This is a genomic window from Polynucleobacter sp. JS-JIR-II-50 (genome assembly GCF_018687895.1).
Taxonomy (GTDB): domain Bacteria; phylum Pseudomonadota; class Gammaproteobacteria; order Burkholderiales; family Burkholderiaceae; genus Polynucleobacter.
Genome location: NZ_CP061307.1, coordinates 910451 through 968121, shown reverse-complemented (window position 1 = coordinate 968121; position 57671 = coordinate 910451). Strand labels below are relative to the sequence as shown.

Genomic DNA, 57671 nt, shown 5'->3' with positions numbered 1-57671 from the left:
CACGCCTAATTCAGCAACTGGTGGGAAAACCTATCAAGGCCCACCTATCAATACGATGGATGCGGCCAATACTTATGAGATGTTTAGCCTCAAAACTGAACAGCCTAAACAAGGGGCAAAGACTTATGAGCTCAATGCGCAACTAACGTATTTCTCACAATGGCGTTATTACGATTCCGCAATGCTAGAAAACACACCTGCTACGACATTTAAAGTGGTTGGTAGAGAAGCTGGCGCTTGTGGTGACAGAGGTTGCATCTTTAGAGAAGTCGTCTCTATCCAATTGCCCGAGGCATTCCTAAAGGATAAGATGAAGAAGGGTTTCATCATCACCCTATCCGCTAAGAATGGAATGAAGACTGAGCTTTTTGTGTCGCCACAATATATCCAAGGTTATATGCAGGCGGTGAATGGATTTAATTGATAGCTCGATCAGTGTGATTGAAATAAATAAAGGGGCATAGAGCCCCTTTATTTTTAAGTACTGGCGGAGAATCTGTCCGGTAAAGAGGTGTCCCTTTGACGGAATTACAAGCCTAAATTTTCTACTGTAAATCATTAAATGACTTATAAATGGGTCATTAAAACACTTAAAGACTCATTTATGAGTCATATTTATTGACCTATGGCGTATAAACAGGCATATTAACGCCTCATACTTAACAAAATGCATGAGGCAACTATGCGCGTAGATCAAGAACTGACCCTAGCATCAAAGCAACTTGGCCAATCCGCTGAAATAGCGCAATGCCTTGTTTCTTTGCGTCTTGCGCGTCGTGTTCGCCAAGGTGAGGCAGCAGTCCGTGCCGGCCTATCTCGCGCTACTGCACAGCGCATTGAAAAGGGTGATCCTGGTGTAGCCATTGGCGCGCTCCTGCGTTACTTAGATGCAATCGCTCCAGGCATGAACTTATTGCAACTATTAAGCGGAGATGATCCTGCGATCATTGCTTTAGAGCGTCGCTCACGTCCACAACGCGTGCGTGATTTAAGTGCAGCGGAAATGAAAGCGCTTGATTTCTGATGGCCAATACCACTAAGGATCTTTTTGCCTTTGCCAATCTTGATGGTGAATTTGTACCAGCAGGTCAACTGCAAGTAGATGAGGAAGGCTCAAGACTTATTGCCTCTTCATTTGCTTATGGCTTGCGTTACTTAGATAGGAGCAACGCACAAGAAGTGGATCCAGTCGCTCTTAGCCTTAGAAGTAAAAGTGAGATCAAAGGTAAGCGCCTCATTCCACCTAACGGCTTAGAGGCTTTTGGTGGAATTCGGGATGCTGCTCCTGATTCTTGGGGGAGAAGAGTCATTGAAGCTAGGCTTAAGGTTCCAGCCAATAGCCTGCCAGAATCAACCTATCTAATCGAAGCAGGCAGTGATCGTGTTGGGGCTTTAGACATTCGATCTTCTTTAGATCAAGAGGAGCGCCCTGCTCACGAAAGTATTCACAATCTGTCATACGTACTCGAGGGTGCACAGAAGATTGAGGCGGGCTTGCCAGTATCAGAAGCACTATCCAAAATTTTGATTGTGGGTAGCGGTCTTGGGGGCATGCGTCCTAAGGCAAGCGTGCGCGATGATGAAAACATTTTATGGATGGCTAAGTTCCCAGGTAATACAGATGGCGCTTTAGATGTACCAAGCATTGAATACGCCACACTCAAACTTGCGCAGTTAGCCGGTCTTAATGTAGCGCAAACGCAATTAGAACAAGTTGGCAAGAAAAAAGTGTTGATGGTCAAACGCTTTGATCGCTCTTGGACTGCTTTTGCTCGGCCAATAGAAATTCGTCATCATGTCGTTAGTGCCCTTACCTTAGTTGCCTGTCACGAATCAGAATCCAATACAAAAAGTTATATGGATATTGCGGATGCCATCCGCAGATATTGCGTGATTCAAACAGTCAAAGCTGATATTGAAGAACTATATGCACGCATGATCTTTAATATTTTTATTAGTAATGATGATGATCATCTACGCAATCATGCATTCTTATGGAGCCATGCACTTAAAGGCTGGAGCCTGAGTCCACTCTATGACGTGATGCCTCATGCAGTCATTGCAAGTGAGCGTTATCAACATCTAGGCGTTGGACCACAAGGTAAATTGGCCACACTCGATAATGCCTATGGTGCCAAAGAGCGCTTTGGCCTATCCGCGCAGCAAGCAAGCGACATTATCGATCGTGTATGGCGAGTAACTAGGCAATGGAAAACACACTTTGAAAGCCTTGGAATTGCTGCAGATCAAATCGAAGGAATCTCTCTAGCCTTTAGGCATATCGATGATATTTGCAGCACTGAATTAATCAAGACACTAGCCAAAAAATAAGCTCTCATTATGAAGCGTATGGTGGGTAACTAGATTTCAATTATTAAAGATGAATTAAATGCTGGGTTCTCAGCATGGTTAGAACGCACATAACCGCGAGGATTACAAACCACCCTAGTGCCATTCATTTGATAATCACAGGAGTCATGCGTATGCCCATGAATCCATAGAGACATCCTTCCAAAGAGATGGGCTAACTCGGAGGCAAAACAGGCGGATAGTAGATCGGGCTTATAGCGCTGTGCAACCGATAGCATTGAAGGTAGGTGATGGGTAACCACTACCGTCTTGCCATCAAATGGATACTCGAATTCTTTTTGCAGCCAAGCCAGTGACTTTTCATGCAATTGGATAGATTTTTTTGGAGAAAAATTTCTGTCTCCGTCACGGATTCTTCTGAAGTCATTTAAGTAAAGCTCGCCATACGATAAGCATTTAGATTTAAGATCTTCGCCAAATAATAAAAAGTCCGTCCATAACGTAGCCCCTAAAAAACGGACGGGAGTATTTGATTGGGGATCATGAAGCTCAATCCCATCGTCATCTAGGAAATGAATGCCGTTTTCTGCGCATGTATTTTGGATGTCCTCAATGACATGAGAACGCTGAGAACCATAGAACTCATGGTTGCCAGCCACATAAATAATTTCTTGATCCGGAAAAGATTTCCTGGCCCAAGTTACACCTTCCGCGCGAAGGCCGATATCACCCGCCAGAACAATAACATCTGCCGAATTTGATGCAGGGGTAAAGTCAGCAAACTCTAGATGCAAATCACTCAGTACATGAAGTTTCATAAATTGGATAAGACACGATTTTGGCTTTTATATTGAAATCTAGTGTATTCAATAATTAACCATGCCATCAGGATGTAATAAGCGATTGTTAGCTTAATTGGTATTAGCCACATATCTGCAATCACATATTGTTTGGGTGGTAAGCGTACTGGTAAGCGGGAGTGATAAAGAAAAAGCCCCGGTTAGGGGGCTAAGTCTATGTTGCGCATAGTAAAAAGAAGAAAAAATGCCAAAAGTGCTGGCGGAGACGAGATCTAGATTTTGACCCTCCTCTCCAGTCTACCAATGTCCATTAAACCCCTTCCCCATATGGCTTAGAAGGTAGACTCTACTCCCGAGTAATCCATTCAAACTTACTAAAATCCATGTTTCACTGGTAAGCGGGATGGTGAGCCCATTATGGGCATAAGCAATGGCGAAGGAGAAACAAAAGAGCTAAATCTAAGCAGATTTATAGCAACCTTAGCATTGGGGTCTTACTCGCTTCTCTCATATGCTGCCAGTTTGGCCTTCAAATTACGCTCTTCTTGAAAACGTTCAGTTTCATCTCGGACAATCGCAGCTATGGCAATGGGTTGTTTTTTATCATCAAAAAGCATGCTTACTGAAAAAGCAATGGAGATAGAACGCCCATCCTTATGCATCGCAGGAACTCTTAACAAAGTATTTCCATACTTTGTTACACCTGTCTGAATAGTGTGAAAATACCCTTTAGAGTGCCGCTCTCTAAAACGCTCAGGCGTAATGATGCTGAGTGCTTTTCCCAAGGCCTCGTCTGGGCTATACCCAAATATGCGCTCAGCAGATGCATTCCAAAACAAAATATTTTCATCTCGATCAGAAATGATCACGGCCTCGCCAATATGACTGACTAGCGCCTTAAAATCTATGATGTCTGACATATTTAATCTCTATTTTTAAGTAAGTTGTCGCTAAGAATACTCCAATAAAAAACCACCCGAAGGTGGTTCTCAGGGGCGCTTCTATTTTTAGTAAGTCTTGTAAGAAAGGTACTTACCTGATAGCACTACTTGAACACGATCGCCCTTTGGATCAGGCTCGCGCTGGATATCCATTGAGAAATCGATTGCACTCATAATGCCATCGCCAAACTCTTCATGGATTAACTCTTTAATAGTAGTGCCATAAACACTCACAATCTCATACCAACGATAGATCAATGGGTCTGTTGGAACGGCGGTTGGCAAAGATCCTTTATAAGGAACAATTTGCAACCAAGCCATCTCTTCATCAGTCAAATCAAATAACTTACCAGCGGCTTCAGCCTGCACCTTAGTAAAGGTCATTTGACCTAAACAGCCTGCAGTAACCCACTCCTTTGATTCGCCTATTGCTTTTGCGATATCACTCCACTTCATGCCATTGCGAACTTTGGCTTCGATAATTTTTTGTGTAACTACTGAACGATCCATTTTTTTCTCCTAGTTTTAAGTTTTAGTGTATCAAGCAACAACCGCATCAACACCTGGAAGCACTATTACAGGCTTGTATCCATCCAACTCACCCTTAGCTCCTTTTACCTGCAGATCCTTTGATCGATTGACTAGAAAATCTACTAAATGGTTTCGCATTGGGTAATACATAGCATCATGATGTAAATTGGCCCGCTTTCTTCCTTTGGGCAAAGTGTTGACAACGATTTCAGCGATACGTGCATTAGGGCCGTTGCTCATCAGCATAATTTTGTCAGAAAGCAAGATTGCCTCATCAACATCATGGGTGATCATAAATACAGTTTGATTTGTTTCTTTGCAAATTTTGAGAAGTTCATCCTGAATAACTCCGCGAGTTAAGGCATCCAAGGCGCCAAATGGCTCATCAAGTAGTAGCATTTTTGGCTCAATTGCAAAGGCTCTTGCAATACCAACCCTTTGCTTCATGCCACCAGATAATTCAGATGGTTTTTTATTTTCAGCATTTATCAAGCCGACCATCGCTAGATACTTTTTGGAATGCTCGGTAATCTGCTCTTTTGACCAATCGGGATACTTTGACTTCACTGCAAAAGCCACATTCTGCAGTACTGTCATCCACGGCATTAATGCATGCCCTTGGAATACAACTCCACGCTCTAAACCAGGGCCCTGAATACGCTTACCAAGCATGATGGCATCGCCGCCAGTTGCTTCTTCAAGACCAGCAAGCACATTCAAAATAGTAGTTTTGCCACATCCGGAATGGCCGATGATACAAACAAACTCTCCTTTTTCGATTTCAAAATCTATTCCTTCAAATACTGGAGGTGCGTCAGCTTTATACGACTTGCTGAGGTTTGAAACTTTGAGGAATGTATTTTCAATCTGCATACGAAACCGCCTTTTGTAACTTGCCAAATGCTGTATCTAGCAACATTCCAACAATACCAATTAAAAGAATTGCAAAAATAACACTAGAGAGCGATAGGTTATTCCACTCATTCCATAAGAAGTAACCAATTCCGGTACCACCAACAAGCATCTCAGCAGCAACGATCACTAACCAGGCAATACCCATGGATATGCGCATACCAGTCAAAATGGTTGGTGCAGCAGCAGGAAGAATGACTAAGAATGCCTTACGTAAAGGAGAGACTTCCAATGTCTTGGCAACGTTTAATAATTCTTTACGTACATTAGCAACTCCAAATGCTGTGTTGAGGAGCATTGGCCATACGGAACAAATAAAGATCACAAAGATTCCAGAAATAGCAGAGTCTTTGATGGTGTAGAGCGCGATAGGCATCCAAGCCAATGGCGAAATCGGCTTCAGAATTTGAATGAATGGATTAAATGCCTCGTAAGCCAATGGTGACATGCCGATCCAGAATCCAAACGGAATAGCTACTATCATCGCCAACAAGAATCCTAAGGCAACACGCGCCAAAGAATAGGCCAGTTGAATACCAATTCCCTTATCGTTCGGACCATTGTCATAAAAAGGGTGTGACAACTGCTTATAGATAGTCTCCCCCATCTGCGTTAAGGTTGGAAACCCAGTTTTTTGAACAGGCTCACTACCGCCCTGACCCATGAGGCTGTTGTACTCACTAGAGCCAGTTGATACCCCAGGCGGCGGTGTAACTTTTTGTGTTGTAGCCATATGCCAGATAAATAAGCACATGAGTAAAATCACAACCGATAGAATTGCGCCTTTAACCTTAATTGATACTGTTTTCATTCATTTACCTTACGTTCATGCTTTATTAGTTTGAAAAGATTTCAAATAGGCTGCTGGCTGACTAGGGTCAAACTCTTTACCCATAATCTTGTCTTTTTTGTATCCCACTTTAGCTAATGGTGGAACTGCAATGCCAGTCTCACCCATATACTTTTTAGCGTCGGTCAACAAGAATACTTTTTCAGAAATGTCCTTGTAATTCACATCGCCTTTGACATAGCCCCAGCGCTGCATTTGGGTCAACATCCAGGTTGCCATGGAGTGCCAAGGAATTGGGTTGAAGTCGATGCGATCTGGTACGTTTTGCACATTGCCTAGACCATCTGCAAACTTACCAGTGAGAACCTGCATTACAACTGTCTCGGGCTGGTTAAGGTAATTTGGCGTAGAAATTACTTTAGCAATTAAAGGTCTATTCGCAGGATCACGCGCCATCGTCGAAGCATTTAAGACTGCACGATAGAGGGCTGCAAAGGTGTTTGGATTCTTACGGATAAATTCTTCTGAGGTTCCAAAAGCACAGCAAGGGTGACCATCCCAAATCTGCTTAGTCAGGATGTGTATAAATCCGACCTCGTCATACACTGCGCGCTGGTTAAATGGATCAGGCCCTAAAAAACCATCAATATTGCCAGCACGTAAGTTAGCCACCATCTCTGGTGGAGGTGTAACGCGAATCTGAATGTCTTTATCTGGATCTAAGCCAGCTTGAGCTACGTAATAACGCAGCAAGAAGTTATGCATTGAGTATTCAAATGGAACAGCAAACTTCATGCCTTTCCAGTTTTTCGGATCACGATTATCTTTATGCTTGTTAGCTAACGTAATAGCCTGACCATTCACGTTCTGAATTGTGGCCACACGCATCTGAGAAGGATCAGAACCCAAGCCCATTGACATTGAGATCGGCATTGGTGATAAAAAGTGTGAGGCATCATGCTCTTTATTGAGCATCTTGTCACGAATTAAAGCCCAACCTGCGGTCTTATTAAGCGTAACGTTCAGGCCTTGTTTTTTATAAAAACCTAGTGGGTCAGCCATGATGAGTGGAGTCGCACAAGTAATTGCGATAAAGCCAATTTTTAGGTCTGGTTTTTCTAATGGCGCTTTTTCTTGCGCCATTGCCTGCAAGGACCCTACTGGCAAGAAGCCTGAGAGAGCGCTCATTGCTCCACCTACTCCAACAGCCTTTAAAAACGCGCGTCTACGATCTTCTTGAGGAAAAAGAGCCTTAACTAAGCTGGCCTCAACAAAATCTGCGCTTTGCTGCTCGGCATCCATCATTGCTGAAAGCGAGTTTGCATGATCTAACTCAGATGCATGATGTCCACAGCTGCAGCGGTTGCTAAACAGAGGTCTAACTGGATCAAAAGGACGATATGAATTCATTTATAGCTCCTAGTAAGTAATTAAGATGCCGCTTGCAATGCGTTGAAATGATTTTGTGACTCGATTAATGGGATAAGCGTATGCAGTTTTTTTCTATAAACCTCTCCGACCATCACCACAACAGGTTGCTTATCTAAAAAATGATGATGAACATCACCAAAGCGCAGTTCATCTAATGTGCAGGCGAAACTGCGTTGCGTTGGCAGGCTAACCGATTCCATCAAGCAAACAGGCGTATCTACCGTGTAGCCCTGAGCAATCAAAGTTGTCGCAACCTCAGATAGCTGATCACGCGCCATATAGTAAATAGCGGTTTTATGATCTTCATGTGCGCAACGGCCAGGAAGAGTAGTCAGCGTCAGGGTTCTACTTAACTCTCTCGTAGTTGGAGGCTGCTTTAATTCTGCCGAGGCCGCTAAGGCAGTAGTGATGCCTGGAACAATCTCATAGCGCACGTTTGCTTTCTCAAGAGCGTCAATTTCTTCCTGCGCACGACCAAAGATCATCGGATCCCCGCCTTTTAGGCGCACAACTACTGAGTACTTGCCTGCAGCATCCACCAATTGCTTGTTAATGAAGTGCTGAGAGCTTGAATGTGATCCGCATCTTTTCCCTACCTGCACCATCCTAGTGCCAGGACACCACTCCAACATAGAAATATCAATGAGTGCGTCATAAAAAACAATGTCTGCCTGAGCCAAAATTCTTGAGCCCCGAACAGTAATGAGGTCAGAGGCTCCAGGCCCAGCACCAATGAGGTAGACGCCAGACATCACTCCATTTATTTTGGGTGCTTTGACTGTTCTTGGTGCAATTTGTTCCATGCATCATTTGTAACAGTCGGCAATAGCCCTAAATTCTCTGTGTGAACCAAAAGTGCCCATGCTTTGATTTGGTGCACCAATACTGAGCCACCACTCTTATCTCGGGACTCATAACTTCTTTATTGTTAGTTATCGACTAAAGGAGCTCAGCATGAAAGAAAAAACAAGCGTTAGCGGTTTATTACCAGAAGCTACTACCCCCACTGTTGCTGATGCGAATCCTACGCGTCGCAAACTTATCCAAAGTATTGGCTCTGCAAGCATTCTGTCCTTAATCGACCCAATGGTTAGAGCGGGTGCATGGGCGGCAGGCTCAGATGCCCCTGAGAAAACGGATGTAAAGGTCAGTTTCATTGCCCTTACAGACTGCTCTTCTGTTGTCATGGCCAACCATCTTGGTCTAGATAAGAAATACGGCGTCAAGATCATCCCCACTAAAGAAGCATCATGGGCTGCAATCCGTGACAAGCTAGTCAATGGTGAAAATGATATGTCGCACATTCTGTATGGCTTGATGTACGGACTGCAAATGGGTATCGGTGGACAACAAAAAGATATGTCACTCCTGATGTCCTTAAACAATAACGGTCAAGCAATTACTTTATCTAAAGCGCTTTACCAAAAGGGCGTTACTGATGGGGCAAGCCTTAAAGCTGTTATGGATAAAGAAAAGCGTGACTACACTTTTGCGCAAACTTTCCCAACTGGTACACACGCTATGTGGCTCTACTACTGGTTAGCGAACTACGGCATTAATCCATTTAAAGACGCGAAAATTATCACTGTTCCGCCCCCACAAATGGTGGCGAATATGCGTAGCGGAAATATGGATGGCTATTGTGTAGGTGAGCCCTGGAATGCCCGTGCAATCATCGACGGCATTGGCTTTACAGCCATTACTACACAAGCTATTTGGCAAGATCATCCAGAGAAGGCGCTGGGTACAACTTCTGACTTTGCAAAGAAGTATCCCAATACTTGTCGCGCAGTGACAGCTGCAATCTTGGAGGCAGGAAAATATATTGATGCATCAACCTCTAACAAACATGCAACTGCAGAAGTCGTGTCTGCACCTTCGTTTGTCAATACCGATGTCAGCGTGATTCAAGACCGCATGATGGGTCGCTACAACAACGGTATCGGCAAGACTTGGGATGACCCGCATGCGATGAAGTTTTATAACGACGGTTTGGCAACTTTCCCATACCTGTCTGATGGCATGTGGTTTATGACCCAACACAAGCGCTGGGGATTGCTCAAAGAACATCCAGATTACTTGGCAGTGGCGAAGAAGGTTAACAACATCGCCATCTACAAAGATGCGGCTACGGCTTCAAAAACCCCATTACCAAAAAGTGATATGCGCTCCAGCAAATTATTTGATGGTGTTGTGTGGAATGGCTCCAACCCTGCTGCTTATGCAGATAGCTTCAAGATCAAAGCATGAAAAAACAAAAACTCGTCATGATTGGCAATGGGATGGCCGGCGTTCGGACCATCGAGGAATTATTAAAGCTCGACGCAGAGCTTTATGACATCACCATCTTTGGTGCTGAGCCCCATCCCAACTACAACCGTATTTTGCTGTCCCCAGTATTGGCTGGAGAACAGACTCTCGAGCAAATTGTTCTAAATGACCTTGATTGGTACAAGAGCAATGGCATCCATCTTCATCTTGGCAAAACCATAACTAAGATTGATCGCAAAGAGCGCACGGTTATTGCCGATGATGGCACTGTTGAAAGCTACGATCGATTATTGCTGGCTACCGGCTCTTTGCCATTCATCTTGCCCGTTCCAGGAAATGATTTACCTGGCGTGATTGCGTATCGTGATATTAAAGATACCAATGAGATGATTGATGTGGCGACGCGTTACAAAAATGCGGTTGTCATTGGCGGCGGTCTGCTTGGTCTAGAAGCTGCAAATGGTCTAGCCCTCAGGGGTATGAGTGTGACCGTGGTCCATCTTGCCGAATGGTTGATGGAAAGACAGCTAGATAAAACAGCGGCTGATTTACTACAAAAATCCTTGGAAGAAAAAGGTCTTAAGTTTTTACTGAAAACTTCTACTGAGGCAATTACCCCTAATACTGCTGGCGATCGTGTCGGCCATATCCGCTTTAAAGGTGGGTTAGAAATACCGGCTGACCTAGTTGTTATGGCGGCGGGTATTAAGCCCAATACAGCTTTAGCCGAATCTGCAGGTTTACATTGCCAAAGAGGCATCGTTGTTAATGACACTCTGCAAACGTTTGATCCAAGAGTCTATGCAGTTGGTGAGTGCGCAAGCCATCGTGGAACTGCCTATGGTTTGGTTGCGCCTTTATTTGAGCAGGCTAAGGTTTGTGCAAATCACCTTGCCGAACACGGTATCGGGCGCTATGAAGGCTCCGTAACGTCAACAAAACTGAAAGTAACGGGCGTTGATCTCTTCTCCGCTGGTAACTTTATGGGGGGCGAAGGCACTGAAGAAATTACTCTAGCCGATCCTATTGGTGGCGTGTATAAAAAATTAGTTCTTAAAGATGATCGTTTAATTGGTGCCTGCATGTTTGGCGATACAGCAGATAGCACTTGGTATTTCAAGCTCATGCGTGACGAACAAAGCATTGCAGAAATTCGTGACACATTGATGTTTGGTGAATCCAATATTGGCGATGTTGGCCATCAAGGCCACAATAAAGCTGCCGGAATGACTGATGCAGATGAAATCTGCGGATGCAATGGGGTTACCAAAGGCACCATTGTCAAGGCTATTCGGGAACAGGGTCTATTCACACTAGATGAAGTGAAGAAATGCACTAAAGCCAGCAGCTCCTGTGGCTCATGTACAGGCCTAGTTGAGCAAGTGCTGATGAATGTTCTTGGCACAGATTATTCAGCAACCCCCAGAAAGAAATCGATTTGCGGATGCTCCGATCTTTCTCATGATGAAATTCGTCAAGCCATACGCTCCGGCCACTTAATTTCTCAAGAGCAAGTTCGCGCCGAGCTTAATTGGAGAACACCTAACGGTTGTGCGACTTGTCGCCCTGCCTTAAATTATTATTTGATCTCCACATGGCCACATGAAGCAAAAGATGATCCACAATCCCGCTTCATTAATGAACGTGCTCATGCCAATATTCAGAAAGATGGCACCTACTCAGTTATTCCGCGGATGTTTGGTGGTCTAACTACTCCTTCTGAACTACGCAGAATTGCTGACGTTGCTGAGAAATACCAAGTGCCCACAGTCAAGGTAACTGGCGGCCAACGAATTGACTTACTTGGCATCAAGAAGGATGATCTTCCAGCGGTTTGGAAAGAGTTGGATATGCCATCAGGTCATGCCTATGGCAAATCAATTCGCACAGTGAAAACCTGTGTTGGTGATGAGCACTGTCGTTTTGGCACCCAGTCCTCCATGAAAATGGGCGTAGATCTAGAGAGAATGCTCTTCGGTATGTACGCACCTCACAAAGTGAAGCTTGCAGTGTCTGGCTGCCCACGAAACTGCGCAGAAGCTGGCATCAAAGATGTTGGCATTATTGGTGTTGAATCTGGCTGGGAACTTTATATTGGTGGTAACGGCGGCATTAAAACAGAAGTGGCGGAATTTCTCTGTAAAGTTAAAACTGATGAGGAAGTTCGTGAATATTCTGGTGCCTTCTTACAGCTGTACCGCGAAGAAGCTTGGTATTTGGATCGAACTGTCCATTACTTGGCAAGAGTTGGCATGGAATACATTAAGCAAAAGGTGGTCGACGATGCTGAAAGTCGTAAAGCTCTCTATGAAAGACTGCTGTTTGATCTAAAGGATGCTCCAGATCCTTGGAAGGACTTTGAACGCGCTGGTGTAGATGTTCGTCAATTTAAAACCATTCCTATTGTCGAGGCTGGAAATGTCTAATACCGCCCAACTTGATCAGTGGCAAAAAATCACAACGGTTGATGAGATTCCTGTTCTGGGATCTCGGGTTATTGAAGCGCCAGCTGGTCAAATAGCTATTTTCAGAAATTCAGAAGACGAAGTATTTGCCGTATTGGATAAGTGCCCGCATAAAGGTGGCCCCCTGTCTCAGGGCATTGTCCATGGAAAATCCGTAACCTGTCCACTGCATTCCTGGAATATAGATCTCTCCACCGGCTGTGCCGTTGCCCCAGATGAAGGCTGTGCTAAATCCTTTGCAGTCAAAGTAGAGTCTGGTGTGGTTTGGCTAAGCCGCGAGGAATTGCAAGCTACTCATGGCTGAAGTTAAGAGCACCTGTTGCTATTGCGGTGTTGGCTGTGGCGTCATTATTGAAACCGCAGAAAGTAACGGAAAGATCGAGGTAACCGGGGTTCGCGGCGACCCCGATCATCCTGCAAACTTTGGCAGACTCTGCAGTAAAGGCTCCACCCTTCATCTCACTGCAAACCCAAGCCTTCAGATACAGGCTCGACTGGGTTCACCAGCCATCCGCAAAACAAGGGGTGAAGAGCCGGTAGATATTTCTTGGCCCGAGGCAATTCAAACTGTTGCCCAAAAATTTGCCGACATCATTCAAGAGCATGGTTCAGAATCTGTTGGCATTTATGTGTCTGGTCAATTACTGACCGAAGACTATTACATCTTCAATAAGTTAATGAAGGGCTTGATTGGCTCTAACAATATTGATACCAACTCACGCCTATGTATGTCTAGTGCGGTAGCTGGCTACAAGCAAACCTTGGGGATGGATGCCCCACCCTGTTGCTATGAAGATATTGATTCTGCATCCACTATTTTTATTACGGGATCAAATACCGCTTTTGCTCATCCGATTTTGTATAGACGTCTTGAGGATGCCCGTAAAAATAATCCGGATCTCAAAGTTATTGTTGTTGACCCCAGAAAAACCGATACCGCCAAAGAAGCTGATCTCTACCTACAGATACAACCTGGTACTGATGTTGCTCTCTATCACGGGATGCTTTACATCATGCTCTGGGAGAAATGGATTGATGAGTCTTATATCAACTCATATACGGCGGATTTTGATGCGCTACGTGATTTGGTTAGAGATTTCACGCCTAAGGCAGTAAGTCAGATCTGCGGTATTAATGAAAAAGACTTGTTCCAAGCGGCGCAATGGTTTGCTACTTCACCTGCAACCCTATCGATGTACTGCCAGGGATTAAATCAATCAGCATCAGGTACAGCCAAGAATGCTGCCTTAGTTAACTTACATTTAGCCACCGGTCAAATAGGGAAAGCTGGTGCTGGTCCATTCTCTTTGACTGGACAACCCAATGCCATGGGTGGTCGGGAGGTTGGAGGTTTAGCCAATCTACTATCCGCACACCGTGATCTTGCCAACCCAGAACATCGTGCAGAAGTTGCAAACCTGTGGGGGGTGGATTCAGTTCCCGAAAAGCCAGGTCTTAGTGCCATTCCCATGTTTGAGGCATTGCGTACTGAAAAACTAAAAGCCATATGGATCGTCTGTACAAACCCAGCACAATCGATGCCCGATCTCAATGCAGTTCACGAGGGATTAAGCAAAGCAGAATTTGTTGTAGTGCAGGAAGCTTATGCGCACACAGCCACCACCCTATATGCAGATGTGTTGTTGCCCGCCACTACCTGGGCAGAAAAAGTGGGGACAGTTACAAATTCAGAGCGAAGAATTTCCAAAGTAAATCCCGCAATTGATCCTTATGCGTCTGCTAAACATGATTGGCAGATCGCTCTTGAAATTGGAATAGCTCTTGAAGCGCTATTACCAGGCAATAGAAAAGAAGGAACATCCACTCTATTTCCTTACGCCGGACCTGAGGATATTTGGAATGAGCATCGTGAGAGTACAGCCGGTCGCGATCTCGATATTACTGGTTTAAGCTACAAAATCCTTGAGGAACGCGGACCACAGCAATGGCCTATGCCCAAAGGAGATTTCTTTGGCAAAAAACGTCTTTATGAAAATGGCGTTTTTCCTACCAAAGATAAAAAAGCTCACTTTATTGCTGCACCCTATAAAGCAACCGCAGAATCTGTAGATGCTCGCTACCCATTTGCCTTAAATACTGGGCGCCTCAGAGATCAATGGCATGGGATGAGTAGAACGGGAACCATTGGAACACTTTATGGACATGCACCAGAGCCTTGTGTGGAGATGTCACCCAAAGATGCTGGCAGGATGAATTTAGAAAATGGTGATTTAGTTCATGTCACCAGTCGCAGGGGTAGTGAGATCTTCCCAATCAAAGTCTCAGACGATATCGCCTCCTCGCAAGCCTTTATTGCCATGCACTGGGGTTCTGAATTTATTTCAGGCGCTGCTGGTAAAACACCGGGCCGCGGAGTCAACGGCCTTACTTGCAACATGATCGACCCTGTATCCGGTCAGCCCGAACTGAAACATTCAGCCGTCAAGATTTTGCCAGCAAACCTTCCCTGGCATTTAGTGGCTTTCGGCTTATTTTCCAAAGAAGAAGTATTTTTTGTTCAAAATAGTTTGCGCAGCATCTTGCCTCATTTCGATTCCGCCCAATGCGTTCTATTTGGTAGAGAGCAGGATGGTGACCTCATTGGGATTTCATTCAAGGCCGCCCACCACGATGACCCGCTAGAAGAATCAGACTCTCTTGCCGCGCAAGCTTTAAAGCAAATAATACGTAAATTTAAGTTGGATGAGGAATCTGGAGAGCCCGTGATGCGCTATATCGATAAGCGCAGAGGCGTAGTACGACTTGTTCGCGCTCAAGAGAAGGTTCTATCTGCAATGCTGACTGGCTCCATTGAAAGCCTAGCAAGCACTACCTGGTTAAGAGAGTACCTAGAAAGCGGCTTAGATGCAAAAGCCCTTGGTCGGTCTTTGTTGATGCCTGTCAGCAAACCCCCTATAGAAATTAAACCCAAAGGTAAGGCAATTTGTAATTGCTTTAATGTATCTGCAGACACAATGAAGCAATGCTTAAGCAAGATGCCAGCAGGAACCTCCCCCGAAGACGCCATGACCTCTCTTCAATCTGAAACGCAATGTGGAACCAATTGTGGTTCCTGCAAACCCGAAGTCAAGCAAATTATTGTCAGCTTTCTCAAGAAAGTGGAAGTAGCGGCATAATCCTTCAATGAGCATCAAATCATTCTTAAAAGTCATTGGCCGAGGCAGCAAAGGCGCCGGCGACCTTGATCGCAATCAGGCAAAAGAAGTCTTCACACAAATTCTAGATGGCAATGTCAGCGATCTAGAGCTGGGTGCATTTTGTATTGCTATGCGCATCAAGGGTGAGTCTGTCTCTGAGCTCATGGGCTTTATGGACGCCCTACAACCGCATCTGAATTTACTGAATCTTGGCACACGCCCCACCATAGTCTTACCAAGTTATAACGGGGCTAGAAAGCAAGCAAACTTAACGCCACTTCTTGCTGGCATGCTGTCTAGTTATGGTTTTACAGTGCTTGTTCAGGGGGTCGAAAAAGATCTAACCAGGGTAACGAGCCATGAAATTTTTAAGTCTCTTGGCTGGCCAATTCTCAAGTCCAAAGATGAATTTGGCGCCCTCCTGGCATTGAATCAACCGATCTTTTGCCCTCTTAATGTGATTTCCCCAGCCCTTCAAAAATTATTAGATATCAGAGAAAGAATTGGTCTGCGGAATACTGGTCATGTGCTGGCAAAACTGATTAATCCAACGCTTCAGAGCTCTTGGCAAGTTTCTAACTACACCCACCCAGAATATCCAGAAAAACTACGAGAATTTTTTCAACTTCGTTCAGCAAATGCAATTTTGATGAGGGGAAGCGAGGGTGAGCCAACCGCTTCTCTGCAGCGATTGCCAGAAATGCATTTTTTGCTTCCAAATGCGAATGAAATGACAACCCCCGAAGAGCGCTTTGAAGATCTCAGACCGTTTTTAGAGATTGACGCCATTTCAACGGCATCCGTTACCGAGCAAATTCTATCTGGGCAAGTCAAATGTCCGAGCTCAATTCTCAGGCAAGCCATTCAAATATCTACGATGGCTGGATTACACTAAGTCATGCTCAAAATAGTTAAACGTTTGGCATGGGTTTCGCTAGGCGCAATGGTTGCACTTGGATTGGCTTTAATTGTTACAAAACCACCGGCATCACCATTACTGCTTGCATCACTGGGTGGCTCTACGATATTTCTGTTTGGCTTGACTGGCGCTCCTGCAGCACAGCCAAGAGCTTTATTTGGCGGGCACCTCATCAGCGCACTTATTGGTATTGTCTGCTACCAGCTCTTTGATGATGCTTTATGGGTTTACTTGCTTGCGGAGGTAATTACTTTGGCGGTCTTGTTGCTTACACAAACTGTACATCCGCCAGCTGGTGCAAATCCACTTATCATGATCCAGGCGCACGCTGGCTTTGGCCATCTCGTAGCAGTAGTTTTGGTAGGGGTGACAATTCTTGCGGTTGTAGCAGCCATCTGGAGTCGCCTCACTCCCGGGAAAGCCCTGCATTACCCAGTGAAGTGGAATGAACCTTCACCACAATCCAAGGATTGGAGTGTTTGGGGGTAGCACAGCTTAGCCTAACGAACGCTTTATTAAAGCCTTGTTTAAAAAACTCGCCAAGGTCAACACAAGAGAGTCGGCCAAAACAGGATGCAAGGCAAAGTTATAGCTATTAGTTCCAGCCATTACTATAAAAATACTTAAGAAAACCGCTGGCGGATGCATACACCCCAGTAAATACATTCCAACTATCGTGCCAATGACGGCGAATGGAATGCCCACAGAAATCGATGGCATCAGATAAACACAAATGAAGGCTACGCAGGAAGCTAATAGATTTGCCTCTATTAAAGTTAAGGGCGAAAAGAATTTACTATTGGGAAATAGGAAAATGCATAAAGCGCTGACTCCAAAAACTGCCGTCACCATGTTCTCATCTTGAGTCATATCACCCCATAGAAGATTCAATAGGGCTATCGCAAAAATAGTTAGGCCAACACCAATCGATACTCGCAACCTATCAAACCAAGAGTATTGGTCCTGAGGTGGTGCAATTTGATGAAAGAAATTAATCAGTTTTCTGAAAATATTTTTCATCTGATATCAATGGATTGGTCAATAGCTTTTACAAAGTCAGACTGAGTAATCATTCCTACCAACTGCTTATTATCATTAATTACGGGGATATGGTGATGACCATCACCACAAAATATCTCAGCCAAGTCAAGCATATTTCGATCTTCACTAATTACCCTTACCGGCTTACTCATTACCTGTCCAACTGCATTTGGTAAGCTATTTAAGCCAGGAACAGCGGCTCGCATAAACCCCCTGATGCGTTGCCCAAAGCTTTGATGAAAATCAACCGCCGCACTTTTAATAAAGTCCTCTAAAGTAATGATCCCAAGCACCCTACGTGCGCCATCTATCACCGGTAACGCTTTAACATGACGATTGCGTAAAAGATTCCATGCCTGATCCAAAGGTGAATCCATGCCAACATATAAGACTTCAGTGGTCATAATATTTTTACACAGCATACCTTGCAACTTCTTTTGATATGCCCCATGCTCAACTTGAGAAATCAGATTGGCTAAATCATCCTTACTGATATCTAGTACTTGGTTATAGCTCTCCAAGACAGCGTTAATTTCTTGGTCCTCGATCTTACGATTTCGTTTTTGCAGTGGAGATGAATCCAAGACGGCCTTAGGGCGTTGCGGATATGGCCTGCCCGTTAGGGAGTTATAAATAACTGCGCACAAAACCAATAAAACAGCATTACCCAAGACCGGGAAAAGCACAAAATGAAAGTCTACCATTCCGCCCAAAGGAATCAAAAGGGCCAAAGCTGCAGCAGGCGCGTGTAAGCAACGCAAAGTAAACATTGCCAAAATTGCGAGCCCAACGGACAGGGGGATTAATAATGGCAATTCGTGAACAAACTGCGTACAAGCAACACCTATCAAAGCAGAAACGCAACTACCCCCTATAACCGCCCATGGTTGCGCCATTGGGCTTGAGGGCAAGACAAATAATAAAAATGCAGTGGCACCCATCGAGGCGACAATCCATGGTGATGCGTTTCCGTAACTTGCAAGCAATAAACCAAGACCCATTATTGCGAGCAAGCCCAGCACAACTCCTAAAGCCGATCTAAACCTCTCTAACCAAGAAACTGAGGTAGTTTCCGGAAGAAAAATGGTAATTAACTTTTTAAAAAAATGTCTCAAAAGCGATCTCATTAAAGGCTTATTTTGAATGCACCAAAAGTGGTACTAATTTTGCTATTGTATGCAAATCCCTGTTTATTCTTATTATTCCGAAAGATTAACCGCAAAATACTATGGAACAAAAACTACCCCTACCCCCTTTTACTAAAGAAACAGCAATTCAAAAAATTCGAATGGCTGAAGATGCTTGGAATACAAGAGATCCCGAGAAGGTTTCCCTGGTTTATACGGAAGATACTATTTGGCGAAATCGGGCTGAATTCCCTAAAGGCAGAGAACAAGTCAAAGAGTTTCTTCGCCGCAAATGGGCCAAGGAGCTTGACTACCGCCTGATTAAGGAATTATGGGCATTTACAGATAACCGCATTGCGGTTCGTTTTGCCTACGAATGTCATGATGACTTTGGTAACTGGTCGCGAAGCTTTGGTAATGAGAATTGGGAGTTCAATGAAAATGGTTTCATGATGAGACGTTTCGCTAGCATCAATGATTTACCCATTAAAGAATCTGACCGAAAGTTTTTTTGGCCCCTAGGAAGAAGGCCTGATGACCATCCAGGACTAAGTGATTTTGGCTTCTGATAATTTAGATTCACTCGAAGGCTTTGCTCATGCGCTGATCCATAGTCGCCAGCATGTTTCTCCTAAAAGACTGATTGCACCAGGCCCTAACCTACCCCAGAAATTAGAAATTTTGAATGCGGCTGGAGCCGCTCCCGACCATGGAAAGGTAACGCCTTGGCACTTTTATGAAGTCAGTCCCGAAAGTCGTAATTTATTAGGTGACTTATTTGCAGACGCACTCATAGCAAGAGACCCAAGCGCAACGCTAACTCAAATTGATGAAGCAAAGCAGAAAGCTTTTCGAGGCCCCTTGCTTTTATTGGCAACCGCTAAGCTGAACAATGAACTTGACAATATTCCCGAGCAAGAAAAACTCATCTCCGCAGGGTGTGCAATTCAAAATATTTTGCTAATGGCTAATGCTTTAGGATTTGGCTCAGGACTATCAAGCGGTAAGGCTCTTTACAGCCAAAAGATGAGGGAATTATTTTTATTTAAAGATAAAGAGGAGCCTCTGTGCTTCATCACTATCGGCACTATCTCGGTTCATAAGCCCAATAAGCATAGGCCTGATGCAAATTCTTACAGTTCAGTTTTCTAGCTGAATCTATTGAACTTTTTTAGCTTCTCAACAATTAATTAACCATGCCATCAAGGTGTGCTGAGTAATCGTTAGCTTAAATTGCATTAGCCACACATCCGGAATCAAATATTGCTTGAGTGGTAAGCGTGCTGGTAAGCGGGAGTAATAAAGAAAAAGCCCCGGTTATGAGGCTAAGTCATTGATGCATATAGTGAAAAACAGAAAAAATGCCAAAAGTACTGGCGGAGACGAGATCTAAAAATTGTCCCTCCCGATAAGTCTACCAATGTCCAATAAACCTATTGTTTATATGGCTTAGAAGGCAGACCCTACTCCCGAGTAACCCATTCAAACTTACTAAAATCCATGTTTCACTGGTAAGCGGGATGGTAAGCAAATTATGGGCATAAGTAATGGCGGAGGAGAAACAAAAGGGCTAAAACTCACCAGATTTACAGCCAGAGGGATTCTCGCTATTCACCAACCTGGATGGTATGCCGACCCAGAAACAAGGGGTTTGTACTTGAGAGTATTCGCAGGCTCTGACGAACCTTCCCGAAGTTGGCTCTATAGGTTTACCAGTCCAGTTAGTGGCAAAAGACGAGCAATGGGGCTTGGGTCCGTGGAAATTTGTTCGTTAGCCAATGCCAGACAAAAGTCTTTGGACCTCAGGAGAACTATTTTTGAGGGGGTTGACCCTATCGAGCAACGCCATGCAAAGAAACTAGGCGTAAAAGAATCTCATCAGAATTCCATCACCTTTAAGGAGGCTGCAGATAAGTGCATCAAAACTAAGCAAGCCGAATGGTCGAACTCAAAGCATAAAGACCAATGGGTAAGCACCATTAACACCTACGCTCTACCAATCATTGGAAAAATGAGAGTTGATCAGATTACTACCGCTCATATCGTTAAGTTGCTTGAGCAAGAGATCAAAAAGAAGAATGGTGTAGTCGAGGGCTCATTTTGGAAAGTCAGGACCGAAACTGCGACAAGGGTTCGTCAGCGTATTGAAGTGATTCTGGATTGGTGTAAGGCCCATAAATACATTAGTGGTGACAATCCTGCTCGCTATCAAGGCGCTCTATGCCATCTACTGCCTAAAGCTAACAAGATCAAGAAGGTGGCTCACCACCCTGCTCTACCGTTTCAAAGAATTGGTGAATTCATAAGCGACTTACGAAGTCATACAGGCTACTCTGCCTTCGCTTTGGAGTTATTAATTCTTACGGCTACTCGTACCGGTGAAGTCATCGAGGCTAATTGGAGTGAATTTGATTTAGAGGCTAAGGTTTGGACTATTCCCGCTGAACGAATGAAAGCCGGCAAGGAGCATCGGGTACCGCTAAATACCAGGGCTATAGAAATCCTCGAGCATTTGAAGACAATCAGAGTGAACTCCTATTTATTCCCTAGCTCTCTGCATAAGGAGCGCGCTCTATCAAATATGGCTCTACTTGCAATGATGAGAAAGATGCCTAAGTACGCAGACTTCGTTCCGCATGGCTTTAGATCTACATTCCGAGACTGGGCGGCTGAGACTACGGAATACTCAAATGAGACTGTCGAGCTAGCTTTGGCGCATACGATACAGAATAAGGCTGAAGCTGCATATAGAAGACAGGATCAATTAGATAAGCGCGCATCTCTAATGGCAGATTGGATTAACTATATTGATAACAGTATTAAGCAACTCTCTCAAAGTGAGGAACATCTACAAACCCTTTAAAGTTTCCGCCCCATCTATTCTTTGAGCTCAGGCTTTCCCAATATTCACCTACCGTACGGATCAATTCTTTATCCCAGACTAGCTTTCCATTCCAGAAGAAGTTCAAATCAATAGCGCAGCGCCTCAAGTGATTGCTATTCATGGTCTTTGATCTCCCACTTTTAAAGTAGATCTCCTGTTGCTCTGCTGACCTCCAGAGTTCACCACCAGTAATGACCCATCCTTCTGCTGTTGCAAACTGAATAAGACGACTTACATCGATCAAGAATGCAGCTTGCTCAAGAACCAAACCACTCATTCACACTGCTCCTTGTTTCTGGGTCCGTTCATGCGCATCTCAAAGATCTTCTCTACTGATCTTCCGCCAAAGTAAGCCAGCATGACTAGCTGCCCCCACTCACCTAGAAGCTTTACATAAGCCTCATTAATGTCTATACCCATTGCCGAAAGAAGTGCGAATAAAAGATAGGCAGTCAGTATGTAAACCAGCGTTCCTGGCCTGATGTTCTTTGATAACTTTGAATCGCTACCCATATCGGATTGCCAGCGCTGTGTGACATTCTCTTGTGATGCACGATGCATCTCCGCTAGAAGCTTGGATTCCTCTATCTCCAGCTCCTTTTGCTTGAGCGTGTATTCCAAAAGGAGCTGTTCTTGCTCGATCTCTAACTGCTTGAGCTTAATGAGATCTTCCTGGCTAGGGTTGTCCGGAATACGCGCTCCAATCTTGCTCTCAATAAATTCCTTGCCTTTAGCCTGAACTGCACCCGCAAGCAGACCAAGGCCATTGACGGCCAAGGTTTGCACTAGAGAGGTAATGATTGGAAGCATGTAATAGGTTCTTTATTTGATGCTTGGAATATGGAAGTCCACCGCCCCACTACCGCCTAGGCCTTTCTTTGGTGTTGGCAGTGGGGCGCAGTTACGCGCGCCCACACACCATCGTTACTTCAACACCCACAGCCGCACCCAAACACCGGCCGCTAGCGGTGATCTTCCCTACTGCTAGCGTTTCTTGGCTCCTCTGCTTTCTGGCGTTGCCTCTGGCTCATGAGCCTTTTCTAAAGTTTGCTCTTGAACCGAGAGCCTTCCTTCAGCCATAAGCCCCTCCACTATTTCCATTAGGCGATCACCATCATCTTCACCAAAGACTTTTGCCACAACTTCATGACCGTACTTGGCACATAGACGGTCGTACTCCTGCTCTGGAGTAATGGTGGTCTTTGATGGGCGCTCGAACACCGTGACGTTCTCGCGCCCAAAGAGATTGCGAAGGATGTTGGTCTCATACGGCGGCACGTGCACATGGATGGTTGTGAAGGCGTCCCTGCGTACGACTGCTTCCACCTCTTTAATTTGGAAGTCACTATGAATGAGTTCTTTATTTGTCATATGAGCTTCCTTTATTGAATAGCCAATACCGCATGGGCATTTGCACGTGAGATGGATAAGGCACAGCGTAGGTTCACCATGGCGTACATGGCTAGCGTGTCATGCGGACGAATTGGGGCAACGATATCTAGATCGTCATCACGCAGCTTCATAAAGCGCGTGTTAAGGAAATAGCAGCGCTTACTCCACTCCACTGTTCTATTAGCCATGGCATCGAGCTCATCAAACTGCGGATCCCAGATGATCTCTACACCTTTGAAGGCTAGGCCAGTATTTACGCCCGCACCTACGCCAGCATCGATGTACTTAGTCTCACCTGATCCAGCGATATGTGTCACTGTTACCTGTTTGCGATATGTATCAATGAACTTACCCCCAGCGATGATGAAATCAGGACTACCGCCATGTTTAATACATTGACGCCATGCAGTCTCCATCTCTCCAACTAAGTTACCTGGTGCAGTTGAGGTGATATCTTTGACTGCATAGTTACGCCAGTAACTTGCTTTGGCTCGATCAATACCGCCTACCGTACCTGCATCTGGCGCTAGGCTTACTAGACTATCTAAGCCGACTACCGCATCTGCGCCGTGCGAGCCGTCGCGATGCAGTTCTAGATCTAACTTATTGAGAAAGCCTTCTCTAAGCACTTCCAGTTGCTCATCAAGCAAGTTAATGAGTTGTACGCGCTCGTTGTGTTCCAATTGGAAGCCACGCGCCCCGCCCTCACGTACTTTGATGCCATTACTAAAGAGTCGGTCATAGTCGATGTACAGGCCATCGACCGCTCTACGCCAAGGGAAAGAGGCTTGCTCAGTGGTATTCCGTTTATTGAACTTGACCGTCTCCTCTCCAAATGCCCAAGTGAAGTTACTCCCATGCTCTTTACGAATGTTCTCAACCACATTCTGCTTGGCTCCTAATAGGCTCTTGCGTCCCTGCATCAATTTTTTGAGGAAAGGCCTCTCTACGGCGATTTGGTCTACCGGTAGATTGCGCAAGTACTCATCTAAGGAAACCTTAGCTAGTTCTTGCAAGTCTGTATTTGAAATTGGCATATGCCACCCCTATCTGTATTTATGAATTAGTTGGATTCATACCGTTTGATAGTGCGTGAAACTATCCATTGCTACGCTACTAGGCGCGACTCTAGCTTTAACGCATGGGATGAATCAGTAGCTTGGTAGTTAACCGTTGCTACATACATACATTATTTGGGTAGTTGTTCAGAGCTTTGGATATATCTGGAGTTTTTGTTGGGTGTCTTGATTATTTTGCTATGAGTCTTTATGCCCAATGTGTCATTACGCCACCTGGGGCATAAAAGAGCGTTTCTTTGGTCGTGGCCATCAAGGGTTCGCAAGCCACCCCGTTGGGGTGCCCTTGACGGAATGACGTTGTTATTTAAGCGAAAAACCCTCCTTTTTATAGCTATTTGATACTTATGGGTATCAAATAACTGTATTAATTGATACCTATAGGTTACAATTAGACATATTAATTAATACCCATAGGTATCAATATGAACAAGAAATTTGCCAACTTACAACTCCATCAAATGGACTTGGTCCTTACCAAGCTTAGGGAAGTTCGCCCTCCAACCCGTCCAGGTAGTGGCTGGGTTAAGGCTATTCGCGAATCTTTGGGCATGTCAGCGTCTGCATTGGCTCGCAAGCTAGGCGTTACACCCGCCAGTATTACCAAGCTTGAAAAGGCTGAAGCTGATGAAAAGATCACTTTAGCTAGCCTGCGTAAATTGGCTAGCGCCTTAGACTGCGAGTTGCAATACACCCTCGTGCCACGCAAATCTTTAGAGGAAATCTTGGAAGATCGCGCTACTTTAGTTGCGCGTGAAAGACTGCGCCCTATTTCTCATTCGATGAGTCTTGAGGATCAGTCGGTAGACAAGTCTGCCAGCGAAAAGCAACTGCAACTACTGGCAAAAGAGATATTAGACGGCCCTAGAAGGAATCTATGGTGATGCAGTTTGAATATGCGCCAGGAGCCACTCCGATTGATCCGGATGAAGCTCTTGGTCTTATCCCCAAACACATTAGCACTCAAGCTGATTTAAACGCTTGGGAAGAAATGAATATTGTCGAAGGTGCAGATTGGATTGCGCGTCAAAAGATTATTCAAGACTTGAATGAGGGCTTGGTGCGTGAATTGCATAGCCGTATGTTTAATCAAACATGGCAGTGGGCTGGCACATTCAGAATGAGCGCCAAGAGTATCGGCATTGATTGGACTCAGATTGCCGTTGCCCTCAAGAATCTTTTAGATAACACTGCCTATCAAATTGAAAATAAAACAATGTCCATTGATGAGATTGTTGTGCGCTTTCATCATCAGTTGGTGTTGATTCATGCATTTCCAAACGGCAATGGTCGTCATGCGCGCTTGATAGCTGATGCTCTGATTGTCAGCCTTGGTGGTAAAAGATTTTCTTGGGGCGGCAATACTTCAATCGCCACCCCAGGTACTACTCGTCAAAACTACCTGCTAGCCCTACGCGCCGCAGATAAAGGCGATATCGCGCCCTTAATGCTATTTGCTAGGCAATAGACTAGATACCCATATTGCCTAGGTGTTGGGCTATACGATCCATGGGTTGTTCAGAGCTTGCAACAGGTGATCCCAAGGTCGCTGTTCTAGCTCTAATCGGTTGTGGCGCATGGCTCGTAACCTTTACCTTAGACCAGTCTGGTTTTGGTAAGCCTATGGAGTTGTAAATCGAATCAATCACTGGCCACCATTCAAATACGCCATGGTTTTGCACGAATACATTCATGTAAAACGGGTCATCCATATATTTAGCGAAAAGCTCAGACTTATAGCCATGATCAATCTCGCCCTGTCTTGTAGAAAGGTACTTGAGCATTTCCTGCTTAGCCTCTTTAACAATGCTGAAGTGATCCTTATTTAGGTAGGACTGTCCCGGCTTTTCGTGCCACTTCTCTTTCTTATTGCGATCTACCGAATCCATCATGCTACCTACCAGCTCACCTTCAATTTCGTAGCTATGTAACTTATCTAAAAGGTCTTCTACCTTTGACTTAAGTACATCATTCTCTTTGACAAGATCGCGGTTGGTATTGGCCATCTTTTGAAATCGGTTTTCGCTACGATTGGGTTGTGCTGTTTCCTCCACTTGATCCTTGGGTGCTTTCTCGGTTGAACTCAAGACTCTTTCAATGAGCTCTTTGCCACTTTCTACCTGGATGGGAGCTTGCGACTCAGCCTCAACTGTTAGCACAACAGGGGGTGGCAATAACTCGCTGATATCTCTGACAGCAATTGGCTCCGGTTCTGGATTAGACGTTAATGAAGGCATCTCAGCCGGCACCAGCACTTCACCCTTAACCGGTGAAAAGACAGGTTCTGCGCTCTCCTCCTCAGCCTCTTGCTTTTGAGTGGGTTCACCTTCTTCAGCCTCAGGCTCTTTGGTTAAGCTATCGAGCAAGGCAGCAGACTTTTGCTGAGTCTTACGCTTTGCTTCTTCTTGCTGCTGAAGTGCCGCCTTTTCTGCAAGTCTTCTCTCAAGGTCTTTCTGCCTCTCTAATCTTGCCGCTTCCTTTGCAGCAACCACTTGAAGTCGTGCCACTTCATCTTGAGCTGACTTCTCATCAGCTTTTCTTCGCCGCTCTTCGTCCACTAATTGTTTAGCCTTAGCTTGGGCTTCTTGCTCTGCTTTTTCTAAGGCGCGCTCTTCCCTTGCCTTTATGCGCCTGGTAACAGCTTCAGCTGCACTCTTCTCTTCAGCTTCTTTGCGCAATTTCTCTTGCTGGCGCCTTGCTTCACGCTCTTGCTCTTTCTGAACTAAACCTCCATTGGTTAATACTCCAGAGCTAAAGTTTTTCACTTCTTGTGTCATCTACTGTCTCCTCTTTTAAATGTTGATGTTTGCCTTGTTTTTCCCTATCGATTTCCCATTGCCAATTCATTGAAATATCCTTATATCCATCGGCTTGCTTTTCAATCTTGGGTATAAATAGATTTGAATCGATACGATCGTCATATCGCAAGAGAGTCTCGTGTAGGAGGCTACGGATATGTTCGTAATCCATCCCTCTTGCCTGCAGGTTTTGCATTTGGATGGACAGGCTGGTGATCATTGGTAAGACTTTTAGCCAACCCTCCTTCTCCTCAATGCCATCAGGAGAACCAGTCGTGCCGGCTCGGATACGCAGGTCGACCATGTCAAAGATTCGTTCTTTAGTGAGCTCTGGCCAGTCGTAGCTTTTCTCTTTGGTCGTGATAGCTTGGCCATCTACTATGGTTGTCTTGTTGATTGGCGCGCCCACATAGCGCTCTACATGTTCCTTGGTAAGCTCTTGCAGTAGAACCTGAGCACTGTATTGCGCTATCTCTTGTAGCCAATCCTCTATCTGGTCTTTAAATTCAAATACGCGCCCTGATAAGGCTCTTTGCAGAATGTTTGCCTCAGTAGCAGTCTTAGGTCTTACTACGGTAGACCTTGCTGCATCTTGCAAGCCTGTGACTTGCTCCCAGTCATAGCGCACTGCGCTGGTGTCATAGACGATCGGATCTATCTTGGGGTGACCTCTAGGAATAATCACTTGGTTAAGAGGCTTGCCTTCTGTATCCACAATCGTGATCTCGCCAAATCGAGAATCCGAATGCCTCTTAATGGTCTTCTCATTAATATCGGCTGAGGCTACCCATCCCGGAATACAAAGATCCCGATGCTGGTTGAATCGATCTCTAGCTTCGTTATGCTCACCCTGCAATCGTTCAGTGAGGTCTACAAGGCTTGGGCCAACGAATTGACCATCAACTACCTGATACGGCAATAGAAAGAATGGATACCAGCGCTCTCCCGCCCTTGGCGGCGAATAGGGTTCGCGCAACCATTCGGTTGCACCCTCCACCATTGTGTATACGCGCTGAGTAGTTCTATCCCAGATCTCTAGGACAGCTATTTGTTGATCATCAGTTACTGGCCCAGCATCTAACTGCATTGAAGCCAAGCGCTTGGCCCTTTTATGCGATGGTTCTCCTTGTCCTGGTTGGTAGATCTTTGCATTGGCAAGATTCTTTTTATACAGAGCTTCAGCCTGGGATCTCTTCATGGGAATGACTTGGCACATCCAGTCTGCATCGGTGTAATCCCAGAACTCACAGATGGATGGGTCAATCAGGAGGTTTTCTGTGAGGACTCTATCGATAACGAGACCCTCTGCAGATTGCACTTCGGATTGTTCTTGGAGTGATCGAATGAGTTCTTCAAGCTCAGCCCTTTTAACATCATGCTGACCATCTTGATCTTTATCCTGGAGATCTCTCTCAAGCTCCTCTATATGCAGTAAGTTCTCTTGGGTATCATTAATACGTCCCTGAATATATGCATCCTCATGGGCACTCCTTTGGTACATCACTTTTAGGATTCCAAAGCTACAGGTCAATGCAGCTCTGACTGTGGACTTGGCTCGATTCTTGAGTTGGGCATGCTCTAGCGCCCTATTAGTTACTTTCTCAAGGGTGCTACAAAAGAGTTTGATATCGGCGCCCGCATGGGCTGGGGTAATTGAGATCTCTGGGTTACGCGCATAGACGTTTGGCAAGACTGCAGAGATAGTTCCGTGAATTAAGTTAGCTCTGAGGCTGTAAAACTCCTTGCCAGCGGGATCGGCATTCCAATTGAAGCCGGCGACCGTATTGCGGTTGTGCTTTACGCGTTTATGAAAGGTAGCCCAGTGAGCGCGCGCATGTTTGATGCGGGCATTCCACTTTTGTTGAAGAGCTTTGGAGTCTTGGGTCATCACCCTATATTTATAGACTGCCTATTGGCACTTCATGTAGAAATTAATAATTTATTATTTTAAATTAGCCAACTGAATTTCTTCTAGAGCCGCCTTCATTAACTTAACCCCCTTTGGAAGCCATTTATAAGAAATACGACCGGTTGGAGCTTGCGTTTTTTCAACAACAGCATGTGATAACTCGCCTTCACCTCTTTTTGTGTGAACTGCAACAATATATTGATATAAGTAGGGATATTTTTGTTGAAGACCATTGCTATAGATGGGGCCAAATTTTCCTAACTTTCTAGCCCCTAAGGTACCGTCTTTTTTTATAACCTCATCAATAAGTACATCATTAAATACATCAAGCATACTTACCCATGCAGTGGGATTTGTTTTGAAGTAACCCTTACATGCTACCAACTTGGATTCCGCCAGATGATATCTTCGTCCAAAAAATTTCTTCCAATTTATCCCAGAAGAAAATCCTGCCATTTCCTTGATCGCTAAATCAATTCCACAAACCTTGGCATTTACTCTCTTTAGCTGACCACTTTCACGAAGTACTATTTTTGCAAGGTGATTTACTGTTTTCAAGGGCCTTTCAATCTTGCAGTCTATTAATGATGCAATCCAAGCGGATGAAATCGCTACGTCTGAGTTTTTGTTCCTCATTCCAGCATTAAGCAATCTATTACGCCTTTTATCATCCATATCAAGCCATGGAGTTCCAAAATATAATCGCATTTTTACCCATGGAATATGAGCATTTAGAAGAGCGTAGTTTGCCTGTCTTTCCGTTATATGTCCTAAGCGATGAAGAGCATTCCACAGTGCTGCAGTAAGGTCCGGAGCATTAAATTTAGGACTCCAAAGTGGTTTTAAAATTCCCTTTAATTGTCTAATCTTTGTCGGCATCTGTTGGCTAGATGCACAAGATATAAATGATGCCCTAATGGATGGGTATATATTTTGATGAACGATCTGATCTAACAGCTTTTTGGAAAACTTATCAGGTAGTTTTTTAAACTTCGTCATGTAATTTGCTAGTTGCGTGTAATAGATTGGCGAGCAGTCAAAAACTCGCCATACCCTATCTAATACTCTCAATGATGGGCCACTTATTGCAATGAGCATTTTGAATTTAGTGGGATCTATAACCTTGTAGCCACCCTGCCTTGGCGAAAGAGCCAAGATCTCCGATGTAATTTCCCTTTGATTGAAGATGCCTGGGGAACTTGAAAGTTCAAATGGCATGCTTATTGTCTTAAGCTCTTTATCTATATCTATCACTCTGTGGATATCAATTTTTCCTGACTGAGGAAATAGGCCTATATCTTTACTAATTCTGTCTAAACAAACTAGTGCAGATCTAAGATGATCCTCATTTTTTGCATATAAACGAATGTCATCGACATACCTTAAATACTTGATGTCATTCCTGCTGGAAAAATTTTCATCAAAATGATTAAGCACTGCTTCAGAAATAATTCCAGAACTAAGAGGCCCTTGAGGTATTCCATGATGATGGTAAATGGGGGTGCCCGTGGATGTCCATTGATTTAAAAGCCTTGTAAGGGATTCAGAAAAGTCATTGTCAAGATGAATCTTCCCCAACATATACCTTAGAACATTGTGATCAATGCTGTCATAGAAAGCTGTTAAATCGAAGCTAGCAGTCCAAACATAGCCTAAATCGAAAGCCCGCTTTGAGGCAGAATTAAAAGCCCCATAACCATTTGTCCATTTTTGATAAAACCATAAATTACCTTTACCGGCATACATATGACCAAATACCTGCTTGTTATATCGACCTTTAACTATTGGGTATAACTTTTCTGCCACTATATTAGCCATAGCTTGGTAAACAATCTGATCCTCAACGCATAACAATGTATATGGTCTTAGGATTCCAGAGGGCTTAGGTAGAAATAATTTGCAGGAGTCTGATGGGGTATATATGTTTCTATCGAGTCGATTTTTCAGATTCTTTAAAAGCTCTCCATCAGCCGTTGCGTATGCTGAATAAACTTCGCGAAAGTGTGACTTATAAAATCTATCTGGATTCGACCTAATCCACTGCCATGCCCGCTGAAGATTCTCGAGTTTCCCTACGTATTTTGGAAATGGCATAGATTCCTATCAAGCAAGAGCTCTATAGCAGGATTTAGAAATTAATTGCGTGGAATTTGAAAAACGTGAGATGCAATCATTTCTAGTAAAAAAATTGCTGCTTCACTATCAGATCTCCTCTCTTCCCTTGTGAGAATATCTACTTTTTCAAGTATTTGAATCATTAGATTGAACTGATCTTGAGTTTCAACTCTATATTGCCTTCCGATATCTCTTGATATCACTTCTGGACATAGTAGCGCTAGCTCATTTGTAATTGAAAATTTATATTCTTTGAGCAAAATTATTTCTGGAGAATTCTCCCAGGACGCCTCAGTGTTAGCGCCAAATAGATACTCAATATTTGACCAATACGCAAATAGCAATGAAATCCTATTGGCAATTTTTTTCGTATCAGAAATAATCAATTCTTGTATATGAGTCTCAAAACTTTCCATGGAGTCTTGGTTGTATGCTTTTCCAACATTCTCCCTAAGGAGACTAATCAACTCATCAAAAGAATTTGTATTTTTCATTGGCAATGGGTAACTTTTTATAAACCACGGTTATTTATAGGATCATCTTATCAATTTAAGCTGGCGCAACGAAAAAATATCTATATAAACAATATTTACATTACTTGGGTCAGCCTCCAGAATGCCTGGCCCGCATCACCCCATACCTCGTTGCGTCCCAAGCATGATCTTCCGCATCGGTATCTACGTCTTCTGGGTTTAATGAGTCTGGCGGTAACTGGGGAATAGTCCTTAGCCAGTGCTTACAGGTTGAGAAGATCTTGAGTCTGTCTTCAGCCAGAAGTCGGATGATTTCTTGGGCACCATTTACTCTGCTTCTAGGGGCGTTATAGGCTTCAGTCCATTTCACCCCTTTATCTCTAAAGATCTGCCCAATGGATCGCTCTGCTCCTATTTTCGAGAAGATAGATGGGTCAGCTAGGTTCATCCGGTATTCGTATCCAAGGCGTTGATCGTGCACCTCGATCTTCTTGATCTTCTCTGCTACTACGGTGGCGTCTTCCCTTGTACCCGTGTTTTCTTTGTCGCCGTATCCATAGAGCTCTCTCCATAGGTAATAGACTCCATCGTTGGATAAGGCAAACCAATAAACTGCATATGGTCTTGCATATCCCCAATCCATTGAACGCCATACCTTCCATGTCGGCGGAATGGCAAATGGCTCAATGACGTGTTTAGAGGGCTGCCATACGCCTTCCAAGAAACTTCCCACGTGGATATCCCAATCCCCCTCTAACCATGCTCTACGCCTGTTTGGATCGCTTAGCGACTCTAGGCTCATGAGGTAGTTAGGGTCATTTTTTAGAAGATGGGTGTTCTCATAAATGGTGGAATGTATTCGCACTCTTGGTAGTGCGCCCTCTTGCTTGATGATTTGTCCCGCCGGGATAGATCCAATCTGGAATCTTTCCTTTACAGACGCATGTCCCACTCCAAATGGATTGCATGTTGCCCTCACCATCCTTGGCATGCCAGGGTGTGATGACCTACAGGTGGAATGCATTGCTTCGTAGAAAGACAGATTGCGCCAGTTCGTTAATTCTTCAAACCCTAGCCAAGGGTATTCATGGCCATGGTAATTCCAGTAGTCGTCCTCGTTAGCACCATACCGAAAGTACAGCATCTCTCCTGTGGGCCATTTCCAGACGTAGTCTGATTCATTGAACTTGGCACCCGGGAAGATTTGATAGAACCAGCGTTTACTCTTGGCTACTACATCAGACAATTGGGGATAAGTCAGGCGAAAGAGTGTTCCGCGCCAATGGTCGCCAAAGCCTCTACCCACGTGTTGGGCATAGCTCATGAGTAAGGTATCGGTCTTACCCCCTCCTCTGGTCCCTTCGAGCAATACCTCATACACGGGACATGTCAGAAACAAAGTCTGACTACCAGGCAATGGTGCCCAGACGGTTTTCATTAGCTTTTTAATGCGTTAGTGTTTTGGCTGAGCGGATCTCTCCCAGTCCTCGACACTCATGGCGCTGGGTACAACCAGCACGCCGCTTTGCAACGGGGCACCATCTTTGCCCGTATGCTCAATTGCAGATAGGCGTGGATGCACATAAGGAGCCGCATGCCTTCCAACAGTGGCGGCCATGTTTAGCAGCTTAATTCGAGCCTCACTTGCTGACTCTTTTTCACCGAGATCCTCCTCACGAACGTTGCCAGCATGCTCATATAGCTGATGCATTACCTTCATCATGACTTCTAACGGAGTAATCCCCTGAGTTGCTACTGCTTCGGCTATCTGACGGGTCCGCTTAGTTAAGCTGCCAGTCTTTCGCCCTGCTCCAGGTCTAGCCCCACCTTTTGATTTCTTTTGATTGTTTTCAATCATGGCAACTTGATGAGGGTGAGAAGATGAGGTTGCAAAGCTACTGAATCACCGATGGGGTCTTCAAACTCAATGATGATTCTTTGGAAAAGATCAAATCGGCTTTGGGCACCCCTATGCTTTACCACCGTACCTATACGCCCACTGGGAGTCTTCACAACTGAACCTATGGGAAAGTCTTCCATATCTTGGCGATGAATGATGCCAACCATAGCTTGGCTTACTTGCTTAGCTTGCATTGGATACCTCCTCGCGCTTGCGAAGCTCAGCGAAGATTCTGGTTTTAAATGCGTCATAGCTTTCTGAACCCTGAGCTCGCATGCCTAGCTCCCTTCCTTTGACGTCTATCCCTTCATTACTTTTCCACCAGATATCTTCACCTAGATCATTGGCTTGACTCTTTCTTCGCATGCCTTTGAGAATGGCCAAGACAAAACCTACATTGATGGGTGTTGAACTTGATGCACGTCTTCTCGTCTCTTTGGCTTGCAAGATGGCATCGGCTATCTCCTTTTCTGAAATATCCATGCCAATCATCTCTTTGATGCGCCCATCATCAAGAGGAATATTGATGCCCTCCTTCGCAAAAAGTTTAATTATCTGAACTGAGGTTTGGTCGCTCCTACCAACATTTTTCTTTTCAGCCCCATTGTTTTGTTTGTCTGGAGTATGGAGATTGGTGATTGGTGACTGGTGTATGGTGTTTGGTGAGCATTGCGTTGGCAATGCGTTCGCATTGCGATCGCATACGGAAATGGTCGTACTGTCAGACAGTATTTGCTCTGCTGATGACGACTGCCAGCGACCTTCCGCGCTCCGTCTGGCTTTAATTTGGCGATCCTTGAACCTTGCTATTTCATGGTCGCAGCGCTCTTGTCGCCAGCCATCATCAGTTAGATTAAAAAATTCATTGAGAACTGAGATCACTGCATTTTTTTCCTCCTTAGATCTGGCATTGATCAATCTTTGGACAAACTTCACATCCATGGGAAGTGGTTTCTCTGTAGCGTAGTACTTTCTGATCAGGCGACTATAGGTGGCGTCCTCGATAAAGGTGAGATGGGCAGTTGCTTCCGCGTAATCCCCAATGTGATGCTCGTAGTAATTCATTTAAAACAGTCTCCGTAGCGTTCTTTTTCTGGCATAAATTATTTAATGCAAGAGATGAATCTAACAATCGGAAAGCGTATCGTCAAACGTGTTTTTTCTGAATTTATTTTGAATTTATTTATCTACTAATTCGCTGTAATCCTTCTTTAAGAAATTCGAGATGCTTTATTAATTCTTTTGAAGTGTTAATTGATCTATATATGTCCACCACTCTCCTGATGCCATCGGAAATTACTGACAAGGCTGTAGCCCTTTACTGGATTGACTTATAGCACTTATATGAATAAATATTTTTTTGTAAGCCAAAAATAATTTGTGTTCGGAAGATGGGTATTGACTTTTGATTGACCATCAAAATTTCATTGACTACATTGCTCTTCAGTAGCACACATATTCATACATAACATGACAAGATGGAGAACAATTTGATGGTAGCAATTCGGCTTTACAGTTTGTACCGTTCATACGGTTACACGAAGATGAGTTCAGCAAAAATGGCTTTACAGGTTTATCGGAAAAATATGAAGCGCGCCCGTCAAGGAGGTCGTCATGAGTAATTCAAATTCAGAAGTAACCTTAATGAGAATTCCCCAGATTCTGGAAGTCATGCCAATTTCAAAATCTAAGTTTTGGCTTATGGTTCAGAAAGGTGAGTTCCCTAAACCGATCAAAATTGGAAGATCCTCTTTTTGGACTATTGAGCAGGTTCAGACCTTTATCCGAGAAAGGACAAAGCAATCCACCAATTGAAAAATGGGCATCTCCTAAGGGTAAGCTCATTACATGAGCTACTAATTTCTTATTCTCAATAACTTAGGAGATAACAATGCAAATTGAGACAGCTAAAAAGTATGTAGTAGAGGTTTACAGTGATAAAGGTCCTTTAGAGGCAAGTCCTTGGGCAAAAATCGGGGAATTTTCCAGTCATTCGGAGGCGGTAGATGCCTGCAAGCAAATTGTTGATAAAGCCCTAGACCAAAAACGTGGGTTTGAGCTAGATGCCCAATCTTTAGTTAACTACTATCTGAATTTTGGAGATGTGCCATTTATCAATGGGGTCGAAAATATTGCAACTTTTGATCTATACGCATACCTAGCTAATAGATGTAGTGAGTTGGCGGCAGGAAATAGGTTGCCGTTAAGCGCCGTACTCTACGGCCACAGTCAATGAGAAATCAAATTAACTCAAATTTTAGAAGCTCAATTCTCATAACTCATTGTTTTTATTATGTATTTATTTATATTTTAATAAAACACCATTAGATTAGTAGTGGCTCACTGGAGGAGTTCTCCAGTTGATATACTTGACTGGAGACTTCATCCAGGGCGCTATGAGTAAAACAGAAAAATTCCAATTTTCAGGTCATGAGACCTTTCCCCTAAGGCAACTTTGGCTAAGAAAAGCCTACTTAGGAGTTAAAGATTCAGAGACCAAAAATCCCAAAGAAAGTAAAAGCTTATTTTCCGATGAAAAAGCTATTAGCAATTTCGGGGTGGGGAAAAACATGGTCTCATCAATAAGACATTGGGCTCTAGCAACAGGAATTATTGAAGAGAATTCTGAGGTAGGCTACAAAACGACGCCTCTCGGAGATTCCCTCTTTGGAGATGGTGGCCTAGACCCCTACCAAGAGCACCCCTCAACTGCTTGGCTAATACATTGGAAACTAGCAGGCGAAGGTGATCGCTCAACAACATGGAAATGGTTATTTAATTACGTCATTGAACCTACGCTTGATACTGAGCATCTAATTAATCATTTACAAAATTTTGCAAATGATAGGAAGTATAAAGTTGCTAGTGCAACACTAAAGCGAGATATCGAGTGCTGCTTAAGAAGCTATGTCCCCCGCGTAGCAGGCGACTCCCCTGAGGAAATCTCAGACACAGTTTTAGGAGAGCTTGCCTTAATTCAGCAAATTGGACGTGGTCAATTTGAATTCAAAAGGGGTGCAAAACAAACATTAAGCGATAGCCTTTTTGCTTGGTGCTTAGTCGACTTTTGGGATAGATACTCCCCCGATACAACAACACTCTCTTTCGAGGCAATTGCGCATGAATACGGATCCCCTGGAAGAGTATTTAAGCTTGATGAATCAAGCGTTGCAGATAGAGTGCAGGCATTGGGTGAAATAACAAAAAATCAACTTACATGGTCAGATACTGCAGGCATGCGCCAAGTTATTAAAGGTCAAGTTAAAAAAGATAAGTTGCTGGAAAATGCATATGACTGATAAATTAAATTCCAACGTAACAATTTCCAGGCAATTTTTACGCTCGGTCAATCTCGAAGCTGACTTAGGTAGAACTGATGCATTACAAGGCTACATCTGTCAAGATACGGCCAAGAGTCTTGTTAAAAACATGGCTCACCATCTCAACCAATCAAGACAGAAAGCTTTTACATGGACAGGCCCCTATGGTGGCGGCAAGTCTTCACTAGCACTTGTTTTAGGCTCCCTAGTTTCCCCAATCAAAGAACTCAAAACTGAAGCTAAAAAACTATTAAAGATTGAGGCTGGCGATGACATTGAAATGGCATTTGGCTCAAGCAAGGATGGCTGGTTAGTACTGCCTGTCGTTGGCAAACGAGATAGTGTTGTCTCAGCAATATCCAAAGCATTAGATAAGGCATTAGGGACTACTAGCAGAAAATCAAAAGCAGCAGATGTTATTTTGCGGCTAACTACAGAGGCCACAAACAGGAAAAAGGATGGCGTCCTTTTAATCATCGATGAGCTTGGAAAATTTCTTGAATCAGCCGCACAAACTGGTGAGGATATTTACTTCTACCAAGAGTTAGCTGAAGCAGCAAGTAGATGCGATGGTAAGTTAGTTATCGTCGGGATACTTCATCAAGCTTTTGAGCAATATGCAACAAGACTTGGTAGAGAGGCGCGGGATGAGTGGGCAAAAATTCAAGGCCGCTATATTGATATCCCTCTAGTTGCAGGCACTGATGAGGTTATTGAGCTTGTTGGAAGAGCAATAAACAAGAAAAACCCACCAAAGGCTTCAAAGGTTTTTGATAAGTTTGCAGACAGTGTTGCAAATGCAATTATTAAGCGCAGACCAAACGCACCTGCAAATATCAAAACCTCTTTTATTAATTGCTGGCCGCTCCATCCAGTTACCGCTGCATTATTAGGTCCTATCTCTCGAAAAAGGTTTAGCCAGAATGAACGCAGTGTTTTTGGATTTCTAGCTTCGGCCGAGCCCTTGGGGTTTGCAGACTTTTTGAAGTTAATGCCAGATGATGAATTAGCTCTTTATGGGCCCGCAAGATACTGGGACTATCTTTCCGCAAACATGGAGCAAGCTATCCTTGCTTCATCAGATGGCCACAGATGGGCAGCCGCTAAAGATGCTATCGAGCGCGCAGAATCAAGACCTGGTTGCACTCAAATTCATCTTCAACTAGCCAAAACCATTGCTCTGATTGAGATGTTTAGGAGCGGTTCTGGCCTTGCCGCTGAAGATGTGATTCTGGAAACCTGTATTGAGAATGCCTCAACCAAAGAAATTAGTTCTGCGCTTAAAGATTTAGCTAGCTGGTCGATTCTTGTATTTAGAAAGCATTTAAATTCTTGGGCTATTTATTCAGGAAGTGACTTTGACATCGACTCTGCGCTGAACGAAGCCAGAAGCGAGCTCGGTGAAATCAACATCAAGCAGTTAATAGAATTATCCGAACTCAATCCAATTGTCGCCAAGAGGCACTATCACCTAACCGGCAGCCTAAGATGGTTTTCGAGGGCGCTTATTGAAATAGCATCTGCCGAGAATTACCTTGGAAACTTTTCAGCCAAGCCTGGTTCAGCAGGTGAATTTATTCTGTTGGCTCCGAGCTCAGACTATAGCGCCAAACAAAATAAGAACTTAGTTAAGACCCTGTCTGAAAATGCAAAAAACTCTCCAGTAGTTATTGGCTATGCGCCAAATTCTGGAAAGGTATATGAGTTAGGTATGGAGCTTGCCGCTCTTGAGCGCGTTCAAAAGACAAGGCGTGAGCTTGATGGTGATGCCGTAGCAAGAAAAGAAATTAATAGCAGAGTTGCAGCAGTTAAATCTGAATTAAGCGAAGAGTTAAAGAGCTCTTTTGATAAGGCTGATTGGTATCAGGATGGCGTTGAAATTAATCGATCTACACGCAGCACCCTATCGGCAATCGCCAGTAAGCTAGCTGACGAAACCTACCCTTCTACACCATACATTCAGAATGAACTGGTTAATCATGAATCTATATCAGGTAATTCTGTAAAAGCTCGTAAAGAGCTTATGTATAGGATGTTAGGGAACTATGGCGTGCCAAGACTTGGCTACGAAGGGTTTTCATCGGATGCGGGACTTTACTACTCCATTATTGAAGCAAATCAACTCTATCAATGGGTTGATGGCTCTTACACATTCTCAACCCAAGACTCAAAGTCTGGATTTAGGAGCTACTTTTCCCCGCTTTGGAAAGCTGCAGACAAACTCTTCAAGGGAAATAAGGAGTCAGTATCTCTAGCAAAGCTTTATGAGGTATGGCAGGCCCCTCCTATTGGAGCCAAAAAAGGTGTCCTCCCTATTTTTGCGCTAATTTATTTCTTGGCAAATAGGCAGCATCTAGGTCTTTATATAGAAAATACATTTATTCCCGATTTAACGGAAGCTTACCTTGATGAGTGGATGCAAGATGCTAATCGCGTAGCCTTCAAGTTTGTCGAAATCGGCAAAGAGCGAGAAGTATTACTCAAATCACTCAGCGCATCACTTGAGAAAAGCCTTGGTAAACAAGTTATTGCAAGCCCTCTTGAATCCGCACGGGGCTTAGTGAACTTAGTAGCAACACTGCCTGGCTGGACAAAACGAACCAATACGGTTTCGGCAGATGCTCAAAAACTGAGAATGGCAATGCTTAAAGCAAATGACCCTCATAAAGTTCTATTCTCAGATCTTCCAAGCCTTCTGAATCCTAAAAATGACTTAGATTTAGTTGAGGTCATCTCATCTCTTACTAAAGAATTACAGAATGCATATCCGCAGATGCTCTCTAAATTTAGAGGAATTCTGAATAAAGCCTTGGATCATCAAGGCGAAATTGGAAAGCTAAATGATCGGGCAGAAACTATTAAGGGGATATCAGGAGATTTTGGAGTTGATGCTTTTGTGGCTAGACTCTCAGTTTATAAGGGTGATGACGAAGGGTTAGAGGGTCTTCTCTCTACAACTATTAATAAAAATCCAAAGGATTGGGTAGACAGAGACCAGGAGGCTGCCATTAATGCCCTTGGCATCATCTGCAATACATTCAGAAAAATTGAGTCCCTTAGCTCATTAAGAGATAAAAACTCAAAACGAAATTCGTTTTCTTTTGTTTATGCTGACCCAAAAAACCAAACAATATCTGACAGTTTCGATATTTCAACTGAAAAGATTCCCAAACTAAAGGAACTCTCACAGGAAATATTAAAAGATCTCAAGAAAAAAGGTTTAAGCAAAGACGAGATCCTCGCAACCTTTGCGCAAGCATGTTCTGAAACAATCAACACATAAGGCTGATATGGAAAAGCATGTTTTAGGTATATCCGGAGGAAAAGATAGTGCTGCCCTAGCCATTTATATGGCGCAACACTATCCTGAACTTGATATCGAGTACTTCTTCACCGATACCGGCGAGGAGCTACCTGAAGTGCATGAATTTTTGACAATGCTTGAAGGATTCCTTGGTAAGCCTATTACCCGCCTAAATCCGCACAGGAACTTCAAATTCTGGCTGAGAGAATTTAATCACTTCCTGCCTTCAGCCCAAACTAGGTGGTGCACCCAAAAATTAAAACTAGAACCATTCAGGAACTGGGTAAATCAATGGGTTAAAGCCGGCGTTACGGTTCATAGCTACGTCGCAATCAGAGCTGACGAAGATTATCGTGAAGGCTACAACCCAAATAACCAATTCCTAAAAGTAAAGTACCCATTTAGGGAAGATGGCATCGATAAACAAGGTGTATTTGATTTACTTGAGGCCTCAGGAATGGGCTTACCAAAGTATTACGAATGGCGCTCACGGAGTGGCTGCACTTTCTGCTTTTTTCAACAGAAAATTGAGTGGGTCCGCTTAAAGGAAAGACATCCAGAAGCCTTTGAGGAGGCTAAAGCACTCGAGAAAAGTGCTGAAGACCACGGCTCTCCATTCACGTGGACCCAAGGTGAGCCCCTATCAATGCTAGAGCGACCAGAGCGTGTTCAGCAGATACGGGAAGATTTTGATAAACGTGTAGCTAGAAATGAGGCTCGAAAGGAAAAATTTGCAAATCCTTTGAGAGCTAATCTAGTGGATATTGACGATTTATATGATTGCGATGAAGGTAATAATTCCTGTAACGTTTGCCACAAGTAATCTATTTCATTAGACGCAATCTTTCAGAAACATTGGGGCGATCATATAGAATGCGAGTTTGATCGGGCCCAATTAATTTTATCCAAGAGTATATATTTTTAACCATATCCTTCACTTCGGAGCGGTATGGCATGGGATTTTCAATAAGTGCGTTATGGAGCTCTTGAGTTAAAGTACCAAAGTAGATTTCGCCATCATATTTATCAAGTAAAGTATTGATCCATAGAAATAGTTTTGAATAAATAAACCTCTTATAGATATATTCCTTATCAAAACAATTCAGCGGTACCGCAAGAACACTTAAATCATGAATACTTTCTGCAGAATTTGATTTTCCATGATTAAGAATCTCTTCACCATTTGAAAGTAGGCACTCCGAAATCATAAACTTAGTATCAAGACTGAGCTTAGGAATGAGTTCTTTTAGAATAGGATCGGGCCATTGCACATATGTTTTAGTTTTATCAACTGAATTGTAAGCATCGACAAGCCTAATATAAAGCTCGTCCGTCATCAAGATAGAATCTGAAAATAAACTATTAATAAACTCTATATTGTGATCATTAATTGCAACTACGGTTGAAGCTTCTCGATTTGAATGGGACGAGAGACCCAATCCAGAGCTTGTTGCGTTAGCGCTACCACTTAAAATACCTGAGGGTGGCAGGTAAAATATTTTTGCATGAAGCCTGGGGTTTATGTAGAACTCCCATCCGCGCTCTTTTGCAAATTTATAGCACTCAATATCAGATGCGCCTCCAACTAAGTCGTTGAGATCCCATCTTGCCAAAAATCTAATATCAGATGATTTTGTATTGAGTCCAATTTCCTTAAGTATTGGGATTTTTATATAAGCACTACAGATTGATGCCTCTCCATTAAGGCAGGAGAGAGCATTCTTAATCCAACTCAAGGATTCAGACCCGGTGATCAGCCTACCTTCGAAGAAATAATTATGTTCTGTCACTTAATTTCAAGCCTAGTGAAGTAAAAAAAGCTTGGATAATTTCTATCTTGCCGAGATGGGATAGCAGAGCTTCGCCAGTCATAAGCCAAAATGATTCATTTTTATAAATTGAAAGTTCAGGCGAATCTTCATAGAAAACCCTATGGAGGATATTTTGCTTAATAATTAGTTGACCCTCAACATAGTCAAACCTAACAAAGATTGACCTGTCTAACTCTGCCTGCTCAATTAATACATTAGTTTTTTTAGCAATAAACTCTATATTTGATCTATCTTCATTTTCGGGATGAGAAGGGAGATCGAGGCACTCTAGAAAAAATTCAATCAACTTAGTATCAGTCTTTTTTATTTCACTCTCACTAAGGCAGTAAAGACCTAATACCTCTCTAATTAAGGCAGAAGACAAAGAGATAGATCGAGATACATCGCCATCATGACTACCTTCATCATTACCTAGAATTCCTGATAATAATTCAGTGAAACGTCTATTTGACTTAAAGTAGCTTTGTATTTCAAGGGCACAAAACAAGTTCCATCTTTTCTTTACTGGCACATCATCAATTAAGAACTTATTATTTATAATAATTTGATCGACTAGACCCGGCCTCTTTGATCCCGCAACAATAGCACGTTGTAATTTTTCGTATTCAGGCAAAACCTCGGGTAGTAAATCGTATTCGGGATTGTCTTTGTTTCTAGCCCAGCTTTGTACTCTCGTAAATATTCCACTCAGCTCTTCATAGCTTTTGAAATTAAGGCTAGATTCTTCAATTAGCTCATCTCCTGACTTTTTAAGAATTTCCTTACTAGCAGAGCTGTAATGAACCTCTCCCCACTTAACATATTTACGACATTTCCAGCCTATATCCGTAGACTTCTTCAAAATCTCAAATGGAGCGAGGATCTTTTTATACTTAAGAAAAAAGAATGACGACTTCATATAAATCTAATCATCATCACTATCATCGACTTCGGTATGCTTTATCGAAAATGAATCTGTAAGATCATTCATAAACTCTTTGAGCTTAATTGCTACAGAAAGTCTATGATTTTCAATGGCTCGTTTTTTAGCATCATTTTGAATTGTATTTTCCTCTTCAATCACGGAGGCGATAATAAATAATTCAATAGCCGTAAGCGAACCATCATCGTTATATTGTTGTAGTGGTGCAATAATTTTCTTATAGAACAAATGATTTGTATTGATTTCAATAACGTGAAAATCCCAAATTTTTGTGTAGTTCCATAACTGTTCGGAAACCGAGGGGACGTAAATAATGCAAGCCCTAGCTGCCGACTCGTCCAAGCTAATCACCGACTTCTCAATATCAACTAATTCAAGTTGAGGATAGGTTTTATGTAGCTTTTCAACTAGCTGATCCTTCTCCTCCTTGGGCAAGCTTTGGGTTCTTTGACCTTCGGATATTAGAACTGTTGTAGTAGTAGTTGGAGTTCCCACAGGAATAGTAGGGGCGTCGATACCAGGCTTATTTATATTGTCGAACTCAGCAGCCTGCTTATTAATGCGGCTTATTGCGGCCTTAGAAGCAGTTGTTATCTCCTGAGACAATTTGAAAAATAATGCGTTTTGCGCCTCAACGGGGGAGGCATAATTCTCATCATAGATTTCAGCTTCACGAACCTGATGAAATGCTACGTGCTGTTTGTTATTTAGGACGCCAAGTAATTCATCCATGTCTGGCTCAAACTCGACTTCTATAGTCCAAAAACGATGATTTGGTTGCGCTCTCCTATAAAAATCGCCGAAACTTCCAACATCAACCTCACGACCAGCGCGAACAAAGTAAATGTTGCCTAACGTTTCCTTTTGACGATATAAATTACCAACTTTAGTGTCTCCACCATTTCGAATTCCTGGTTTTTGAATAGCTGGGAATGCCACTGATGTAGTTAATTTAAATCTATACACCTGATCTAAGTATTTAAAAGTGTGCACAGCGCAATGTTCATCTAGCTTGTAGCTCGTTGGCTTATTCTCCTTTTCTGAAACTGAATATGGCTTGAAAAACGGAGCAGAGATTTCGCCACTGTTCGCTGCAGCAAAAAGCACTTCAGCAGCGGTCGTATTGCTCATTAAAAACAGCGGATCCTCAGGTCTAACAACAATATCTTTATCCTGAGCAGTATATTTTCTATCTGTTTCGTTATAGCTAAACGCCGATAAAATTATTTTCTTCTTTTTATCATTAATCAAATAACGATAAATACGTCCTAAAATCTTTTCTGAGTGATTTATTAATGTTGATGCGCGGGCATATGAGATTAAATCGCAATCATTCCATACAATAACCGTTCCAGATGCCATTTCCCTTTTTCCGAGCATCGATTGAATGTATGCAGGCAGAGCCTTTTCCACAGCTGGAGGCACCTCTATACTTTGTGAATTTTTAATACCGTCTAAATCTAGGTGTTGAAAAAATTTATTGCCGCCTGGAACCCATGAATAAACTTCAGTTACCTTACATTGACTAATTGATGCATTTGGAAGACCATAACCGAATTTACCAATTCGCTTAGTGCGCAATATCTCCTGCATCTCAGTGACTCCAGACTCACCAAGAATGAGGCAATCCTCTAGCAACTCCTTATTCATCCCCTTGCCATTGTCAGCGACGATAATTTTATCGACCCTAGGCCTACCATTAATATTCTTTTCCAAAAATATAATTCTGACCTCATCGGCCTCTGCATCAAAAGCGTTATCAACCAGCTCAGCTAATGCATATGAGGTATTTTTAAAGCCTGATTTTCTTTGTGAGCTAAAAGCTCTAGCGCTTACGTAGGTTTTCATCATTGCCTAAATTGATTAGTAAAAAATTGATACAGCAAATTTATTTCTGGATACATACTGTCATTATCTTTAATATTAACAATTGTATTATTTCTATTTCCGCCATTTTTAGGACCCCTTAAGGCCCTTCCAATAATCTGACTATATAGAATTGGTGAGCCTATCGGTCTAGTAATTATTAACCTATTTACATTCGGAAGATCAACACCAGTAGATAGCAACTCGTGATTTATTATTACCTTTAATTGTCCACTTTTAAAACGTTCAAATATTTCGATACGTTTGCTTTGAGGGACTTCGCCGATTATAAAATCAACATCCAAATTACGAGACCTACATAATGCTACAAGCGCAATAACGTGATCTACAGTGCAAGCAAACACAATTGTTGAATCATTAATAGATATTGCGCGCTCAATTTGCTTAAGAATGATGCTATTTCGATCAGAATTTTCTGCTAAAACTTTACATGCTTCATTTTCTTTTATGCCACCAATTTCTGCATATGAGTCTAATTGTTCATAGGTAATTGTGGCAAGATATTCACTTTCCTGAAGATATTGAATTGGATTCTCGATCTTGCCACCTTCTTCATCGAGCATTTCAACTATGTTTGAGCCATATATCCCCCTTAATTGGGAGGTTTCAAAAACATCTCCATTGCGGGAAGGAGTAGCTGTCAAACCTAAAAGAACTGCATTGTATGAAATTAAGTGATTTATTAAAGCAGAATAAGTTGTGGCCACTGAAGTATGAGCCTCATCCACAATTACCAAACTAGTTCTCTTGCATAGCTCTTTAAAATTATCGGCATCAGATTTATTATTCGAGCCAACAGCTGCCCAACATTTTGAAAAGCTAGTAAAAACAATTCCAGGGCTTGAAGTTTGAAAATCACTTTCAAAATTATTAAAATATCTATAAGAATGAATGCCTCTATCCCCTCTCAATAGCCATAAATTGTTAAATGCTACCAAAGCTTGGTCTGCCAGCTCATTTGAGTCAACAATCCACACTATGTAACCATTAAACTTGTGAGATCTTAAAAAATCAACTACCAACTCTAGTGCTGTCATTGTTTTGCCGGCACCAGTAGGCATTTGTGCCAGCAATCTGTTCTTACCTTCGTATATCTGCCTACCAATTGAGTCCTTTAAGCTTAACTGATAAGGGTGCAGTACCCCCTTAGAAGATAGTTGCTGACCATAAGATGACGAGATAAACATCTTCGCCTCCCTTTGATCAATCTCTCTTTTGTATTTAAATTCTTCAGGTAAGTTAAATACTTCAACAAATTCAGAGGATTTTCTTTCTGTATACGGACCTCCAAATCTCGACTCAAGCAATCTATAACTTTCGGTATTGTCGCCAGTATTTTTTAATTCCAAATTCAGATACTCGCAGGCCCTTTTTGCCTCTGCTGGTGTCATTCTACTTATTAGGGCAACTCTCAACTTCTGCTCTTGCAATAGATTGGTTCCATATCTATCTAAAACCAATCGAGCTAACTCGCGAGTGCTATCGACTTCATACGCAGATCTTACGGCACGAATAATAGTAGGACCAGCCATTTCCTCGAGATCGGTCATTGAAAGTCTATGTAATAAATTCAGTATTTTTTCCACTTACCTTTGCTCGCTTTTTAATTTCGCAATCAACTTATTCTCGTCATTCCGGCATTAATTGAATTTATAAGGCTAATATAAACGCCTTACTTCTTATTAATCTAAATATTAAACGGGTTTAATAGCTCACATTTTGAGCTATTAAACCCTATTTATAAATAATCTTGGAAGACTTAATCCTCTAGTAGGCGCCAAGTAAGGTAATTGAGCTCTCAAGAAAACGATAATGAACCTAATTGCGGAGCTCATTTAAATTACTACGATCTAAATTCCCGCAATTACACAGAGGATCATTCGAAGCCCTTCCACATGCAGCACATGGCTCGTAATACAGCCTTTCTTCGACTTGAAAGTCCGGAGGATATGCCCTAGTGTCAAAATATCCCGGATCAAACTTGTATAACACCTCTCCAGGGACAAACTTTTTATCTTCAAAATTTGCAATATTTGAGCGCATGGCAATAGAGCCGGGATCACTCTTGCCGCCCTCAATTTCAATCAAATTTGATGATTGATCTCCGTGCCAAAAATCCTTATCTGGATCTAAAGACAAGGCAAACTCTAAATCATGAACTTCAACTACACCAATACCTTTAAGATTCAATGATCTACCGGTTGCCTTGAGAATTAAATTCTCATCAATTAAAAGTTCTAGTTCAAGGCGCTCTCTAAATGGGGCAGCCTTTTTATCCACCGGGACAACTACATTACCCAGAACCCTTCTGATGTCGCCAGTAAAAACATTTGGGCCAGGTTTATCTCTAGGGCAAAGAATTTGAAATTTTCCATGCCCATCCGTAGGATCAACACAATATAGTTTAAATTCCGTCTTGCTAACCTGTCCCTCTATGGGCATTTTTGTTCCGGCCTGTAAAAGAGTTAGGTATGAATTTCTTGCGAGTAGTAATTCAAGATTTTTTGCCAAATGTAACCTTGCTCCATCATTAGCAACCCAGGCAGCTCCGATAGATATAAGTGATGAAGAGTCTTTGCTGATATGAACTCTTCGCGGACCAAATAATTCGTGTAGCCGTGCGCGTACGATAGGTACATTAGACATTCCGCCAGTTGCCAAGCACAGAGAGATTGAGGCGGTAGAGTAGCCGGAGTTCTCTAAAATATTATTAACGCGCACTAATGCTTTATCAATAAGCAAGGTAATAATTTTTTCAAGCTTATCTCGTGTCAAAGTAAACTCAAGATCTGGGTCGCTTACATTTGATCCAGCATAGAAATTTGGAACGTATATGACTGCTTCATCAGCATTACTTAAAGCAATTTTAGCTTTTTCACAGCTTTGCAATAGTCTTGCGACAGCATTTGCGCTTGGGATGAAACTATCAAGATTTAAATCCTTAGGCTTGGTATTCTGCTCGACAAAGTTTCTAATTTCGCTATCAAAAATGTCGCCCCCAACCTCTTCTGTTCCATCGTTAGCTATTTGAACAAGTAAACCATCAATTAATTTGCATAAAGTCAAATCTAAAGTTCCGCCACCCCAATCAAATACCAAAATAAGCTGGCGATCATAGGCTCTCAATTCCGACTCCATGCTATCGCTTGATTTAAAAAATCCATAAAGAGCGGCTAGTGGCTCATGAACAAATTGAACAATGCTCACGCCTGCAGCCCTGAATGCATCACGAAGAAGTGCCCTTCTTTCGCCAATCATATTGACTGGGATAGTTACAACCGCCTTATCAATTTTCTCTAAGGCCTCCCTATTAGTACTTAAGGCCCTCTCGCATACATACTTAACAATGTGGGTAACAATATCAACTGGGTTTCTTTGGACGCCTCCAACAGTAAGGGCTTCGCGCCCAAGATAAGTTTTAGGAGATTTCACTACATCACCATGCACCCCCATCCCAACTTCTGATAATTGCTTCTTCGCTTCGGACCCTACAACTATCTTGTCCCCTTCATATGAAACAACAGAAGGTATTGGCAAACCGTCGTCCTCAAAAAATGTAGTGTGGGTACCATTTCTTATTACCGATATAAGGCTATTTGTAGTCCCGAAATCAAAGCCAACTATATTCATTTACTTAAGTCCTTTAAGCGCTCTAGCTCAAGATTAAGAGCTTCCAATACACGTTGTGCATGATCCTTCATTACATTTACTTTTGGCTCCGGCCTTCCAATGGCAGTCAGTCCATCAGTCAATAACTCAACACTTGACTGAATCAATCGTAGATTTCTGACTCTTAAGTCCTCTAATTGATTTTTTAAAGTGATTGAGAGGGTCTGGTTTTCAACCTCACTTGTCGTCAGAGCATCAATATGACTTGCATTTAGTTCGGCTAAATCAGACTTTAACTTTGCAATTAGCAATTCTTTATCTTTCAGATTGACTTCTAACTCTTGCTTATAAGCAGTCGCCACCATCAATTGATTTTCAGACTTAAGCAATCTGTTTGTAGCATCCAATGATTTTTCTTGATAAAAAGCAGTTGCAGAGGCTATGAGTTCAAAATTCGTAGACGCAAGAAGATTATTAACAAGGATATCTGGGCTCTTCTTTTTTAAGGCGTTTAACCAGAGTGAATTATTTAATAAATCTACTAGTTGTAAGGGCGTCATTCCCCTAGTTTTGGCATACCATTCAGCTAATGCGAGAGCTATTGTTGCAACATAATTCTGCCACTCTTTCGGCTTAATCTTCTTAACATACTCCTCAGATAAATCTGCATAAGACAACGATTGAATTTTTCTAAAGCATAAGTCAAGAGGCAATGAATTTTCGATATTTAGTATTGATCCCTCAAGACCCAACTTAATAACTATTTCGTTTCTACAAAGTGAATCCTTGAGATACCCCCTGAGAGAATCTTTAAGAAAAGGGAAGCCAACAATTGATTCTGAAAATCGCAGAAGATTTTTAAACGATGTGAAGAAGAGTTTATTTTTTTCCAATGCAACTAGTTCTTTAATCGCCTCTTCAGATAACTTAGGACTCTTCGCAAGTTTGCTTATTAATGAATCTTTAGTGTCCAATTTTTTTGTTGGATTTTTTAAGGCATTAATCAAATATGCTTCTAAACTGTCAATAGAAGGTTTCAATTTTTTTATGGCAGCTCCTACACCATCAGAATGCATAGCATCTTTTGATGGAATCTTACTTTTTTCGGAGTCTATAGAACTTGTATTACTCATCTCATTCACTCGATTTTTCTAAATACTTCATTAACCCAGGGCTCTAAATTTGATAATCCCTTTAGCTCCCTCAAGATTGGAATAGCTTGTTTTTTAATTTCACATTTAAGCAATAGTTTAATCATCACAATCTTAATTTTTACCTTACCAAACTCACTTATTTTGTCTGAGTAGATTTCCTGATCTAGCCTGTTCAAATCTGCCCTACTGGGATTAGCGCCTCTGAAAGCCTGAAGTATTAAATTAGTTTCCTCATCTACTAGAATATTTTCTAGTAGTTTTCCCTCTGTAGTTACATAGTCCCCAATATCAACATCATTACCTGAAAATATTTCCTCATAAAAGCTAGACACTACAAATAAATTTCCTTCATTTAGGAATTTTTTAGCCTCTGGAAAGTGGTTGAAGTGAAAAGCAATCAATCCTTTTATGTAATTTGCAAGGGTTCTTGAGTAATCCAATAATTGTTCAGCAGATCGATTAAATTTCTCTCTATATTTACCTGGGGATAACGAACTACTTTCTGAGCCCTCTTTAGCTAATACTCCGTAGAAATATTCACATAAACCATCCATATAGTTTGCTGCACTTTTATAAATGGTCGTGTTTGCAATAAATTTATCAATTGAAGATCTGCTTAACTCTTTACCTTCCACCAGTGATAAAAATTCTTTTTCCACCCCAGCTAAATCCTCCTCTGAAGATATATTGAAATTTATTCGATAGCGAGAACTGAGCCCATCATTAGATAAAATTAAATCGATATTTTCCTGGCGAACATTAGATAACTTACTGCGTAATATCGATAGGTCAATTTGCTTTCCATTTAATTTGGCCGAAACTACATTTCCAACACTTATATCATTTGGCTCTAAAGGAGTATTTATATTTATAGGCAGAGCCCCTATCTCCCTCCCCCTAATAAGTAAGGCAGGACTTTCATATGGATGAGATCCAAATCTATGCTCTATTAGTAAATCAATAGTCTGAAAAGATTTACCGCACTGCTCACATTTATGTTCGACGAGAAGATCTACAGTCTCGTCTGGATTCCAGAAGCTAGAGACTTGATGATGCTCTTCATAACCGGTATGCCAAAACCCCATATGCTTTTTCTAATAATTCTATTAATTGTTAAATTTAGCCTATTTACGAACTTATAACCAAGAAACCTGCATTTCAACCCATAAATATGTCATTTGGCATTAATTATTCTGTCCAATTAGACCCATTCCCCGGTCTCCTCCATCCCCTCCATATCTTTAGGGCAGATCGGCGGGCCTAGAACAAGGTGCTTTTTGAGCATGACTACTTCATAGCCACATTTGGAACACTTCGCCCCTGGTCTCTTTGGGGCTTTTTGCATGGTTCTTACAGGAAGACTTAAGCGTCCATGAGGAAAGGCGCCTAATTTATCAACTATTCGGATTAAATCTCGCTTTAGCCAGTCTCCAGCTCCAGCACTGCGCATAGGCCCCTTAAGCCCTACATCTATTGCTATCTTTTTAAAGTTTTCTCCATGCCCACTTACACAGTCATCTACCGCATGGACTAGCTCATGAACAAGGGTATCTAGAAAATCAAAGGGGGTCTGGAGGTGCGGTGCTATGAAGATCTGGTTAATACCGTCTACTGCTGACTTACTTGACCAGCATTGCCCTAGGTGACGCCCTTTTCCTCCAGTACTTGGGAACCCTACCGACACCTTCACCGGCGGCACCGAGTATCCCCTTGCCTCAAAGATGGGGACGAGATGATCCACTGCAGCCATTAGCCATTGCTCTCTATTCATATTCACTCCTAGTGAGTAAGCTTGCTGCGGTTTTCGGCCATTCTCATGAATTCGAGGTCCATGGATTTGGAAGATTTAAAGTCCCAGTCTTTGGGGAACGCGATCTCATCTCGGCCCCAGCCTTGTAGCCTAACTTCCTCCTTCTCATCTACCTCTCTATCTGTAGCTGCGATAACAATGTTTTCTCTATCGCCTACTTTGCTCTTGGACGCATTGTTTCTTTTTCTCGCCTTGCTATGAGGATTCGGGCTTAGATGAATGAAATCTAACCAATAGACCCTAAAGCTTGGACCAAAGACTTGATCTACAAGTAAAGCATCTGCGTTGTGGGGATTGTCTTCATTGATCATCATGATCTTGAGCCCTTTTTGGGCGATGAACTGAAGATAGTTTCTGGCCTCTTCATGACTATTAAAGCTAATACTGAGCAACTCATTGCTTTCAATAAGCTTGCTTTGATCATGCAGGTCAAATAAGAATTGGCCATAGCCGCCCTGATAGCGCTCTAAAACAGATCCCTTTTTCAATAAAACGCAGACTCCCTCTATTAATACCGGCATATCCCCCCCCCAAGATTTGGACTAAGGGGTTGAGAGTAGAGAGTTAAAAGCTCAAAAATCGAGCTATAGGGGTTTATTTCCTCCCATGTAAAAATATTTTATATTTACAGTAGATATTTACAGTAATAGTGTTAATATATATTCATGGACGACAAAAAATACACCTTTGAAGAGCTATGTGCCCTATCTGGCCTGAGTTCCAGGACTTTACGGTATTACATCCAAATAGGCCTACTAGATAAGCCAATAGGACAAACTCGGGCAGCTCATTATGTGAGCTCACACCTTGAGAAGATCCTTCGTATCAAGCAACTGTCTGAATCTGGGATATCGCTTGAACGAATTCGTGAAGTGCTATCCGGTGAACCCCTTGCCCTGCCTGAAAGGTCTAAGAGACCAGGCCATGTGGAAGTGCGAAGCCACCTTTGGGTAGCGGATGGCATTGAGCTGCAGGTATCACCAGAAACAGCTGAACTTAGCCCTGAGCAATTACGCCAATTTTTAAAAGGCGTACTGCAGGCATATGAACAAGTGAAAAAGGATTCGCAATGATTGAATTGGATGAAGTGGTTGGTTTAAATACTGATGATGGCGAGCAAATGGCATTGCAATCCGTTAGCGCAAAGGGCAAGGTACAAGGTCTCCTATTAGAGATGACTATTCGTCAGCAATATAAAAACACCACCAAGAAAACCTTGGAGACTGTTTATACCTTCCCTATGGGTTGGGGTGCTACCTTCATGGATTTAAGTGTTGAGATGGGTGGTAAGCGCTTAAACGGCGTCGTAACTGAGAAGAAAGATGCTGAAGAGCAGTATGAAAAGGCTATCAGCAAAGGCGATGCGCCAATCATGCTCGAGAAAAATTCTGATGGACTTTATACCGTCAACTTAGGCAGCCTCAAGCCTAAAGAAGAAGCTGTTATTGAATATACCTATTCTCAATTACTGAGATTTGAAGAAGGTCATGTAAGGCTTACACTTCCGACTACTATTGCTCCACGTTATGGCGATAGTAGCCAAGGTGGCATTAAAAAGCATCATGGTGTTGAGACAGATTTCTTAGTTGAATATCCATTCTCACTCTCCCTGCTCCTAAGTGGCGGCATGGAAAAGGCGACTGTTGAGTGCCCTTCCCATCAAGTTCAAGTGACAACGAGTGAAAAGGGTCTCGAGGTAGGTTTGGCGCGTTTTGGTTTCTTGGATCGTGATTTCATTCTTAATCTAAGCAAACTCGAAAATGAGTCTTTCTTTATTGTGACTCCCGATAAGCAAATGGGTCCTGAAGGCTGCACAGTATTAGCTAGCTTTTGCCCTCCCGCACTAGCCAATCAAAAAGAGCTTAGTGCTGATATTAAGATTTTGGTTGATTGTTCAGGCTCTATGGCAGGAGATAGCATTGAATCAGCTAAAAGAGCTTTACATCATGTTTTAAGTAACCTACGAGAGGATGACCGTTTTAGCTACTCCCTATTTGGTAGCAAGGTCAAACATGAATTCTCTAGCCTTAAGCCAGTCAATCAATTCAATATTGGCACCGCCTCATTATTGGTAAGCAATACTGAAGCAAATATGGGCGGCACAGAAATTGAAGACGCCCTACTATCTACCTTCAAATTAAAAGGTACTGAGAAAAAGGCAGACGTCTTACTCATTACCGATGGTGAAGTTTGGGATACCTCAAACATCATTGCTGCAGCTAAGAATTCAGGTCATCGCATATTTGCCGTTGGGGTGGGTACCTCTCCTGCTGAAACATTACTACGGGAATTAGCCGAGATGACTGGGGGTGCCTGTGAACTGGTCTCCCCTAAGGAAGATATTGAAAAAGCTATTGTGCGGATGTTTAATCGCATCCATCTACCAAGGGCCAAAGAGATTGAGATCAATTGGGGAACAAATGAGACCCCAGAATGGTCTGTGGGAACTAACACTGCTATTTTCAGCGGAAATACTCATCACGTATTTGCGGGATTCAAAAGCATTCCAAATAAGCCTGCACACTTAAGTTATCAACTTGGGGCTGGCTCAGAACGAATTGGTGTTGGTGCAAACTCAATTACGCAAGCTAATGACGGGAATCTTGCTCGCTTAGGTGCATCACAAAGATTAGGCGCACTAACCGAAGAAAAACAACTTTCTTTAGCCCTAGAATATCAACTTATAACTGAGCAAACCAATTGTATTTTGGTGCATGTAAGAAGTACCGAGGAAAAAGCCAGTGATATGCCCGAGCTTCAAAAGATTGCGCAGATGCAAGCTGCTGGTTGGGGAGGCGCAGGTACAGTTCATGAAACAGTGCTGCACTGCATGGCCCCTATGCAAGATAGTATCCAGTATTCCATGTCCTCGGTTAGCGCTTGTAGCAGCTCTTCTAGCGATGTTGATTACACCCAATATGATTTACCGAGAGTATTTAGATCAAGCCGAGAAAGCACTCCAGCCCCCACTCTTGGCTCCTCGTATGACTCTAAGACTAAGCTTGATAGAGGCGATGATTATTACGAAATACCTGCGTTCTTAAGAAGTCGGGCCGAAAATGAACAGGCTGCTCCAGCTAAGGTAGTTTCTCTATTGCCACAGGATATTGCATCTATTGCAAATCATGATCTGCAAAATAGGAATCAAATCTCTTCATTTGTGAAGTCGGTAGAGGGCCACCTATTAAGCGACGAGCTTAAATATGCCCTCGATAAGCTTCAGGAGTCTATGAGTAGCGAGCAAGCTTGGACCATCGTAATGTCTTGGATCTTATTTAAATTATCTGATGCCATTACTTGGAATGAAAAAACAAAAGAGACCATTGAGTTATTGGTGAATGAATTGGATCCAAAGCTATTTAATACCGGCTTAGATGTAGTTAACCGAGTATTTGATTTACTTAAGCCTAAATTCTGGGGATGATATAAATATTGCTTATGTCGTATTGGGCAATTAAGAAGAAATATGAGCGAACTATTCCACCTCGAAATGAATGGCATTCCTAAGGAAGATATTTATATGCTTCCTAGGGATGCAATCATGCAAAACGAGGAGAAGGAAAAGATAGGATATGTAATTGGCCTCGATTGGGCCTATTACCGTCAACCTTTGCCTGATGGTGCAGATGCAGCGATCTTTAGAGGACATGAAAGCAATACCGCCCACCCTTCGGGAAGATCCGAGGTCGATCGATTTACTAAAAAATGGCTTCAACTCCGTTATCACGCTTATTTGCGAAAACGGACTGTATCTGATGATGTAACACCTGAACTGATTAGAGCGCTTGATGTTTCATTTTGTCAGGTAACTGAAATTAATCTGACCCATGCGTTCCAAACAGATTCAGACTGGTCGGTAGAACGCCTTTGTAACGAAGCAGGATATGCCTGGGGGAATTTGGCGATCATCAGCAAAAAGGCTAATGAAGCAAGGGGATCGATGTCTTATGAAGAAATTTGTAACGCTTCCGATGCCAACAGAAGTTTTAACGGATTAACCAATATTGAGTGGGAAAGATATCGCTGTCTAGCTAGAGGCCCAAATTTTTGGGCAGGCGAAGTAAAAGGAATTGAGCCAATCTGCATGCCAATGTCAAATTTAGTTTTTATATCGCCATCGCAACTACTTCAAGAAAAAGCCTTTTGGGCTATTAGGCACAAGAATCCGACCGAGAGAGAGTTAAGTAAAAAAATTCTTAAAACAATGTGTCCATCAGAATCATCTAAAACTAAGCTAAAAAAATTTCTTCTAAAAATTGAGAGGCATGGCCAAAAGGGCCATTTAATTAAGGAGACCTTTACGAACCCCTCCTGTCATGAGGCACTCAAAGAATGGTACGAATCAACCAACTTAACTGTTAGTAGCTATTCAAAATACATGTCTGGTGTTTTAAAGGGCGCATTAAACTTACCTAAAAATTCAACAACATCGCCAAACCCTCTAGATGAATGGTGGCTTAATACTGGGGGACGCCTTTATTAAAAAATCAGGTAAGCCGAACTTGACTCATTCTAAATAAAGCAAAAGTTCTGCTGCTGTTGCGTAAATGACAGAATGCCTCAACACACAGCATCTGCCCTCCGCCCTCATCAAATTCATACCAAAAGGTTCTTTGCGGTGTAACTGTTCGTTCAGTAATCCGCTCTTCCTTATCTTTATACCTAAAAGAGATTTTCTTCCCGTCTCTAATCGCCTTTTCAATCTCTAGCCTATTGTTTTCCACCAGCGAAGTGTCATATTTTTTTGTGGACGAAGGTTTCCCATAATTTTTTCGTGGTTTAACTCTGTCATTACTGTAAGCAGGAGGACTAGAAGCTGCTGAGCCACTATTTTTTAAGTAGAAATAAAGTATCGCGGCGGCAGCTGCAATCAATATGAAAAGGCCCATACCTTCACCCTATTCAGATAATGTAGATTTTTAGTTGATATAAGTTACGTAATCCAATTTAGCATGAATGCTACCAAGAATTGGAATATCAATATTTTTAGGCTCAGAATATGAGCTCCTGTTCCCTTAGGATGGTTGAATAACTTCAAAACCTATATTGACAATAGGAATAAATCCATCATGACGGCACAAATTTCTGAAAAGTTAATTTATGGGGGGAAAGAAATCCCCTTGTTTAGCAACCCACTCTCGCTTTATCTGAAACAGACAGGCATTTCATTTGTTTCTCCTCACACTGCAAATTGGCGCGGTTATGTAGGAACTTGGGAAATTATCGAAACAGCAGGAGTTGAACGTTTGTATCTTGTTCAACTATCCGCGCATAAGACCTATGAAGAGATTATCGGTCTGTCAGACGTCTTCCCCGGATACGAGAAGATCTTTGCACATTGGTTCAATGGCGAATTACGTTGCCCCCAAGGAGAGCTGCTTAACTACGTTCATGGGGGCTATGCCAGCACCTATGAATACGATCTTTTAATGGAATTTAAGCAAGGTGTTTTGGTAAAGCGCACCGCCAGACATAATGAACCGCCCCCTAAAAAAGATGAGAAGGACTACCCGCCCTTTCTAAGGAGGGGTAATGCTTAATTCACTTCTATCCTGGAGACCCGAAACTTGGATTGATTACCTTCTTCTGTACATAGCACCTGGCATATTCATGGGGGCTTACCTTTTAGTGAAAGGATTTCAAGACAGGCCTTCTGACTTTGCCAAAGGCCTCATGAAGGTTATGGGAAAGGAAATAACCCTAGTTGATCAACTCAAAGAGTGCGGCGTCTATTGTTTTGCATTGGTATGCGTCTTAATTGGGTGGCCCGGATTTCTCATTTGGTTCATCAAAGACAAAAAGGATGAGGTTGCCAGACAAGAATGGCAAGCACAGCCTGATTTTGAATGTGCTCCTGAGTACCTTATTGCCAAGGTAGATCCAGTTGACGCAGAAATCACTAGCTACGTATCAGATCCACTGAGTAAGGTTCCGGCCGTGCCTTTTGGACATCTCAATAAAGCTTGGGGGAATTTCCTCTCTAATATGCTGGACGAAGAGGACGAGCTTTGGTCTTTTCATATACCAAAAGGTAGCAAAACTGGTAAGTATCAGAGGGAATGTAAATCAGAGATTCGCGGGTTTGCTAAGGTGCAAGATGGCAAGATATTGGCTGAATTTATTACAGAGGGAAATTAGCAAGCAGCATCATGTGCCATCCCAGGCCGAGGTACTTGGGGGCTCGGCACCTGCATACCATTGAGACTCAGAAAATGAGTACAGCATTTTGCAGAATGCTTCACTAAGCTCAGGCTTGCTACTAAAGACATATTCAATTTGCTCAATTACTCTCGCTCTTTTTTGCGCATCTGACGTAAATGCCCATCCAGCAAGTATTAGCGGTACAAGCTTTCGACCGGGGCCGTTCATGCCAATAATTTCTGAGAGCGCCATCCACTCCTGAGGATTGGGACAAATTCTTCCTTTGGAAGATACATAAGCAATAGCAAGCTCTTTATCCTTACTCATAAAAAATCTGCCCACGCATATCTTTTATAAAGACTTGATAGAAATCCTTCCAGTTTTGAAGCTCCCCTGGCTCACAGACTGCTCCTGGTCTTTGTATGGCTAGCTTTCTAATAACAAAGATA

General features: G+C 42.8%; 57 protein-coding genes (2 of these 57 running past the window's edge). 24 read left to right on the top strand and 33 right to left on the bottom strand.

Going from position 1 to position 57671, the window contains the following annotated elements; translation table 11 throughout:
- The 3 genes from FD963_RS05080 to FD963_RS05070 form a co-directional block, all read left to right on the top strand.
- Positions 1-424: the 3' portion of a hypothetical protein gene (locus FD963_RS05080; protein ID WP_215322021.1), read on the top strand. The gene continues 125 nt to the left of window position 1, outside the view; the window shows 424 of its 549 coding nt (coding positions 126-549); the start codon falls outside the window, past its left edge; the stop codon is at positions 422-424.
- A gap of 258 nt (positions 425-682) precedes the next feature.
- Positions 683-1024 carry a helix-turn-helix transcriptional regulator gene (locus FD963_RS05075; RefSeq protein ID WP_011902708.1) on the top strand — a complete coding sequence of 114 codons (342 nt, stop codon included), beginning with the start codon at positions 683-685 and terminating at the stop codon, positions 1022-1024.
- Positions 1024-2331: a type II toxin-antitoxin system HipA family toxin gene (locus tag FD963_RS05070; RefSeq protein WP_215363589.1), complete on the top strand. Its 1308-nt coding sequence runs from the start codon at positions 1024-1026 to the stop codon at positions 2329-2331. Before FD963_RS05075 ends, FD963_RS05070 begins: the two co-directional genes overlap by 1 nt.
- Positions 2332-2360: 29 nt before the next feature.
- Here FD963_RS05070 and FD963_RS05065 read toward each other — a convergent pair whose 3' ends face one another.
- From FD963_RS05065 to cobA, 7 genes are all read right to left on the bottom strand, one after another.
- Positions 2361-3128, bottom strand: coding sequence for a metallophosphoesterase (locus FD963_RS05065; RefSeq protein WP_215363587.1), 768 nt, complete (start codon positions 3126-3128; stop codon positions 2361-2363).
- Positions 3129-3604: 476 nt separating this feature from the next.
- Positions 3605-4030, bottom strand: coding sequence for a PAS domain S-box protein (locus tag FD963_RS05060; protein WP_215363586.1), 426 nt, complete (start codon positions 4028-4030; stop codon positions 3605-3607).
- 87 nt (positions 4031-4117) lie between these two features.
- A complete protein-coding gene (gene cynS, locus FD963_RS05055; RefSeq protein ID WP_011902835.1) occupies positions 4118-4561 on the bottom strand; it encodes a cyanase in 444 nt (147 codons plus the stop codon).
- A 30-nt stretch (positions 4562-4591) separates the two neighbouring features.
- Complete coding sequence (locus FD963_RS05050; protein ID WP_215363584.1) at positions 4592-5455, bottom strand: ABC transporter ATP-binding protein; 864 nt, start codon at positions 5453-5455, stop codon at positions 4592-4594.
- Positions 5445-6305, bottom strand: a complete 861-nt coding sequence (ntrB, locus tag FD963_RS05045) for a nitrate ABC transporter permease (RefSeq protein WP_071465701.1) — start codon at positions 6303-6305, stop codon at positions 5445-5447. Before ntrB ends, FD963_RS05050 begins: the two co-directional genes overlap by 11 nt.
- 15 nt (positions 6306-6320) lie before the next feature.
- The gene (locus FD963_RS05040) at positions 6321-7694 is read right to left on the bottom strand and encodes a CmpA/NrtA family ABC transporter substrate-binding protein (RefSeq protein ID WP_215363582.1); all 1374 of its coding nucleotides are present in this window, start codon (positions 7692-7694) and stop codon (positions 6321-6323) included.
- A 20-nt stretch (positions 7695-7714) separates the two neighbouring features.
- Positions 7715-8518, bottom strand: a complete 804-nt coding sequence (gene cobA, locus FD963_RS05035) for a uroporphyrinogen-III C-methyltransferase (protein ID WP_251367329.1) — start codon at positions 8516-8518, stop codon at positions 7715-7717.
- 151 nt (positions 8519-8669) lie between these two features.
- Here cobA and FD963_RS05030 point away from each other — a divergent pair, with 151 nt between their 5' ends.
- The 6 genes from FD963_RS05030 to FD963_RS05005 are packed head-to-tail and all read left to right on the top strand — an operon-like array spanning position 8670 to position 17017.
- Positions 8670-9965 carry a CmpA/NrtA family ABC transporter substrate-binding protein gene (locus FD963_RS05030; RefSeq protein ID WP_251367328.1) on the top strand — a complete coding sequence of 432 codons (1296 nt, stop codon included), beginning with the start codon at positions 8670-8672 and terminating at the stop codon, positions 9963-9965.
- Positions 9962-12412 carry a nitrite reductase large subunit NirB gene (gene nirB, locus FD963_RS05025; protein WP_215363580.1) on the top strand — a complete coding sequence of 817 codons (2451 nt, stop codon included), beginning with the start codon at positions 9962-9964 and terminating at the stop codon, positions 12410-12412. The genes FD963_RS05030 and nirB overlap by 4 nt, the downstream gene beginning before the upstream one ends.
- Complete coding sequence (nirD, locus tag FD963_RS05020; RefSeq protein ID WP_011902842.1) at positions 12405-12755, top strand: nitrite reductase small subunit NirD; 351 nt, start codon at positions 12405-12407, stop codon at positions 12753-12755. The genes nirB and nirD overlap by 8 nt, the downstream gene beginning before the upstream one ends.
- On the top strand, positions 12748-15588 hold the full coding sequence (locus FD963_RS05015) for a nitrate reductase (RefSeq protein WP_215363577.1): 2841 nt from the start codon (positions 12748-12750) through the stop codon (positions 15586-15588). The genes nirD and FD963_RS05015 overlap by 8 nt, the downstream gene beginning before the upstream one ends.
- Positions 15589-15595: 7 nt before the next feature.
- Entirely contained in the window at positions 15596-16504 is a 909-nt protein-coding gene (gene ybiB / locus FD963_RS05010; protein ID WP_215360115.1) for a DNA-binding protein YbiB, read from the top strand.
- 3 nt (positions 16505-16507) lie between these two features.
- On the top strand, positions 16508-17017 hold the full coding sequence (locus FD963_RS05005; protein ID WP_071467212.1) for an HPP family protein: 510 nt from the start codon (positions 16508-16510) through the stop codon (positions 17015-17017).
- Between the two features lie 6 nt (positions 17018-17023).
- Here FD963_RS05005 and FD963_RS05000 read toward each other — a convergent pair whose 3' ends face one another.
- Together FD963_RS05000 and FD963_RS04995 are read right to left on the bottom strand one after the other, a co-directional pair.
- Complete coding sequence (locus tag FD963_RS05000) at positions 17024-17548, bottom strand: HPP family protein (RefSeq protein WP_071467211.1); 525 nt, start codon at positions 17546-17548, stop codon at positions 17024-17026.
- On the bottom strand, positions 17545-18684 hold the full coding sequence (locus tag FD963_RS04995; protein ID WP_215363575.1) for an HPP family protein: 1140 nt from the start codon (positions 18682-18684) through the stop codon (positions 17545-17547). The genes FD963_RS05000 and FD963_RS04995 overlap by 4 nt, the downstream gene beginning before the upstream one ends.
- A 113-nt stretch (positions 18685-18797) precedes the next feature.
- Between FD963_RS04995 and FD963_RS04990 the strand changes: the two genes are divergently transcribed.
- The 3 genes from FD963_RS04990 to FD963_RS04980 all read left to right on the top strand — a co-directional run bounded on the left by FD963_RS04990 (position 18798) and on the right by FD963_RS04980 (position 21559).
- Positions 18798-19265 carry a nuclear transport factor 2 family protein gene (locus FD963_RS04990; protein WP_215340172.1) on the top strand — a complete coding sequence of 156 codons (468 nt, stop codon included), beginning with the start codon at positions 18798-18800 and terminating at the stop codon, positions 19263-19265.
- Positions 19255-19848: a nitroreductase gene (locus FD963_RS04985; protein ID WP_215363572.1), complete on the top strand. Its 594-nt coding sequence runs from the start codon at positions 19255-19257 to the stop codon at positions 19846-19848. Before FD963_RS04990 ends, FD963_RS04985 begins: the two co-directional genes overlap by 11 nt.
- 382 nt (positions 19849-20230) lie before the next feature.
- Entirely contained in the window at positions 20231-21559 is a 1329-nt protein-coding gene (locus FD963_RS04980; protein WP_215314972.1) for a site-specific integrase, read from the top strand.
- Here the strand turns inward: FD963_RS04980 and FD963_RS04975 are convergent.
- The 4 genes from FD963_RS04975 to FD963_RS04960 form a co-directional block, all read right to left on the bottom strand.
- Complete coding sequence (locus FD963_RS04975) at positions 21516-21857, bottom strand: M15 family metallopeptidase (protein WP_215314971.1); 342 nt, start codon at positions 21855-21857, stop codon at positions 21516-21518. The two genes, FD963_RS04980 and FD963_RS04975, sit on opposite strands and share 44 nt — an antisense overlap.
- On the bottom strand, positions 21854-22390 hold the full coding sequence (locus FD963_RS04970) for a hypothetical protein (protein ID WP_215314970.1): 537 nt from the start codon (positions 22388-22390) through the stop codon (positions 21854-21856). Before FD963_RS04970 ends, FD963_RS04975 begins: the two co-directional genes overlap by 4 nt.
- A gap of 174 nt (positions 22391-22564) precedes the next feature.
- A complete protein-coding gene (locus tag FD963_RS04965; RefSeq protein WP_215363569.1) occupies positions 22565-22951 on the bottom strand; it encodes a hypothetical protein in 387 nt (128 codons plus the stop codon).
- Between the two features lie 11 nt (positions 22952-22962).
- Positions 22963-24009 carry a phage major capsid protein gene (locus FD963_RS04960; protein WP_215363567.1) on the bottom strand — a complete coding sequence of 349 codons (1047 nt, stop codon included), beginning with the start codon at positions 24007-24009 and terminating at the stop codon, positions 22963-22965.
- A 464-nt stretch (positions 24010-24473) separates the two neighbouring features.
- Here FD963_RS04960 and FD963_RS04955 point away from each other — a divergent pair, with 464 nt between their 5' ends.
- On the top strand, positions 24474-24932 hold the full coding sequence (locus tag FD963_RS04955) for a mobile mystery protein A (RefSeq protein WP_215363565.1): 459 nt from the start codon (positions 24474-24476) through the stop codon (positions 24930-24932).
- The gene (locus FD963_RS04950) at positions 24932-25516 is read left to right on the top strand and encodes a mobile mystery protein B (protein ID WP_251367327.1); all 585 of its coding nucleotides are present in this window, start codon (positions 24932-24934) and stop codon (positions 25514-25516) included. Before FD963_RS04955 ends, FD963_RS04950 begins: the two co-directional genes overlap by 1 nt.
- A gap of 1 nt (position 25517) precedes the next feature.
- Here FD963_RS04950 and FD963_RS04945 read toward each other — a convergent pair whose 3' ends face one another.
- From FD963_RS04945 to FD963_RS04910, 8 genes are all read right to left on the bottom strand, one after another.
- Positions 25518-26825 carry a hypothetical protein gene (locus tag FD963_RS04945; protein ID WP_215363561.1) on the bottom strand — a complete coding sequence of 436 codons (1308 nt, stop codon included), beginning with the start codon at positions 26823-26825 and terminating at the stop codon, positions 25518-25520.
- Positions 26800-28734, bottom strand: a complete 1935-nt coding sequence (locus FD963_RS04940) for a hypothetical protein (RefSeq protein WP_251367326.1) — start codon at positions 28732-28734, stop codon at positions 26800-26802. The genes FD963_RS04945 and FD963_RS04940 overlap by 26 nt, the downstream gene beginning before the upstream one ends.
- Positions 28735-28788: 54 nt before the next feature.
- Positions 28789-30849, bottom strand: coding sequence for an RNA-directed DNA polymerase (locus FD963_RS04935; protein WP_215363559.1), 2061 nt, complete (start codon positions 30847-30849; stop codon positions 28789-28791).
- A 41-nt stretch (positions 30850-30890) separates the two neighbouring features.
- On the bottom strand, positions 30891-31364 hold the full coding sequence (locus tag FD963_RS04930) for a hypothetical protein (RefSeq protein ID WP_215363557.1): 474 nt from the start codon (positions 31362-31364) through the stop codon (positions 30891-30893).
- Positions 31365-31473: 109 nt separating this feature from the next.
- Entirely contained in the window at positions 31474-32781 is a 1308-nt protein-coding gene (locus FD963_RS04925) for a terminase family protein (RefSeq protein ID WP_215363555.1), read from the bottom strand.
- A gap of 15 nt (positions 32782-32796) precedes the next feature.
- Positions 32797-33201: a hypothetical protein gene (locus tag FD963_RS04920; protein ID WP_215363552.1), complete on the bottom strand. Its 405-nt coding sequence runs from the start codon at positions 33199-33201 to the stop codon at positions 32797-32799.
- Entirely contained in the window at positions 33198-33437 is a 240-nt protein-coding gene (locus FD963_RS04915; protein WP_215363549.1) for a hypothetical protein, read from the bottom strand. Before FD963_RS04915 ends, FD963_RS04920 begins: the two co-directional genes overlap by 4 nt.
- Positions 33427-34308 (bottom strand): YdaU family protein, encoded by an 882-nt coding sequence (locus tag FD963_RS04910; RefSeq protein ID WP_215363546.1) that lies wholly within the window; start codon positions 34306-34308, stop codon positions 33427-33429. Before FD963_RS04910 ends, FD963_RS04915 begins: the two co-directional genes overlap by 11 nt.
- Positions 34309-34857: 549 nt before the next feature.
- On the opposite strand from FD963_RS04910, the gene FD963_RS04905 reads away from it, so the two are divergent.
- The 5 genes from FD963_RS04905 to FD963_RS04885 all read left to right on the top strand — a co-directional run bounded on the left by FD963_RS04905 (position 34858) and on the right by FD963_RS04885 (position 40690).
- Complete coding sequence (locus FD963_RS04905; RefSeq protein WP_071465682.1) at positions 34858-35058, top strand: AlpA family transcriptional regulator; 201 nt, start codon at positions 34858-34860, stop codon at positions 35056-35058.
- Between the two features lie 76 nt (positions 35059-35134).
- Positions 35135-35479 carry a hypothetical protein gene (locus tag FD963_RS04900; RefSeq protein ID WP_215363544.1) on the top strand — a complete coding sequence of 115 codons (345 nt, stop codon included), beginning with the start codon at positions 35135-35137 and terminating at the stop codon, positions 35477-35479.
- A gap of 160 nt (positions 35480-35639) precedes the next feature.
- Positions 35640-36542 (top strand): DUF4007 family protein, encoded by a 903-nt coding sequence (locus FD963_RS04895; protein WP_215340690.1) that lies wholly within the window; start codon positions 35640-35642, stop codon positions 36540-36542.
- On the top strand, positions 36535-39846 hold the full coding sequence (locus FD963_RS04890; RefSeq protein WP_215363542.1) for an ATP-binding protein: 3312 nt from the start codon (positions 36535-36537) through the stop codon (positions 39844-39846). The genes FD963_RS04895 and FD963_RS04890 overlap by 8 nt, the downstream gene beginning before the upstream one ends.
- A gap of 7 nt (positions 39847-39853) precedes the next feature.
- A complete protein-coding gene (locus FD963_RS04885) occupies positions 39854-40690 on the top strand; it encodes a phosphoadenosine phosphosulfate reductase family protein (RefSeq protein ID WP_215363540.1) in 837 nt (278 codons plus the stop codon).
- 1 nt (position 40691) lies between these two features.
- On the opposite strand, the gene FD963_RS04880 is transcribed toward FD963_RS04885, so the two are convergent.
- The 9 genes from FD963_RS04880 to FD963_RS04840 form a co-directional block, all read right to left on the bottom strand.
- On the bottom strand, positions 40692-41657 hold the full coding sequence (locus FD963_RS04880) for a hypothetical protein (RefSeq protein WP_215363537.1): 966 nt from the start codon (positions 41655-41657) through the stop codon (positions 40692-40694).
- Positions 41644-42597: a hypothetical protein gene (locus FD963_RS04875; RefSeq protein ID WP_215363535.1), complete on the bottom strand. Its 954-nt coding sequence runs from the start codon at positions 42595-42597 to the stop codon at positions 41644-41646. Before FD963_RS04875 ends, FD963_RS04880 begins: the two co-directional genes overlap by 14 nt.
- Positions 42598-42603: 6 nt before the next feature.
- Positions 42604-44472: an ATP-binding protein gene (locus FD963_RS04870; RefSeq protein WP_215363533.1), complete on the bottom strand. Its 1869-nt coding sequence runs from the start codon at positions 44470-44472 to the stop codon at positions 42604-42606.
- The gene (locus FD963_RS04865) at positions 44469-46058 is read right to left on the bottom strand and encodes a DEAD/DEAH box helicase (protein ID WP_215363531.1); all 1590 of its coding nucleotides are present in this window, start codon (positions 46056-46058) and stop codon (positions 44469-44471) included. The genes FD963_RS04870 and FD963_RS04865 overlap by 4 nt, the downstream gene beginning before the upstream one ends.
- A 268-nt stretch (positions 46059-46326) precedes the next feature.
- Positions 46327-48138 carry an Hsp70 family protein gene (locus FD963_RS04860; protein WP_251367325.1) on the bottom strand — a complete coding sequence of 604 codons (1812 nt, stop codon included), beginning with the start codon at positions 48136-48138 and terminating at the stop codon, positions 46327-46329.
- The gene (locus FD963_RS04855) at positions 48135-49250 is read right to left on the bottom strand and encodes a hypothetical protein (protein WP_215363527.1); all 1116 of its coding nucleotides are present in this window, start codon (positions 49248-49250) and stop codon (positions 48135-48137) included. The genes FD963_RS04860 and FD963_RS04855 overlap by 4 nt, the downstream gene beginning before the upstream one ends.
- Positions 49251-49255: 5 nt before the next feature.
- The gene (locus FD963_RS04850; protein ID WP_215363525.1) at positions 49256-50356 is read right to left on the bottom strand and encodes a C2H2-type zinc finger protein; all 1101 of its coding nucleotides are present in this window, start codon (positions 50354-50356) and stop codon (positions 49256-49258) included.
- A 116-nt stretch (positions 50357-50472) separates the two neighbouring features.
- Positions 50473-51042: a SprT-like domain-containing protein gene (locus tag FD963_RS04845; RefSeq protein WP_215363522.1), complete on the bottom strand. Its 570-nt coding sequence runs from the start codon at positions 51040-51042 to the stop codon at positions 50473-50475.
- Between the two features lie 8 nt (positions 51043-51050).
- Entirely contained in the window at positions 51051-51602 is a 552-nt protein-coding gene (locus FD963_RS04840; protein ID WP_215363520.1) for a hypothetical protein, read from the bottom strand.
- A 144-nt stretch (positions 51603-51746) separates the two neighbouring features.
- Here FD963_RS04840 and FD963_RS04835 point away from each other — a divergent pair, with 144 nt between their 5' ends.
- From FD963_RS04835 to FD963_RS04825, 3 genes are read left to right on the top strand one after another with little or no spacing between them, the layout of a single operon-like run.
- A complete protein-coding gene (locus FD963_RS04835) occupies positions 51747-52154 on the top strand; it encodes a helix-turn-helix domain-containing protein (RefSeq protein WP_215363518.1) in 408 nt (135 codons plus the stop codon).
- Positions 52151-54505 (top strand): VIT domain-containing protein, encoded by a 2355-nt coding sequence (locus tag FD963_RS04830; protein WP_215363516.1) that lies wholly within the window; start codon positions 52151-52153, stop codon positions 54503-54505. Before FD963_RS04835 ends, FD963_RS04830 begins: the two co-directional genes overlap by 4 nt.
- Positions 54506-54547: 42 nt before the next feature.
- On the top strand, positions 54548-55564 hold the full coding sequence (locus FD963_RS04825; RefSeq protein ID WP_215363515.1) for a hypothetical protein: 1017 nt from the start codon (positions 54548-54550) through the stop codon (positions 55562-55564).
- Positions 55565-55568: 4 nt separating this feature from the next.
- Here the strand turns inward: FD963_RS04825 and FD963_RS04820 are convergent, their stop codons facing one another.
- On the bottom strand, positions 55569-55970 hold the full coding sequence (locus tag FD963_RS04820) for a YafY family protein (RefSeq protein ID WP_215363513.1): 402 nt from the start codon (positions 55968-55970) through the stop codon (positions 55569-55571).
- A gap of 180 nt (positions 55971-56150) precedes the next feature.
- On the opposite strand from FD963_RS04820, the gene FD963_RS04815 reads away from it, so the two are divergent.
- Together FD963_RS04815 and FD963_RS04810 are read left to right on the top strand one after the other, a co-directional pair.
- The gene (locus FD963_RS04815) at positions 56151-56621 is read left to right on the top strand and encodes a hypothetical protein (protein WP_215363512.1); all 471 of its coding nucleotides are present in this window, start codon (positions 56151-56153) and stop codon (positions 56619-56621) included.
- Entirely contained in the window at positions 56614-57219 is a 606-nt protein-coding gene (locus FD963_RS04810; RefSeq protein ID WP_215363511.1) for a hypothetical protein, read from the top strand. The genes FD963_RS04815 and FD963_RS04810 overlap by 8 nt, the downstream gene beginning before the upstream one ends.
- Before the next feature lie 9 nt (positions 57220-57228).
- On the opposite strand, the gene FD963_RS04805 is transcribed toward FD963_RS04810, so the two are convergent.
- Positions 57229-57549 (bottom strand): hypothetical protein, encoded by a 321-nt coding sequence (locus FD963_RS04805; RefSeq protein ID WP_215363508.1) that lies wholly within the window; start codon positions 57547-57549, stop codon positions 57229-57231.
- On the bottom strand, positions 57542-57671 hold the 3' end of the coding sequence (locus FD963_RS04800; protein ID WP_215363506.1) for a DUF3857 domain-containing transglutaminase family protein. The gene runs 1778 nt beyond the window's last position; the window shows 130 of its 1908 coding nt (coding positions 1779-1908); its start codon lies off the right edge, out of view; it ends in the stop codon at positions 57542-57544. Before FD963_RS04800 ends, FD963_RS04805 begins: the two co-directional genes overlap by 8 nt.

Bases quoted from the DNA above. Each gene is read 5' to 3' on its own strand.
- FD963_RS04905 (WP_071465682.1), top strand. From the start codon at position 34,858: ATGAGTAATTCAAATTCAGAAGTAACCTTAATGAGAATTCCCCAGATT.
- nirB (WP_215363580.1), top strand. From the start codon at position 9,962: ATGAAAAAACAAAAACTCGTCATGATTGGCAATGGGATGGCCGGCGTT.
- FD963_RS05005 (WP_071467212.1), top strand. From the start codon at position 16,508: ATGCTCAAAATAGTTAAACGTTTGGCATGGGTTTCGCTAGGCGCAATG.
- FD963_RS04840 (WP_215363520.1), bottom strand. From the start codon at position 51,602: ATGCCGGTATTAATAGAGGGAGTCTGCGTTTTATTGAAAAAGGGATCT.
- FD963_RS04910 (WP_215363546.1), bottom strand. From the start codon at position 34,308: ATGAATTACTACGAGCATCACATTGGGGATTACGCGGAAGCAACTGCC.
- FD963_RS04825 (WP_215363515.1), top strand. From the start codon at position 54,548: ATGAGCGAACTATTCCACCTCGAAATGAATGGCATTCCTAAGGAAGAT.
- FD963_RS04850 (WP_215363525.1), bottom strand. From the start codon at position 50,356: ATGGGGTTTTGGCATACCGGTTATGAAGAGCATCATCAAGTCTCTAGC.
- FD963_RS04920 (WP_215363552.1), bottom strand. From the start codon at position 33,201: ATGATTGAAAACAATCAAAAGAAATCAAAAGGTGGGGCTAGACCTGGA.
- FD963_RS04845 (WP_215363522.1), bottom strand. From the start codon at position 51,042: ATGAATAGAGAGCAATGGCTAATGGCTGCAGTGGATCATCTCGTCCCC.
- ntrB (WP_071465701.1), bottom strand. From the start codon at position 6,305: ATGAAAACAGTATCAATTAAGGTTAAAGGCGCAATTCTATCGGTTGTG.
- FD963_RS04805 (WP_215363508.1), bottom strand. From the start codon at position 57,549: ATGAGTAAGGATAAAGAGCTTGCTATTGCTTATGTATCTTCCAAAGGA.
- FD963_RS04940 (WP_251367326.1), bottom strand. From the start codon at position 28,734: ATGACCCAAGACTCCAAAGCTCTTCAACAAAAGTGGAATGCCCGCATC.
- FD963_RS04945 (WP_215363561.1), bottom strand. From the start codon at position 26,825: ATGACACAAGAAGTGAAAAACTTTAGCTCTGGAGTATTAACCAATGGA.
- FD963_RS04930 (WP_215363557.1), bottom strand. From the start codon at position 31,364: ATGAAAAATACAAATTCTTTTGATGAGTTGATTAGTCTCCTTAGGGAG.
- FD963_RS05065 (WP_215363587.1), bottom strand. From the start codon at position 3,128: ATGAAACTTCATGTACTGAGTGATTTGCATCTAGAGTTTGCTGACTTT.
- cynS (WP_011902835.1), bottom strand. From the start codon at position 4,561: ATGGATCGTTCAGTAGTTACACAAAAAATTATCGAAGCCAAAGTTCGC.
- FD963_RS04895 (WP_215340690.1), top strand. From the start codon at position 35,640: ATGAGTAAAACAGAAAAATTCCAATTTTCAGGTCATGAGACCTTTCCC.
- FD963_RS04860 (WP_251367325.1), bottom strand. From the start codon at position 48,138: ATGAATATAGTTGGCTTTGATTTCGGGACTACAAATAGCCTTATATCG.
- FD963_RS04875 (WP_215363535.1), bottom strand. From the start codon at position 42,597: ATGAAGTCGTCATTCTTTTTTCTTAAGTATAAAAAGATCCTCGCTCCA.
- nirD (WP_011902842.1), top strand. From the start codon at position 12,405: ATGTCTAATACCGCCCAACTTGATCAGTGGCAAAAAATCACAACGGTT.
- FD963_RS05070 (WP_215363589.1), top strand. From the start codon at position 1,024: ATGGCCAATACCACTAAGGATCTTTTTGCCTTTGCCAATCTTGATGGT.
- FD963_RS05030 (WP_251367328.1), top strand. From the start codon at position 8,670: ATGAAAGAAAAAACAAGCGTTAGCGGTTTATTACCAGAAGCTACTACC.
- FD963_RS04935 (WP_215363559.1), bottom strand. From the start codon at position 30,849: ATGCCATTTCCAAAATACGTAGGGAAACTCGAGAATCTTCAGCGGGCA.
- FD963_RS04870 (WP_215363533.1), bottom strand. From the start codon at position 44,472: ATGATGAAAACCTACGTAAGCGCTAGAGCTTTTAGCTCACAAAGAAAA.
- FD963_RS04835 (WP_215363518.1), top strand. From the start codon at position 51,747: ATGGACGACAAAAAATACACCTTTGAAGAGCTATGTGCCCTATCTGGC.
- FD963_RS04965 (WP_215363569.1), bottom strand. From the start codon at position 22,951: ATGACAAATAAAGAACTCATTCATAGTGACTTCCAAATTAAAGAGGTG.
- FD963_RS04855 (WP_215363527.1), bottom strand. From the start codon at position 49,250: ATGAGTAATACAAGTTCTATAGACTCCGAAAAAAGTAAGATTCCATCA.
- FD963_RS05040 (WP_215363582.1), bottom strand. From the start codon at position 7,694: ATGAATTCATATCGTCCTTTTGATCCAGTTAGACCTCTGTTTAGCAAC.
- FD963_RS04890 (WP_215363542.1), top strand. From the start codon at position 36,535: ATGACTGATAAATTAAATTCCAACGTAACAATTTCCAGGCAATTTTTA.
- FD963_RS05015 (WP_215363577.1), top strand. From the start codon at position 12,748: ATGGCTGAAGTTAAGAGCACCTGTTGCTATTGCGGTGTTGGCTGTGGC.
- FD963_RS05075 (WP_011902708.1), top strand. From the start codon at position 683: ATGCGCGTAGATCAAGAACTGACCCTAGCATCAAAGCAACTTGGCCAA.
- cobA (WP_251367329.1), bottom strand. From the start codon at position 8,518: ATGGAACAAATTGCACCAAGAACAGTCAAAGCACCCAAAATAAATGGA.
- FD963_RS04810 (WP_215363511.1), top strand. From the start codon at position 56,614: ATGCTTAATTCACTTCTATCCTGGAGACCCGAAACTTGGATTGATTAC.
- FD963_RS05000 (WP_071467211.1), bottom strand. From the start codon at position 17,548: ATGAAAAATATTTTCAGAAAACTGATTAATTTCTTTCATCAAATTGCA.
- FD963_RS04975 (WP_215314971.1), bottom strand. From the start codon at position 21,857: ATGAGTGGTTTGGTTCTTGAGCAAGCTGCATTCTTGATCGATGTAAGT.
- ybiB (WP_215360115.1), top strand. From the start codon at position 15,596: ATGAGCATCAAATCATTCTTAAAAGTCATTGGCCGAGGCAGCAAAGGC.
- FD963_RS05060 (WP_215363586.1), bottom strand. From the start codon at position 4,030: ATGTCAGACATCATAGATTTTAAGGCGCTAGTCAGTCATATTGGCGAG.
- FD963_RS05050 (WP_215363584.1), bottom strand. From the start codon at position 5,455: ATGCAGATTGAAAATACATTCCTCAAAGTTTCAAACCTCAGCAAGTCG.
- FD963_RS04820 (WP_215363513.1), bottom strand. From the start codon at position 55,970: ATGGGCCTTTTCATATTGATTGCAGCTGCCGCCGCGATACTTTATTTC.
- FD963_RS04950 (WP_251367327.1), top strand. From the start codon at position 24,932: ATGCAGTTTGAATATGCGCCAGGAGCCACTCCGATTGATCCGGATGAA.
- FD963_RS04970 (WP_215314970.1), bottom strand. From the start codon at position 22,390: ATGCTTCCAATCATTACCTCTCTAGTGCAAACCTTGGCCGTCAATGGC.
- FD963_RS04925 (WP_215363555.1), bottom strand. From the start codon at position 32,781: ATGAAAACCGTCTGGGCACCATTGCCTGGTAGTCAGACTTTGTTTCTG.
- FD963_RS04865 (WP_215363531.1), bottom strand. From the start codon at position 46,058: ATGACCGATCTCGAGGAAATGGCTGGTCCTACTATTATTCGTGCCGTA.
- FD963_RS04980 (WP_215314972.1), top strand. From the start codon at position 20,231: ATGGGCATAAGTAATGGCGGAGGAGAAACAAAAGGGCTAAAACTCACC.
- FD963_RS04960 (WP_215363567.1), bottom strand. From the start codon at position 24,009: ATGCCAATTTCAAATACAGACTTGCAAGAACTAGCTAAGGTTTCCTTA.
- FD963_RS04830 (WP_215363516.1), top strand. From the start codon at position 52,151: ATGATTGAATTGGATGAAGTGGTTGGTTTAAATACTGATGATGGCGAG.
- FD963_RS04900 (WP_215363544.1), top strand. From the start codon at position 35,135: ATGCAAATTGAGACAGCTAAAAAGTATGTAGTAGAGGTTTACAGTGAT.
- FD963_RS04990 (WP_215340172.1), top strand. From the start codon at position 18,798: ATGGAACAAAAACTACCCCTACCCCCTTTTACTAAAGAAACAGCAATT.
- FD963_RS04915 (WP_215363549.1), bottom strand. From the start codon at position 33,437: ATGCAAGCTAAGCAAGTAAGCCAAGCTATGGTTGGCATCATTCATCGC.
- FD963_RS04885 (WP_215363540.1), top strand. From the start codon at position 39,854: ATGGAAAAGCATGTTTTAGGTATATCCGGAGGAAAAGATAGTGCTGCC.
- FD963_RS04955 (WP_215363565.1), top strand. From the start codon at position 24,474: ATGAACAAGAAATTTGCCAACTTACAACTCCATCAAATGGACTTGGTC.
- FD963_RS04815 (WP_215363512.1), top strand. From the start codon at position 56,151: ATGACGGCACAAATTTCTGAAAAGTTAATTTATGGGGGGAAAGAAATC.